We start from the raw sequence: 57671 nt of genomic DNA, 5'->3' as shown, positions 1-57671 counted from the left end.
GATGATATGTCTATAATATTTAGTAGATGAGTAAAGTGTGCTTTGGGATAGCACTACATCGTCATTAATCTAAGTTTATCCCGCATTAACGAGCAGTAAGACCCCCACTGATGGAAGTTTCACTTTATATAAGTTCAATTTTAGATGAGATTATTAATTTCTTCTTAAGGCCTAGTTTCTGAGTTTACAAAAAAATAGAATAGATAGGAGTTCAATTACCATTGAAACAAAAACTATATTCTTATTGTTTACAAGGAAATGTTAATAAAGCTTATGAATATCTCCAAAGTATTGATAATAATATTGGTTTGGGAAAGCTTAAAAAGAAATACTACAACCGTTTTTTTGCTGAAAAACAAGTATTTCAATATAAAACAAAAGATGCTTGGATTAGAAGTGTTATTAGAGTATATTACGAATACTTTATATCCGTCTTAACAAATAGAAAAAATAAAGAAGAAGCAGAAAGTATCTTAGCGGAACACCTTATAGAGTTGTTACCAGGAATTGAAACTACAAATGACCTAGATTCTATTGAAGAAATATTAGCTAAAGAGTTTAAAGCAAGAGGATTTTACTTTCTTGGAGGAGTTACTCCACCCTATAGGGGGCCATACATTTGGAGGAAAGAAGAGAAGGCTGAGTATGAAATTATCCTGCCAAATAAATCTAAAAAGGTTGTTGTATATTTCATGTCAGATTTTATTATGCAGAGCTGGTTGCATTTCGCTACCTTTGGTGGGAGAGCAGCAGGAGGATGGGCATCAAAAAATGCCTTATATTGTGTAAAAGAAAGGTATGAAAAAGTTTTAAATAAGCCGGATTTTTTATACTCTTATCTTGCTCATGAAGCGCAACACTTAGCGGACTATGAAGACTTCCCATGTCTTCTTCCTGTAGATTTAGAATATCGAGCAAAATTAGTAGAATTAATTTACCATCCTTTAAATAATAAGGTATTAATGAAAAGGTTTTTATCAGACGCTGATAATAATAGGGAGAATCCACATCCATATTCAAGTTATGTAATTTGTGCTAATTTGTCAAAAGAAATATATAGTGTGGATTATGTGACTGATCCTGAAAGGTGGAGGGAAATCGATTCTAAAATACTTAGTAATGTAGCTCAAGAGTTGTTTCGAAAACATACTAACTTATTAACCAATCAGGGGAAAGAAAACGTAGAGAGTGTTATTTAAAAGAGGATTACTTAAAAATATATTGAATGGCTTTAATTAACTTAAAAATAAATGATACTGTATTTTGATAGAAAATTGCGGGGGTTCTGAAAGATGAAAATTTATTTAACGAGACATGGCCAAACAGAATGGAATGTTGAAAATAGAATGCAAGGTTGGAAAGATTCTAAGTTGACTAATGAAGGAATAAATAATGCAATTTCTTTAAGTAAATCATTAAAAGATATAAAGTTTGATACAGTTTATGCGAGTACAAGTAATAGAGCGATAGAAACAGCTAAATTTATTATTGGCCAAAATGATATGAATCTCGTATTACACGAAGATTTAAGAGAAATTAATATGGGTGCCTGGGAAGGGAGAACACATGAAGAAATTAAACAATCTTTCCCTACACAATACAAGAACTTTTGGGAAAATCCAACACAATATGAACCAGCTGCTGGAGAAACGTTTGAGCAATTCGTACATAGGGTCGTGTCTATATTTCATACTATTATTTCAAATCATCAAGATGAAAACATTCTAATTGTTACGCATGCTGTGTTTCTCAAAGCATTACTTACGCATGTCAAAGGTAAATCTATTACAAATTTATGGGACCCTCCTTTTCTACATGGTACAAGTTTAACTGTTTTAGAAATGAAAGATGGAAATTATAATATACAGCTAGAAGGAGATACTACACATTTTGATAAGGTTGTAACAATTTAACGAACTGTTGATAGTAGAGACTCTATTTTCGTTTTTTTGTCACCAATTCGAGAATAGGGTCTTTCTAATCTGGGAATTTAGAGCATCAATACAGTTAGGAATTGACATAAATACTAGAAAGGAATGATACCCATGAATCGAATCGCTATCGTTGCAGCATGGGAACCAGAGCTTGCGTATTTACATAAATATTATCCAAGTTATCGTAAAGAAGAACGAGCGGCTTGGAAATTTCATTTTCATAATATGAACGGGATTGAAGTCGTTTCTGTCATAACCGGAGTCGGTAAAGTCCAATGTGCAAGTTGTGTTCAGCTTCTTATTAGTGAATTTCAACCAGAACGACTATTTATGACAGGAATTTGTGGAAGCTTATCAAATAAGGTGAAAAACGGTGATATTGTTGTCGCCACTAAAGTTATGCAACATGATGTAACAGGAGCGGGAACTGGAGCGGATCCGTTTGATTTATATACGGGCAGAGCAGCGTGTATTCACCCTTCGAAACATTTGATTAAAGAAATGAAAAAGTTGCAATTAGTTTATACCTCTCATTATGGTACCTTCATTTCAGGTGATCAACGTATTCGTAGTTCGGAAACGAGAGAATTGCTTCGGACAGTTTACGGAGCGCTTGTGGTGGATCAAGAAGTTGCTGCATTTTCTTACGTTTGTCATGTGAATGGCAGGCCATTTCTTTGCTTAAAAGCTGCTTCAGATCAAGCGAATGATAAAACAGTAGAAGAGCAAAGAGTATTTAAAATGTTAGCTTGTGAGAAAGCGTGCGAATATATAGTTGCATTTTTATTGTATTCTTTTAAAGAAATCAAAGCGTAGGTTTTCTTAACTATTTGTTAATGAATTTTTTAGAAAAGGCATTTTAGGTGATGGAGATGCAAATGAAAAAAAGTATACAAACAGATAATAATACAGTTTCTAATGGGATAGATGGTTATATCTTGCTTCAGGGAGATACTGTGTTTTTTATTTACGAGAAAAATATAAAAACAGATAACGACAGAAAAAATTTAGAAGAAAGGCTAAAATGGAGCATTCCCGCTGACGCTATTTTGCAATTTAATAATCCAAGTATAAAAAAGGAATTACAAACGGGTGATAAAATTAGAATAGAGTGTAGTGAAATACTTGAATCTTATCCTGCAAAGATACGGGTTGCAAAGTTAGAGAAAATTCAAGGTTAAGAGAGAGAGGTTTCATGCAATATTTGAAAATGTTGATGTAATTATGGATTATTTAATCACTAGAGTTACCAAAAGTGAATAATTAAAAAATAAACAAAATTAGTTATTAGCTTTCTTTTGAAACTAAATATATTATAATGGATAGGAAAAAGTTTTAGTAAAGAGGTTATGAAAATGGATAAAGTATACAACGATTTATTGAACATATTAGATGATAATAAAGTTAAAAAAGATGAACCGTTAAAACGATACACTTTCACTAAAACGGGTGGAAATGCGGATTATTTTGTTTTACCTACTACGTATCAAGAGGTACAAAACGTAATAAAATATGCAAATCAAAATAATATAGATTTCACTATTTTAGGTAATGGTTCAAACATAATTATTAAGGATGGCGGCATTAGAGGGATTGTTCTGAATTTAACTAAATTGACTGATATCTCATTGAAAGATAATAAGATAATTGTTCAAAGCGGGGCAACCATTATTGATACTTCTAGATTTGCATTGAAAAATCATCTAACTGGATTAGAATTTGCTTGTGGAATTCCAGGAACAGTTGGCGGAGCAGTATATATGAATGCGGGAGCATATGGTGGCGAAGTATCACATGTTATTGAAAGTGTATTAGTTATAACTAGAGATGGCGAAATTCTTAATTTAAATAAAAATGATTTAGATTTAGAATACAGAAACAGTTGCATTTCTAGAAAAGGATATCTTGTGTTAGAAGCGACATTTGATTTACAAGAAGGTGAATACAAAATAATCAAAGAAAAAATGGATGAATTGACATTTTTGCGTGAATCAAAACAACCATTAGAATATCCTTCTTGTGGCAGTGTTTTTAAACGCCCTCCAGGTATGTTTGCTGGTAAGTTAATTCAAGATAGCGGGTTGCAAGGGAAACAAATAGGAGATGTCCAAGTATCTACTAAGCATGCTGGATTTATGGTGAATGTAGGCGAAGGTACAGCGAGTGATTATGTAAAACTTATCCGATATGTGCAAGAAACGGTAAAATCTAAATTTAACGTAGAGTTAGAAACAGAAGTAAAAATTATTGGAGAAGATTTAGTATCTTAATGGTAAGCGCCTCTCGAAATGAGGTACTACAGTGTGAAGCTGGCAAAATAAAAAATGTGTAACAAGAAGAGAGATACGAATGTATGTCTCTTTTCTTCATATTACAAAGAGAGCATAGTAAATCATCTATAATAAAAAGGAGCTTGATGTGTTTCATGCAAAAGCAAAATAAAATTGCAATAATTGGTGGAACAGGTAAAGCAGGACGATATGTTGTAGAAAAAGCCTTAGAAGCAGGTTATCAAGTTCGAGTTCTTACAAGAAATCCAAAACAATTTACAGCGTTTGATAAACATATTGAGATTATAAAAGGTGATGCGAGAGATATTAAAGTAATTCGAACTTTGTTAGAAGGTTGTCATACGGTAATAAGTGCACTTGGTAAACCGAAAAGAGAGTCGTTTATTTTTAGTGATGCAACCCAAAATATTCTTACTACGATGAAAGAATTACATATTCAACGATATATTGTGGTATCTGGTGGATCGGTTGATGTACCAGGAGATAATAAAAGTTTCTTTAATAAAGTTGGAGCAAATATGTTTCGAATTCTATTTCCAAATATGATGAAAGATAAGTATAAAGAATTAGATTTGTTGTTAAAAAGTAATCTCGATTGGACATTTGTTCGCTTACCATTTGTAGTAGAAGGAGTTGCTACTAGCAAAATAAAAGAGAGTTTGACGGATATGCCCGGTATGAAAATTTATAATGGTGATATTGCTGATTTTTTAATTAGACAAATTTCCAGTCCTTTATATGTAAGAAAATGTCCTTTCATTGCTAATTAATAGTTTGTAGTCGATTAATTGTTTACCTATTTCCCTTTATGTTATAAGTACTGTATCAGCAAAAAAGCAAGATTCTCTGAAAAAATTAGGCACCTTTTTTGCACCTTTTAATATCCTTTTATTGTAAAATATTTATAGATGGGAGGAGTGTACATGAAATTTGAAGATAACAGAATACTAGGGATTCAGTTAGGTGCTTTACTAGTGACAGAGAATCATAGATATTTAGTGATAAAGAAAAATAATCATTATTCTCTACTTAATATTGAAACAATGGAATGCAGTATATTAGAAGTAGCCTTGGAGCATATTGAAGAAGTGATGGCAGAGGATTTGCAGGAAACAGTCAAACAAATTATTCCTGCTGAGCATTTGAAACTTGTTGCGAAAAATATTGTATGAAAGGGCGTCTTTCAAATGAATAATACTGAATATTTCGTTATTATTGATTTGGAATCGTTACAAGCGCAATTTGAATCTCTGCTACAAGCAGAGATTCAATGTAGTGAGAAGCTTTAGAATTGGCTAAAACGTCAGTCTAGACTATTAGACAATTAAAACGACATCATATTCAATTTCAATGCAACACTCAAATCAGTAAAAGTAGTGTGTGAAGCAGCAGGCATTCGTTTTGATTTTTCGGCGCAAACACTTAAAGAGTTAATAGAGTTATTTGAAAAAGAATAGAAGAGCTAAGTAAAATGTAAGCACGTAGATAATAAGAAATATTTATCGCATAATAATATTATGTAAACTATTTACAGGTTGTAAAGAAATAAAAATTTTATTTAACAATTAAGAAGTATAAGATTAATTGAGTGGAATTTATATTATTGATAGCAATGAAAATACTGAAAATTCGGGGTGGATTATAATGGAATGCTTAATAGGGGATGTAAAAGTTCATTATGAGGTTTATGGTTCTGGAAAACCAATTATCATGCTTCATGGTTTTTCTCCTGATTATAGACTAATGTTAGGTTGTATGGAACCTGTTTTTGTGCAAAAAGAAGGTTGGAAACGAATTTATATTGATTTACCAGGAATGGGACAAACAAAGGGATATGAATCTATTCAAAACTCAGACGGAATATTGGATCTTGTTTTAAAATTTATTGATACGATTATTCCAGATGAATCTTTTTTAATCGCAGGTGAATCATATGGGGGATACATAACTAGGGGCGTTATATCTAAGAGAAAAGACAAAGTAGATGGAGCAGCATTTATTTGTCCTATGATTATTCCGGATATAAACAAGAGACAGCTTCCTTCGCATACCGTTATTTACCGAGATGAAAGGTTTTTATCTCAGTTAAGTACGGAGGAACGTGAGTATTTCAGTTTGAATTTTGTAGTGCTTAACGAAAATAATTGGCAACGTTATCTTGATGAGGTTATATCGGGAATTAAAATAGCAGATGAGGCGTTTTTAATAAAAATAATGGAGCAATATGCTTTCTCATTTGATGTAGATAGTCAGTTATCCCTGTATGAAAAACCAAGCCTCTTTTTATTAGGAAAACAGGATTCAGTAACAGGCTACAAGGATGCTTGGAAGATTCTTGATAAATTTCCTCGTGCTACTTTTGCTGTTTTAGATAAAGCGGGACATAACTTACAGATTGAGCAGGATGTTATATTCCATTCGTTAATAAATGAATGGTTAAATAGAGTAGAAGAGAATATTGCAGCTTTTGAATAAAATTTAATAGTTTGTAAAAGAGATGAGTCAACTACCCACCACTTAAAAGCTAACACGTTTTGAAGTGGTGGCTTGAAAAAGGCCCTGGTTGTCTAGCCTCGGATTCCGTTCGTAGGTTGCATACCCAAGAATGATTCCCTAGTTCTTGGCTCTATGGTGGATCTGTAACAGTTCTGATTGGGAAGGAACGGTCAACCACAAGCCTTCTTGTGCGAGAAGTTGCCAACACCTACAAACATTGGCGAAGGGAAACAAACTCTTAGGAGGGACAAAACATGCGTGTATTTGTCAAGAATTTAAGAGGAGAACCACTTATGCCTTGCAATCCTCGTAAGGCACGGCTTCTTCTCAAACAAGAAAAAGCAAAGATTGTGGAATACACACCCTTTACCATTCAGCTCCAATACGCTACTGGTGAAACGGTACAACCTGTCACAATCGGTGTTGACAGCGGAGCAAAGTATGTAGGCGTTGCGATTACAACAAAAGAAAGAGTACTCGCAAAAGGAACCATTGCGTTACGCCAAGACATCAAAGAGAACCTGATCCTTAGAGCTACACTACGTAGAAATCGTAGACAACGTAAAACCCGCTACCGAAAAGCACGTTTTCTGAACCGAAAAAAGAAAGAAGGCTGGCTCCCACCCTCCATTCAAAGTCGAATCGATAATGTTATTCATTGGATAAAGAAATTCAAATCACTTGTACCATCCCAAAAAGTGATTGTCGAAGTAGGAAAATTTGATGCACAAAAGCTAAAAAATCCCGACATACAAGGAACAGAATACCAACAAGGGGATACCTTTGGCTTTTGGAATACGAGATATTATGTATTTGAAAGAGACAATTACACCTGTCAAATTTGTAAGAAGAAAGGTGGTATTTTGCATACACATCATATCATTGAACGATGCAGTGGCGGTTCAGATATGGCAGATAATCTTGTAACAGTGCATGATGAATGCCATCAAAAATTTCATCAAGGGAAAATCAAACACAGTTTCAAAAAAACAAAACAATATAAAGAGACAGCTTTTATGAATATATTGCGTTTACAAATCATGAATCGTTTAGATTGTGATATTACGTACGGCAGTTACACCACACCGAAGCGAAAAGAATTAGGTTTATCAAAAACACATGTAAATGACGCAATTGCGATTGCTCATCCAACACAACTACAAGAATATGATCAAAGCGGTGAGTTTCGAATTAAGCAATTTAGAAAGAAAAAACGCTCCCTGCATGAAGCAACCGCAAGAAAAGGAAGGAAAACAAAGAATACAAGTGCAAAACGGAACAAGAAAAATACACCACATATAGATGGAATCCATTTAGGTGATAAAGTAAAGGTTTTTGGACAAGTAGGATTTGTGACAGGATTTACAGGGAAAATGGTGTACGTACAAGATATACATGGACAATATATACAAAATCCTTCTAAATCCTATAAGCAAGTGAAGATGTCAGATATGGAATGTATACACCATACGAGAAATTGGTATTTTTCACAAATTAGTTAGGCTATGCCAAACGGAAATTCAGCCCCACCTTACCGCTGGGGCTCTTGCCCATCACGCGCTTGAAGATGGAAACTTCTTTCGGAAATACGTTAAAAATCCTGTTTCATGCAGGATTTTTTCTTAATAAATTAATGTATGTAATTTAGTGAAACCATTAAAAGTGAGTGGTCATTCATTCATTTTTGTGCTAAACTAAAAATACAGAATATTCAAAATTATAGGAGGGAAATATGATTATTAAAACAGGTGACGTTTTTACATGGGAAAGAACTTTTACTGAAGACGATGTTTTGCAGTTCGGAAGTTTTTCAGGTGACCAAGGTAGGCATCATATTGAACGTGATGAAAAAGGTCGTTTAATGGTGCAAGGTTTATTAACTGCAAGTATAGGGACGAAAATTGGTGGTGATGTAAATTACATCGCAAGAGAAATGGTAAGTGAATTTATTCGACCTGTTTTTACTGGAGATACCATTACATGCGAAATAACTCTTACAAATGTTGAACAAATGGAAGGTTTTAAAAAGGTAGAAATAAAGTCAGTATATCGCAATCAAAATGGGAAAGAAGTAATGCTAGGATCAAGTCATGGAATTATTCGGGACTGAACATTCTAAAATTGTAAATATGTATTAGTGGAATTTTTTACATAAAAAGTAATTAGGTTCCATGCTATATATGAGTATAATGTGGGCTAGTAAAGCTAGCCTTTTTTCATTTCATTTAAATGTTTCATACGGATTTACATGATTGTAGATTTTGTAGTAATTGGAGTGACAATCCATACACTTCTTGATCTTCTAGAGAATTTCACTATTCTTTCCGTAAAAGATGTAGTTGTTAACAGAGTTCCAATGTTCAACGGTGTTAAGTCCTTCATTAATCTCTCTACGGACTTCCTCAAAGTGTAGATAATCACATAAAAAAATGGTCTTAATTGCTTTCCTCAACTCACATAGAGCTTGATAGATAGGGCTCTCTCGTAAATCGCTTTCGCTGATGCGGTACCTAATCACAAAGCAGTCGCAAACTTAATAATTTGCTCATACTGTTGACGAATCAGATTCCAGTTAATGTGCTTCCGTAAGACGAGCTGCAAGTGAGGGGATTCCTCATTCATCACCGCTTCATGTCAATACAATTTCTGAAAGTCAATATCTTTGAAACGTGGTATCAGCTTAAAATCAAACAAATGATAAAAGGCAAACGTGACAACATTTTGTCCGTGCGTGTCGACATAATTTCAATCTATTTACATGTCTGTACAATGCTGAACCCCCTCCATCATGACTGCATCTCTTTTCGAATATTAGTAATACTTACTTACAAATTAAAATCTTTAATTTTATTTAATTATAATTTATGAGTATACTTACTGTAATAATATTTCGAATATTCGAAATAGTTATTATTCGAACACTTCCATGTGAGGAAAAGGGGGGAATCATTTAATGAGTTATCATTTAGACGAAAATCTGAAAAAAAGTGCAAGTAATTTCCCAGACAGTATCGCTTATATCTATAGAGATAAAAGTGTTACTTATAAAGAACTAAATCAGCAGGTAAATCGATTGGCTGCTGGTTTGTCTGCCCAAGGAATCGGGAAGGGAGATGGAGTAGCTCTTTTATTAGGGAATAGTCCTGAATTTCTTATTACGTACTACGGTATTTTACGACTAGGTGCATTTGTTGTTCCGATGAATCCTTTGTATACAAAAGAGGAAATCAACTACATTTTAGACGATAGTCAAGTTAAAGCAGTTATTGCTCACGTATCCGTAGAACCAAAGTTGTCAGAATTAAAGGGACAATTGGAACATTTAAAGCTAGTTATTTATACAGATGCCGAGGATCAGGAGTGGACATGGGAGCATCTGATGGAAACAAGCAATAATGTTTGCCTAAACCCTTTCATTGATCAAGAAGACCTTGCAGTTATTCTATACACATCAGGAACAACAGGGAAACCAAAGGGTGCGATGTTATCTCATCTTAACTTGGCTTCGAATGCAGATGCCATTTCAGAATTAATTGAACTCCATGATAAAGATTGTGTAGTAGCTGTTCTACCAATGTTTCATGTTTTCTGTATGACTATTTGTCTGAATGCGCCAATTGCTTGCGGGGCAACTGTCTTGATTCTACCTAAATTCAGTCCTCTTGATGTTATCAGTACCATTCGAGAAAAAAAGGCAACAGTGTTTGCTGGAGTTCCTACGATGTACAATTTTATCTTGCAATTGCCTGAATCTACTGCGGAAGATTTCTTATCCATTCGCGTGTGTATCTCTGGAGGTGCCTCGATTCCGGTCGAGCTATTACAAAAATTTGAAAACAAGTATGACGTTTCTATCATGGAAGGGTATGGCCTTTCGGAAACTTCTCCTCTCGTTGCTATTAATCCTTTACAGGGAACCCGTAAGCCAGGATCTATCGGTCTAGATATACCAGGCGTCAAAAGCAAAGTTGTCAATGAGGACGGAAAAGAAGTGCCGAGAGGAGAAGTCGGAGAATTAGTAGTTCAAGGGCCAAATGTAATGAATGGATACTTAGGGATGCCAGAAGCTACATCAGCTGCCTTAATAGATGGATGGCTTTACACTGGTGATTTAGCAACAATGGATGAAGAAGGATACATCTACATCGTTGATCGCAAGAAGGACATGATTATTGTTGGTGGATACAATGTATATCCTCGTGAAGTAGAGGAAGTTCTGTATCAACATCCTGCTGTTGTAGAGGCGGCCGTAATCGGAGTTTCCGATGGAGAATACGGAGAAAATGTAAAAGCTTATGTCGTAGTCAATGATGAACAGGTCACCATGAATGACATTATCCGATTCTGTCAGGATAGGCTGGTGAAGTACAAGCTTCCTAGACAAGTGGAATTTTCTAAAGAGTTACCTAAAAACGCAACAGGGAAAATTTTGCGTAGAGAGTTAAGACAATTGATTGAAGTCAAGTAAGAAACTAACCATATTATTGAAGGAGGAGTATTTATGTCGTCCATTTTAAAGGAAAAAGTTCAAGGACCAGTAGCGTGGAAAGGTATGGATCTAGCTAAAGATGATTCATGGGTTTATTATTTGTCCGAGAAAACGATTGCATCCCTTGAAAGCGCTTTAATTCATGTTAAACAAAAGGGGTTAAAAGCACCTAATTTTAACAAGGAGGACTTCCTGATTCCGGATCTCTCTGACGAAATTGCGTACTTTGTGGAAGAACTAGAGAATGGGAGGGGGTTCCTATTAATTCGTGGATTACCAATGGAAAGGTATACGGATGAAGAAGCGAGCATCATTTATTGGGGTCTCGGACTTCACATGGGCATTCCGGTATCGCAAAACGCAAATGGGGACCTCTTAGGGCACGTCATTGATCAAGGTCTTAGCTTAGAAAATTCAAATGTACGCGGTTATCAAACGAAACTGCATCTTCCTTTTCACGCAGATGGATCTGATGTCGTCGGATTATTAAGCCTTCGAAAAGGGAAATCTGGGGGGTTCAGTAGTATCATAAGTTCAATGGCTGTTTATAATGAAATTCTGGAGAAGTACCCAGAGTATCTTGGAATTCTCTGTCGTCCATTCATCTTTGATCGTCGCGGTGAGGAAGCGCCAGGTGAATCTCCAGTATTTACATCACCAATTTTTAGTTATTATGATGGTAAATTGAGCTGCAGATATGTCCGTACATTTATAGAATCAGCACAAGCGAAAACAGGTATCCATTTGTCAAAAGTCGAAATTGAAGCGTTAGACATACTGGATTCCCTCCTTCATGATGAAAATATGCATTATAATATGATGTTGGAAGAAGGTGATATGCAATTCGTCAATAATTATACAGTTCTTCACTCACGTACACAATACGAAGACTATGAAGAACCGGAACGAAAACGTCATTTATTAAGATTGTGGCTCACGATGCCAAATGGCCGAGAAATTGCAAACGATTTCGCGATGTTTATTGATGAGAAAACAGGTAAAGCGGGTCGCGGTGGTATTCCCGTACGTGGAAAAACAGCTGGTGGTATTGTAGAAAACTTGAAGTAATTGAGCTTAAACCTGAAAGTCTTACCTGTATAAACCGTTTCATAAGAACACCAATTAATTCATGTGATGGGGAGAACCTTTTCAGATTTCAGGAAAAGGTTTTCCTTGATGGCAAAAATAAGGGGGATTTATACGTTGAGCACTCCAAAATATTCTTGGATTATATTATTATTTCTAGTTGCTTCCGGTATGATCAACCAAGTTGATAAAATTGTGATTGGTTTAGTTTCCGTTCCCCTAATGAAAGAGTTGCATTTAAGCCCTTCACAATGGGGATTGGTGGGAAGCTCCTTCTTTTGGTTCTTTACCTTTTCCTCTATTATTCTTGGTGGCATGGCCGATTCTAGAAACACGAAAAAAATGTTAACTTGGATGTCATTTACATGGTTGATTGTTCAATTTGCTACACCTTTTGTTTCCAGTCTGTCTCTGCTAGTGCTTACAAGGATGCTCTTGGGAGCAGGCGAAGGCCCAGCCCCTGCTCTATCAACGGCTATCATGGGAAAATGGTTTCCGAAACATAGACATGGTATAGGCTTTGGTGCTGTTCTGCTAGGAACAACAGGTGGATCAGCGATTGCTTCGCCATTATTAATCTCCTTGATCGATCAATATGGATGGAGATCTGCTTTTATAGCCATGGGGATTGTTGGACTTATTGTGCTCATTTTATGGATCATTTTCGGTAAAGAAAGTCCACAAGAAATCGGGTTGCCTTCATTTCATCAAGAGGAGCAGCATTCATCAACCCTCTCTAAAGTTTCTTGGCGTCAGTTTCTTCCGCATCTGTTGTCTAAAAACTTTGTTTTTACCGTATTATGTGGAGGTTGTGCCTATTGGTTATTGTCCGTTCAAGCGATATGGTTTCCGGCATACTTTACCAAAGTTCAGCATTTTAATGGTCAAACATTAAAATTAGCCGTGTCGTTACCTTTTCTTTTCGCTGCCATTAGCCAAATTGGATTTTCTATGCTATCAGACCGGATTTATCGCAAAACTGGGGATATTCGTAAAGCACGAATCAATCTTGCCGGTTCCATGATGGTGCTATCTGCTCTTTGTGTATATCTAGCAAATGCTGTGAATTCAAGTGCTATATCCATCCTGTTCTTTACCCTTGCTCCAGGTTTTGCGTATGTCATTCTTTCACTCGCACCCGCAATATTGATGGATTTTTTTTCTCCACAAAACATCGGAAAAGCACAAGGGACATTCATTGCTCTTGCAAGCTCAACAAGTATTATTGCTCCACTCGTATTCGGGTATTTCATCCAATATGCAGCGACTGAGGCAATGGGATATCGTTATGGGTTTGAAATTACTTCATTAGGTATGTTCGTTATCGGATTATTGTTTTGGATCGTTGTACGTCCCGCGAAGCAAAGTCACACAACAATAAAAACAGAGGAGCAAGTGAGTATTTAAAAGACATACAGCAAATAAAGGTATAATTATAACTTCAAAGAAGGATATTTTTAGTTAGTGAATATGCTAAATTGAGAAAAGAAGATTATAACTATGTTGATTGATTATTTGGTCAATGAATCTATTATTTAGTTTTTTGAAAGGGTTAGTTTGTGAGGTTGAATGACGGTATATATTAATACAACTTATTTATAAATTAAAAATAACAATTTTATTTAATTTATAGTTATAAGTATAATAAAGAAAAGAAAATTCAAAATATTCAGTCATAAAACTAACGTAAACGCTATCAACGTTTTAAAAGATAGCGAGAGGTCCGGATCCAAGGGCGATTAAGATGCTTCTCTTTTCTTCATTATTAACGCTAAAAAAATTCAGTCATCTTAAGTTAGAAAATAACCAAATTAATAAAGGAGGATTATTTATGTCAATCATTTTAAAGGGAAAAATTCAAGGGCGTTCAGCATGGAAAGGCCTTGAACTAGCTAAAGATGATTCATGGATTTATTATTTGTCCGAAAAAACGATTGCTGCTCTTGATAAGGCATTATTACATGTTCAGCAAAAGGGATTAAAAGCACCAGATTTTAAAAGGGAAGATTTCCCGATTCCTGATCTCGCTGACGAAATCAAATACTTTGTCGACGAACTGGAGAATGGGAGAGGGTTTCTATTGATTCGCGGATTGCCAATGGAACGGTATACTGACGAAGAAGCAAGCATCATTTACTGGGGTCTTGGACTTTACTTGGGACTGCCGATCATCCAAAGCAAAACTGGGGACCTCTTAGGGCATATCAAAAACATAGGTAAAGACTTTAATGATAATACAAAAGTAAGAGGTTACCAAACAAATGTGCATCTTGACTATCACACAGATCTTGCTGATGTAGTCGGATTACTATGTCTTCGCAAAGCGAAATCTGGTGGTTTAAGCAGTATCGCTAGTGCAATGTCTATCTATAATGAAATTCTGGAGAAGCACCCAGAGTACCTTGAACTTCTTTATCGTCCATTCGCCCATGATCTTCGTGGGGAAGAAGCAACAGGTCAATCTCCGGTAGTTCAATCACCAATCTTTAGCTATTACGATGGTAAATTGAGCTGCAGATATATTCGCCAATATGTCGAATCAGCACAAACGAAAACAGGTATCTCTTTGTCAAAAGAGGAAATCGAAGCATTTGATTTTATAGATTCCCTTACTCATGATAAGAACTTTCATATTGATATGATGATGGAACCAGGTGATATGCAATTCGTTAATAATTATGCGGTTTTTCATTCACGTACATTATTTGAAGATTATGAAGAAGATGACCGCAAACGTCATTTATTAAGATTGTGGCTCATGATGCCAAATGGCCGAAAAATTGCCCCGGATTTCGAGTTTTATATTGGAGGAGTACCTGTAAATAGATAAACAGCTAGTGGTAAGTAAAATCATCATTCTTTTTTATATCAAGCGGTATGGTGATTTTATTCATCGAAATAAGGTGAATAAAATCACCATTGTATGTTTTTTTATGATGAAGTGAATGTGAGGGTTTCAGGACCGGAATCAAGGTTTAAGGAATAGCCGAGTTAATTTTAAAATAAATGGAAGTGAGGATGATGTTTCTTGGCAAATTTAGATCCGCAAGCAGAAAAATATTTACAAGCATATAATCAGATGCCGCCTATTCACGAGATGGATCCTAAGACTGTAAGAGAAATGCTTTCTAATGCGCCGCGCCCTGCTGTAAAATTAGATCCGGTTTCAACGGTAGAGAACTTGATGATACCGGTAAGCAAAGATGAAGAAATCAAATGTAGGGTATACATACCGGAGGGGCAAGGTCCCTTCCCGATATTTATTTACTACCATGGTGGAGGATGGGTTCTAGGAGACATTGAAGTGATGGATGCAAGTTGCCGAATGATAGCAAATAGAACGGCTAGTATTGTTGTATCTGTAAATTATCGTCTTGCTCCAGAGTATAAGTTCCCGACTCCGGTCGAAGACGCATATGCGGCATTGGAATGGGTTTATGAAAAAGGGCCCTCCTTTAACGGAGATGTTACTAGATTGGCAGTCGGAGGGGATAGCTCAGGTGGAAATCTAGCGACAGTAGTAACTATGATGGCGAGAGACAGAAAAGGTCCCGACATCGCTGCACAGGTCTTAATCTACCCTGCGACAAATCTTGAGTTTAATACGGAATCCCATCAAACATTTGCAAAAGGATTTGGTCTGGATCGCGAACAGCTGATTTGGTTCCGGGATCATTATTTAAGGAATGATGAGGACAGGTATAATGAATACGCTGCTCCTTTGGTTGCTGATGATTTAAGTGGTCTCCCGCCAGCAATCGTGATTACAGCAGAAAATGATGTGCTTCGGGATGAAGGAATGGCTTATGCTGAACGTCTAGAAAAATTTGGTGTGCAAGTTGAATATGCGTGTGAACTCGGTATGGTCCACGGCTTTTTTTCACACATGGCTATTTTCTCTAAGAACATTGAATCAACTGTCTCTAAGATTGACAAGTTCTTGAATACCGCTAAATATACAATTGGGTAGATGAAGATTAAAAGTTATAAAAAAACGAGCCTCAGCTTTTAGCGAGGCTCGTTTTTTAAATACACTATTATTGGTAATCTTCGATACAGTTACAATATCAATTCTAGCTGTTTAGTAAAAAACGGTTTCTCCAATTCCGCCGGTTACTGAAATAACATCACCAGTAATCGATGCCGCCAAAGGTGAAGCTAGGAAGGTAATGACATTAGCAATTTCTTCTACTGTAATCAAGCGGCCGAGTGCATTGAGTGCTGCCATCTGACGCACAGCATCTTCATTAGTGACTCGGTTTCTAAACATTTCCGTATCGACAATCCCTGGATAAACAGCATTGACGTTAATTCCGTGCTTTCCTAATTCTAATGATGCGGATTTTGTTAAATGGACAACAGATGCATTACGTGGACCGGAACTAAAATAATTGCCGCCGATTCTAGCAGCCAGACCACTTATATTTATAATACGTCCCCAATTATTTTCTATCATATAAGGAGCTACAGCTCGCATACAACGAAAATAGCCCATATACTTTTCTTCAAAATCTTTCAAAATAAGTTCATCTTTAATACTATGAAAATCCTCTGGCTCAAAGCCGCCAACACGGGCTCCACTGTTGATTAAAATATCAATGCTTCCCATTGCTGCTGCTGATTTTTCAACTAAATTTAGGATAGAGTCAGGATCAGTTGTATCTGCCACAATTGGATAAATATTTCTGTTTGTTTCTTGAGCTAATTCCTCTGCAGCGATTTTTAGTGAGGATTCGTTTCTTGAACAAATCGTACAATCTACACCTTCTAGAGCCAATTGGCGAGCAGTAGCTTTACCAATCCCTCGGCTTCCTCCAACAATCAGTGCTTTTTTTCCAGATAACTTTAAGTCCATAGTTCAACCTCCTGTTTTGATTTAACCGTAAAAGACCAAACTTGAAAGTCAATTTTCGGAATATTAAGTCATTTCTATTTTTGATTCTACAGATAAATTATAATTAAATAAAATTAAAAATTTTAATTTGTAATTAAGTACTACTAATATAAAATAAAAAAAGCTATTTTGTAAATAAAATAGGCTCGATACCTTAGTAAAACGTATCAGTCTTTTATTTTTCTTGTACAATCGAATAGGTTCTTCAAGAGGATGAGCGCACCCCTATTCTCGTTTATCCTGCTATTCGTGGCCACCTCAAGGTTGAGAGAAGCGAAGAGGATAGGGGAGAATAACTGTCCGTAAAAGCCCGATTTGTGAGAGCTTTCCATCAGTGGAGGATAAAGAAAGCCCCCACTTTCACTTTATTGAGGGAAGGAGGAGAGAGGCATAATAAAATTTGAAGCACTGAATCTGCAGATTTACATATGGATAATCATGTCTAAAAGCGACTATAGCTTTTACCAGCAATGTCATCAATTCGGGGGAAGAAGATATTGTTAGTTCCTCTACTTTCGTGGAATTGAGTAAGTAGGCTGTCTCTTTTGCTTCCTTGAGATTTACAAATATTAGATTAGAATGATTCTATCTTCACCGGTTGGTACAGCACCGTATGCCAGTGAGCGATTAAAAATTTTTAGTCTTAATTCCTTTTCTAAGTTGGCAATGGGCTGGTTGATCGTGAATTGGGTCATATGAAGATTCCATGCTACTGTAGATAGAGAGCTGTGTTTTGTGATTACAACAATATGTTGTAATTGTTTACTGTCCATAATTGTACCCCCTTTTTGAATATTAGTAATACTTACTTACAAATTAAAAATTTTAATTTTATTTAACTGAAAATTATGAATATAATGAATTAAATAACAATTAATACAATCGTAATAGTTGTTATTTTAAGCGCTTTCATATAGGTAAAGGAGGGGGACAGCACTTAAAAAGTTATAATTTATCTGACAAAGAATTTGAGAAGGGAGATGGAGTCGCTCTTTTATTAGGAAACAAGCTATCATATTTATGAGAGCACTTTCATCATTAGGAAGGCTTGCAGTAATTCTATACACATTAGGAATAACCGATGAAGCAAAGGTTGCAGTGTTATCTCATCAAAACTTGCACATAAATGACGGGTTCTGTCAGGATAAGCTGGTTTAGTACAAGCTTCCTAGATAAGTGGAGTTTTTAAAGGAGTTACTTAAGAAAACAAATGAGAAACTTTAAAAGTTGCATTAGAAAAGGAAGGAGGAGTACCTATGCCGTCCATTTTAAAGGAAAAAATTCAAGGACCAGTAGCGTGGAAAGGTATTGATCTAGCTAAAGATGATTCATGGGTTTATTATTTGTCCGAGAAAACAATCGAATCTCTTGAAAACGCTTTATTTCTTGTTAAACAAAAGGGTTTAAAAGCACCTAATTTTAACAAGGAGGACTTCCCGATTTCGGATCTCTCTGACGAAATTGCTTACTTTGTTGAAGAGCTAGAGAATGGTAGGGGGTTTCTATTAATTCGTGGATTACCAATGGAAAGGTATACGGATGAAGAAGCGAGCATCATTTATTGGGGTCTTGGAGTTCACTTGGGCATCCCGGTAACGCAAAACGCAAAAGGTGACCTCTTAGGACATGTCATTGATCAAGGTCTCAACATTAATGATTCAAATGTACGCGGTTACCAAACGAATGCACATCTTCCTTTTCATCCAGATGGATCTGACGTAGTCGGATTATTAAGTCTTCGAAAAGCTAAATCTGGAGGGTTCAGTAGTATCGTAAGTTCTATGGCTGTTTATAATGAAATTCTTGAGAAGTACCCAGAGTATCTTGGAATTCTTTATCGTCCATACTTCTTGGATCGTCGTGGTGAGGAAGCACCAGGAGAATCCCCAGTATATTCATCACCAGTCTTTAGTTATTACGAAGGTAAATTGAGCTGCAGATATAATCGCGGATATGTCGAATCAGCACAAGCGAAAACAGGTATCCATTTGTCACAAGTTGAAATTGAAGCATATGACTTAATGGATTCCCTCCTTCATGATGAAAACATGCATATTGATATGATGTTGGAACCGGGGGATATGCAATTTGTTAATAATTATACCGTTCTTCATTCACGTACTGTATACGAAGACTACGAAGAACCGGAACGCAAACGTCATTTACTAAGATTGTGGCTCACGATGCCAAACAGCCGAGAAATTGCACCTGATTTTGCCATGTTTATTGATGAGAAGACAGGTAAAGCAGGTCGCGGTGGTATTCCCGTACGTGGAAAAACAGCTGGTGGTATTGTAGAAAACTTAAGGTAAGGGGAGATTTTTATATTGAACACCCCAAAATATTCTTGGATAATATTATTATTTCTAGTTGCTTCTGGTATGATCAACCAAGTTGATAAAATTGTCATTGGCTTGGTTTCCGTTCCTGTAATGAAAGAGTTACATTTAAGCCCTTCACAATGGGGATTGGTGGGAAGTTCGTTCTTTTGGTTCTTCACCTTTTCCTCTATCATTATTGGGGGCATGGCTGATTCCAAAAACACGAAAAAAATGTTAACTTGGATGTCACTTACATGGTTGGCTGTTCAATTTGTTACACCTTTTGTTTCTAGTCTGTCTCTGCTAGTGCTTACAAGGATGCTCTTGGGAGCAGGCGAAGGCGCAGCCCCTGCTCTATCAACGGCTATGGTGGGAAAATGGTTCCCGAAACATAGACATGGTATAGGCTTTGGCGCTGTTCTCTGTGGAGCAACAATTGGGCCTGCAATTGCTTCACCATTATTAATCTCCTTGATCAATCAATATGGATGGAGATCTGCTTTTATAGCCATGGGGATTGTTGGACTTATTGTGCTAGTTTTATGGGTCATTTTCGGTAAAGAAAGTCCACAAGAAATTGGGTTGCCTTCATTTCATCAAGAGGAGCAGCATTCATCAACCCTCTCTAAGGTTTCTTGGCGTCAGTTTCTTCCGCATCTGTTGTCTAAAAATTTTGTTTTTATCATTTTGTGTGGAGGGTGTGCCTATTGGTTATTGTCTGTTCAAGCGATATGGTTTCCGGCATACTTTACTAAAGTTCAACATTTTGATAATCAAACATTAAAATTAGCCGTGTCGTTACCTTTTCTTTTCGCTGCCATTAGCCAAATTGGATTTTCTATGCTATCAGATCGGATTTATCGTAAAACTGGGGATATTCGTAAAGCACGAGTAAATCTTGCCGGTTCCATGATGGTGCTATCTGCTCTTTGTGTATATATGGCAAATGCCGTGAATTCAACTGTTATATCCATCCTGTTCTTCACCCTTGCTCCAGGTTTCGCCTATGTCATTCTTTCACTCGCACCTGCAATATTGATGGACTTTTTTTCTCCCAAAAACATCGGAAAAGCACAAGGGGCCTACGTTGCTCTTGCAAGTTCAACAAGTATTATTGCTCCGCTCGTATTCGGGTATTTTATCCAATATGCAGCGACTGAGGCAATGGGATATCGTTATGGGTTTCAAGTAACTTCTTTAGGTATGTTCGTTATCGGATTATTGTTTTTGATTGTTGTACGTCCCGCGAAGCAAAGCCACACAACAATAAAAGCAGAGGAGCAAGTAAGTATTTAAAAATCATTGATGGATCGAGGAGGGAAAGAAATAAGTAAATATGAAAAGGAGGCTGCATAAATGGATCGTTGTGTACATTGTCATGAAGAATTAGCCATTATGGAGCGAAATCGCAGTGAGTGCTGGAATTGTCAAGAGAAGATGTCCGAGACTTACTCTGATGATCATATTGAAGTAGAAGATGAAGTAAAATAGTTTGTATAACTGAATTTCCCCCTTTATGACAGGGGGATAATTTTTCATTATGAAATCAGGAGCAAATGTAATAGCCAAACTTTCAATGATGTCTTGCATAACTCCGTCCATATTTATAGTAATTGTTCAATGTTCATGACTGTACTCCTTTTTAAATATTAGTAATACTTACTTACACATTAAAATTTTTAATTTTATTTAATTATAACTTATGAGTATAATCAATAACATGATATGTTTTAAAAATTTTGAATATTCTTAATATAGGAGGAAATGTAGAATGTCATCTAAACAATTGTTTGATTTAACAGGACAGACAGCAATGGTTACTGGAGGTGGTAGCGGGTTAGGGCGTGTAATGGCACTGGCGTTGGCTGAGGCCGGAGCAAACGTGGTAGTTTGTTCACGTCGTATAGAGGTTTGCGAAGAAGTTGTGAAAGAAATCGAGGCGTTAGGAAGACAAGCACTTGCCGTATCATTGGATGTAACAGTTCCTGAATCTATCGTTCAAGGTGTGGAGAAAGCAGTTTCTCATTTTGGAAAAATCGAAATTTTAGTCAACAGTAGTGGAACGGTTTTTGAAACGCCTGCTACGGATATGCCTTTAGAACAATGGCAATCTATGCTCGATACAAATGTGACAGGAACATTTTTAATGTGTCAGGCTGTAGGAAGACATATGATAGACAACGAATACGGAAAAATCATTAACATTTCTTCTTCAATCGGCTTTAAAGGTACTGACCCAGAAGCTGTAGATTCTGTAGGATATACAACAAGTAAGGGTGCAGTTATGACTTTAACGAAGGATCTTGCAGTTAAGTGGGGGCGCCATGGAGTGCATGTGAATTCCATTGCTCCTGGAGTTTTCACTACTGGAATGAATAACCCAGAAATACCGGGAACACTTGTACATAAGGCTGGCCCGATTATCGCTTCACAAGTTCCAGTGAGGAGGTTAGGTAGAGACAATGATTTAGTAGGAGCAGTCCTTTATTTTGCTTCAGCAGCTTCTGATTATTGTACAGGACAAATATTGACTCTTGATGGGGGACTTGGCGCTAAGTAACTATCAAGTTGATAGCGTAAATTAATAAAACTTAATTATATGTTAAAAATAATAATTTTACTTAATTGGTAATTATAAATATACTGAAAATAATAAATTCGCAATATTCAATTAACTTATTATTGTAAACGTTATCAATATGCGAATTTCAAAAAATTGAAAGAGGGGATAGAAGTGAGTAACGTAAAAAGTGTAAAAGAGGTAACGGCATTCCATGCCAATAATATTTGTCCAGACGATTTGCCTTGGATTCCTTATTTTGGAGATGCAAAATTTAAATTGCTTAAAGCCAATCCGGTGACAGGACAGACGGTTACGCTATTAAAAGTTCCTGCGGCTATGCAGCTTCCCGCTCATTTTCATCCTGGTACAGTTATTGTTTATACCGTCCAAGGTTCTTGGAGATATCTTGAGGATCCTTGGATCTCTAAAGCTGGTGATGTCGTTTATGAACCAGCTGGCTCCTCACATACACCTCAGGCTGTAGGAGATGAAGAAGTTATTACGCTTAATATTGTTGAAGGAACATTAGACTATTTAGGTGAGAATGGAGAAATTATTGCTAGAGATAATTTTGAGTCATTCCTGAAAAAATACCATGACCATTGCGCGGCTGAAGGAATTGAACCTGTAGATGTGACCAAATTTTAAAAGATAGATTCGTAAAAAAGAGAAGCCAGTCGTTCACATGTGACGAAGGTGCTTCTCTTTTTTCTTTCTTAACTCTTAATAATTTTGGATTTTAGATAATGAATATATTTGTTGGCGAAAGTGGATAAATGTTTATTCTCTGATCGAACCAACCCTAAAGAAATATTTACAGTCCTATGATTCATCAAATCAATCGGAATGATATCACCATTGATGACAGGGGGATAATTTTTCATTACGAAATCAGGAGCAAATGTAATAGCTAAACTTTCAATGATGGCTTGAAGAACTCCGTCCATATTATTTGATGTAAATAGGATTTTTAAGGGCTTATATTTGGTAAAGAAATCTTGAACAAAATACTGCATAAATTCACCGTTATATGTAACGAGAGTTTGATCAAGTATATCATGCGGAGCTATGGTACCAAGAAACGCTAGGGGAGAATGCTTAGAAACATATACTTTCTGTTGCCCTTCAAATAGTGTTTCAAAAGCTATTCCTTCCATGTTTATGTTCAAATCGGCTGAATATGTAATTAGTCCGATGTCGGTCTTATGCTGTCGAATATCTTCAATCACAGCAGATCCACTTTTTTCGGACACCTCCACATTCACATGTGGATATTCTTGTCTAAAAGCAGCTATAGCTTTTACCAGAAACGTCGTCAATCCGGGTAAAGAAGATAATCTTAGTTCCCCCACATCCAAGGAATTGAATGAGTTGGATGTCTCTTTAATTTCTTCAATTTTTTTCAGTACTTCGTAGGCGAGTTTTAGAATGATTCTACCTTCATCTGTTGGTACAGCACCGTGTCCACGGGAGCGATTAAGAATTTTAATCCCTAACTCCTTTTCTAAGCTGGTAATGGATTGACTGATTGTGGATTGGGTCACATGAAGATTCTGCGCTGCAATAGTCAGAGAACTGTACTTCGAGACTTCAATAATATATAGTAATTGCTCAATGTTCATGACCGTACCCCTTTTTTGAATATTAGTAATACTTACTTACAAATTAAAATCTTTAATTTTATTTAATTATAATTTATGAGTATAATCAAAACAATAATAATATTTGGAAATTTTAGAATATTCTCGATATAAAGGAGGGTTTAGAATGTCATCAAAACAATTTTTTGATTTAACAGGACAGGAAGAAATAGTTACTGAAGGTGGTAATAGTTTAGGGCGATTAATGGAAGTTAATGATACTCACGTGGGCAGAAGAGGATGCAAACGTTGTAGTATGTTCACGTCGAATAGAGGGTCACGAGAAAGCTGTGAAAGAAATCGAAGTATTAGGGAGACGAGTACTTGTCCTAGCATTGGCGTAACAGATTCTGAATCTGGCGTTTAAGGTGTGGATAAAGCGCTTTCTTATTTCGTAACTGGATAAATAATACATGGGGAGGAGACAGATGTCAACAGAAACTGTTTTAATTACAGGTGCTACAAAAGGAATCGGTTTGGAATTTGCTAAAATTTTCGCAAGCCATAGTTATAACTTGGTTTTAGTGGCCAGAGACGCAACGTTGCTGGAACAACAAGCCGAGAATTTTAAAAAGGATTATGGCATACAAATAAATACTTTTGCCGGCGATTTGAGCAGCTTTACAACGGTAGAGAGCTTGCATCGCCATTTGAAAAACGAGGGAATTGACATCGATATTTTGATTAATAATGCTGGAGCTGGCGGGTTCGGGCTCATGACGGAAATGGATATTCAGAAAGAAATGGAATATCTGCAGCTCAATATGATCTCGCTTACGTATTTAACTAGACTTTTTACGGATGACATGGTGAAACGAAAGCAAGGAAAAATTTTAAACGTGGCTTCACTAGCGGCCTTTCAGCCAGTTCCACGGATGTCGATGTATGGAGCAAGCAAATCGTACGTCTTATCCTTTTCGGAAGCGATTGCGGAAGAACTGAAAGGAACCGGGGTTCAAGTTTCCGTATTATGTCCCGGCTTTACCAAAACACCGCTCACGCAGCAATTCGCCGGAGCAGGCACGAAAGTGTTCAATAAGAACATGTTGGATCCGCAAATGGTTGCCAAGTGCGGATTTGAAGGGTTAATGAAGAATAAAAGGGTAATCATCCCGGGCTTTAAAAATAAATTCATGGCTAAATCTGTGGGACTGCTGCCAAGGAAATGGGTAACCATCTATACCCGAAAACTTCTTGAGCAAAAAGTGTAAAAAATAACAGACTATGGTATTGTTGGTGATTTATTTTAGGTGGTTCCACTTCTAACGGAAGAATTCAAAAAAGTACTTGTAAACTCTTAACAGAATCAAGGGAATATCTTTATAAATATATGACAACTAATAAATTATTCAGGTAATAGGAGGAGAAAAGGTGGCCCAAAACTTTAACTTTTATCAAATTTGGAAAGATAATTACTCCCGGTATAGCAACTTTTGGGATGAGCAAGTGACTAAAGAGTTTCCTGCTCAAGGGATAGGACAGATGTTGGAGATGAATCTTCAATTCAAAAAAATGATGAATGACACAACAGAACGTTTTTATGAATTTGTTAATCTACCAACACGAGATGACCTTGCACATATTTCCTCTCAGATTGTCAATATAGATGCAAAGGTTGATGATTTAGAAGAATTTATACAAGAAACTCAGGATAATCAAGGAGATTCAGCGGAATTGCAACGTGAAATGGCAAATTTAAAAAAGGATATGAAAAGCCTTGATACGAAACTGAATCAAATCATAATCTTATTAAAATCACCAACAGATATGAGTACAAAAGGTACTGTATAAAAGTGATACAGAAAAAGCAAATCCATAAGTCTATTATTAATAAATTAATTTTGTAAGGGGTGAAGTCATGAGTGTTCTTATGACAAAAGAATACGAAAAGTTTATCGAAATGATACCTGAGGAGTATCAACAGATGTATAGACGTGTAAAAAGTGCAACTCAAGTGTTAACATTAGATGCCGAGCCAAAAGTAGGTCCAACACCGAAGGAAGTTATTTGGACTAGGAATAAAACGAAGCTCTATCGATATATTTCTGATCAACCAAAAAAACATAAAATTCCAATTTTGTTGATTTATGCACTGATTAATAAACCATATATTATGGATTTAACAAAGGGTAGCAGTTTAGTAGAATATTTAGTTAATCGTAATTTTGATGTCTATCTCCTTGACTGGGGGACACCTGGCCGTGAAGATAAAAATATGAAATTAGATGATTATATTATGGATTACATCCCACGTGCAGTTCGTAAAATATTGCGAAAATCGAATGCTGATGAGGTATCCATACTTGGTTACTGCATGGGTGGTACTATAACATCAATATTTGCGGCGCTTCACCCTGAATTACCAATTCGTAACCTTGTTTTTTTGACAACTCCTTTTGATTTTGAAGAAACTGGTCTATACGGTGCTATGCTAGATGAGCGGTATTTTGATATTGATAAAGTTGTCGAAACACTCGGTAATATTCCACCTGAAATGATTGACATTGGAAACAAATTACTCAAACCGATGGCAAACTTTTATGGGCCATATGTTAGTCTTTTTGATCGTGCTGAAGATGAAAAATTCGTAAAAAGCTTTAAGCTTTTGCAAAAATGGTTAAACGACGGCATTCCATTTCCTGGTGAAGCCTATCATCAGTGGATTAGCGATTTTTATCAAAAAAACAAACTGATTAAAGGGGAACTGTTTATTCGTGGTCGTCAGGTTAAACTTGAGGCAATCACTGCTAATGTGCTCAACTTATCAGGTGAAATCGATATTATTGCTCAACCACATCAAGTAGAAGCATTGATGAATCACATATCAAGTAGAGATAAACAATATATAAATTTACCTGTTGGGCATACATCTATTGCTTTTGGAAGTAAAGCTTCAAAAATAACTTATCCAACGATTGGTGACTGGTTGGAAGAACGGTCCAGCTAATAATGAATAATGTTCGAATAAGATGGTCTGTATTCTCAACTTGAAGAAGTTGTGAAAAGCTAAATTCTTTTAATGAAGAATTTAGTCTATAAATCATAATGAAAGCGTTTTATTTAAGGCGGATAATCTTAAGAAGAAAGTGCACTCCACAAAGTAAAGATTTTTTCATTTTTCACTTTGAGAGTAACTGTTACTGTAAAAAATTAATGAAGGGGTGAAATTATGTGGGTTTGTACTACACATATGAAAGAAACATTACTATTTTTAGAAACTCCCCATGTTAGCAAAGCTTCGTTTCAAATTAAGTGTTCCCTTTGTGATAATCTTGCTACTGCGAAAGTTTATTACACTCACCGAACTTACCATTTTACTAAAAAACAATTCATGGATTCTTTATCAAGATCTTCCACTAAAAAATCTGGCTAATTAATTTTTGAAAATACAAATTTACACTTTACTAATATCTAAAAAATACGAGAGAATTCTGATTACGCATAACGTTATGAAACGTATTATATTGTTACGTCTAAGGTACACAAAAATAATCCGAAACAATTCGGTTATAATATGGACTTATTTGAAGGAGAGTATTTTTTCTCCGTTTTTTATTTTGAAGACATTGATTTTACGAACGGTTAGGTTTTATATAAGAACATTGTCTAAAATATCACCTAATGTTCATACATTTTTTTATTACTCTTATTAGGATTATCGATGATAACTTTACCTGTTATTGAGTTTCTTATTGCAGAAAATATCAGTAATATTGTTAAAAGCCTGTTTTGATGATATTCAAAACAGGCTTTTTCTTTTACAAACTAACATTTTTCTTCTTCGCTAACATGAATTTTTCATCTAAAAAGTTTGTACCTAATACACCGAGAATAATCATGACTGCCCCGATGATATGGTAATATGCAAGATCTTCTTGTAAGAAGATTGCACCAGCGAACATCGTAATTAAAGTTGATACATTGCTGAATACACTCATCTTTGATGCTTCCATAATGGATAAAGCGTAATTTGATAGAAATGCTGTTAATAATGAGGAAAGGATTCCTAAATATAAGATTGAAACTAGAAATAATGGGCTTGTAAAGGGCTGAAAATATAGGTTCATAGTTCCAGCAGCAATATGATCTCCGATAGACAGTGTATTAAAGAAAACAAAACCAATTGCGGTCATCATATACGTTACATCGATTAATCGGAATTGTTTTGTCATTTTTCGTGCTAGGATATTATAACCAGCTGATGATAATGCTGATAAGAGAATGAGTATAACGCCGGTAAAACTAGTAGTATGAGAACCGAATCCTTTCATAACAAAAATATAGATGACACCAGATACAGATAAAAGAAGTGAGAGCTTTTGCCAAATTGTTGTTCGTTCTTTTAAAAAGTAAGAGGCACATACCATTGTGAAGATAGGAATAGTAGCTTGAATAATGCCTGCTTCAGAAGACGATGTATACACTAATCCAAATGCTTGAAAAGTGAAGAATAAAGCTGGATATAGAATTGCTATTGGTAAAATAGTAAGCATGTTTTTAAATGTAATATTTAATTTGATAAAACCGAATATTACTGGAATAGATGCGATAAGAAAAGAAACGGTAAATCGATGAGCTAACGTATCAAGTGGCTCCGTGACTGTAAGAGTTAACTTTACAAACATAAATGAAAAACCAATTATGAATGTATAAAGAACAGCTGCGGCGTATGCCTTTTTTATTTGTGTCATATTTACACCTCATGTAATGAATTTTCTTACTGGCCAGTATATGTAAATGGTAATATTTTCTTGTGGATGCTACAATACAAATAAATACCATCTGTACCGGTACAAAAATATATAGAGGTGTAAGCGTGTATAAATATTTAATCGTTTTTAATGATTTAGAAAAGTTAATTCAAAATGGAGAATTAAAAGAAGGTGATAAATTACCTTCTATTCGATCTTTAAGTACGCGTTATCAATGCACGAAAAGTACAATTATTCGTGCACTCCAAGAGTTAGAAAAAAGACATATGATATACTCCGTTTTGAAAAGCGGATACTATGTTGTGAAAAAAACGAACGAAGATCATGCAAGCCATAGTAGTGTAATAGATTTTGCAACATCTGCACCTGATCCAGATGTTTTTCCATATTTAGATTTTCAGCATTGCATTAATAAAGCAATTGATACATACAAAAATGATCTATTTATATATGGGACTCCGAAAGGGTTGCCTTCGTTAATTCAGGTTGTTCAAAGGCAATTAACAAACTATCAAGTGTTTACGAATGAAGAGAATATTTTTATTACATCTGGCGTACAGCAAGCGCTATCTTTGTTAACTTCTATCCCGTTTCCAAATAAAAAGAACACGATTTTAATTGAACAACCGAGTTATCATTTATTTATCGAGTATTTAGAAACGCACAACATCCCTGTTAGGGGAATTGAACGAACAGTGGAAGGGATAAATTTAAACGAATTAGAACGTATATTTCAAACAGAAGATATTAAATTTTTTTATACAATGCCGCGGTTTCATAATCCGTTAGGTACATCGTATTCTAAGAAAGAAAAGGAGGCTATTGTCCGTTTAGCGAAGAAATATGATGTGTTTATCGTGGAAGATGATTATTTAGCAGATTTAGAAAGAGATGCTAAAGCGGATCCGATGTACAGTTATGATGATTCCTCTCATGTTATTTATTTGAAGAGTTACTCCAAAATTATTTTTCCTGGACTCCGAGTTGGTGTTGCTGTCATACCTAATTGTTTAACGGAAATTTTCTTTACATATAAAAAATTACTAGATATTGATAGTTCTATGATTTCCCAAGCAGCCTTAGAAGTTTACATAAAAAGCGGGATGTTTGATCGACATAAACAAAAAATTCGCGTTTCCTATTATGAAAGATCCGAGAGGTTAGCCGCTTCTTTGAAAGAATGGAGTAGTACGAACAACCAGTTGTTTCAATACCACGACGCACATTTTCCATGTGTCCATACACACATTACGCTAGTTAAGAAAGTTATCGTTCAGCCACTTATTCGAAAGCTACTAAAAAACAATGTATTACTAGATTCGATTGATAAAAATTATTTATCTTTTATTCCGAGAGAAAGAATATTGAAATTAAACGTATCAAACGTAAAGGAAGAAATGATTGAAGAGGGGATATGTAAGATTATCGATGAAATGAAACGTATATAGATTGTTCTGTTGTTTTGAAATAAAGTTTGGTTAAACATATTAATAGAACGTGTATTTTGCAACAAACAAAAAAGGAATCCATTTTGAAAAAAGATTGATCAAAATGGTTTCTTTTACATTTTAAATGAACTTTTCATTTTATAAAAAAGTTTGATTATTTTCTGCCTATGTTACTCCACAATCGCGCCCTTTAATTGAATAATTAATTAGCTTCTAGCTACTTTCGTTGAAGATCAAAAGCTGTTGAAGCTGGATCGTACTTATCGAATTTAGCATACGTTAGCTCAATATCATACTTCCCATTTATTCCAGCAAGTAAGAAATAATATCTTGATTCTTACTTTGTAGTGAGCTTGGGATATCATCACGATTTGAATTTAATCTAAAGTAACAAGTGTCGACTTTATCCTGATATAAACGATATCGTAATATTTTCTTTTCACTTGCGAGTTTACTTATAATTTGTTCAAAAAATTGGCTCTGAGTCATCGTATCCACTGAACCTAAGTGAAATATTCCCTTTAAATCATTTTCAATAATAAATCGTAATTGTTTTGCTAACAGAACATCCAAAAGATTGTTACATACGAGATTGCTGTACACATCTATCACTTTATTATTTTTTATGCTTTCAGTGATTAAATTCCATCTTGGTGAATCCTTACCCCATATTGCTGGGATTCGGATAATTATCACTTGCTCATTCAAAGTTTCTTTTAGCATGTTTTCACATTCAATTTTGAACTTCCCATAATCTGATTCGGCAATAGGTATATCTGTTTCTGTGTGGGGTCTTGAAATATCTCCATCAAATACATTTGTGGTAGAAAAATAATAAACACGGCTACTTTTATTTTGTAATTCCATAGCTAATTCTTTATGAAACAGGAGCTGTTGATCAAAATCCCCTCTGAGGCAAGAAATCACTATGTTGGGTTTAATTGTCCTTATAATTTCTTTCAGTTTATCGAGTTGCTGAACTTCTAATTGGAATTGCTTATCATTAGGGAGGGTAGTTAACGAAGAAAAATACGTTCCATATAGGTCAAATTCATCAGTAAATTCATCTATTAAAGCTCTTCCTACAAGACCACTTGCACCCAGAATGAGTATCTTTTGCATTACAAATTCCCCTCCAAACAAATTCTTTTATATTTAAAACGAACAAATAACATTCTCTTCCACTCACGATGTAAACCACTTCTTCCACCTAAAAATTCTCTCTGATATTCAATATTCCTGCAACGTTAGTTAAGTACATTTCTTTCACAATCTCATACTAGTTTTTTAACATAAATATCCAATTTTGTTCAGAATTCTTATTCAACAAAATGGCCTGATTGTTGAACAAGAAAAATCCTGCATTTCAAGCAGGATTTTTAATCAAACTTTTTTACAAACAGTACAACTTTTTTATAAACGGTACGACTTTCTTATAACCAGTACAACTTTATTTCAAACCGACATGTTCATTAAGGAAACAGATTTGTAGCATTTTCAATGTTAAGGAAATCCAAATAAAAAAAGCCTTGCTACATATAAAGTTAAATAGACTAAATTAATAAGAGGATATTATGTTCAATATATGAGCATATATCCTCTTTTCTTATGCATATTAGATTTGTTATTTAGACATTGAAAATATAGTTTAATATGTATACAACAAAAAGGAACGTACGTTTGTTTTAGATGGAACGTGTCACGCTCGTTTGAACGGAAATTGTCCTCATATGGAAGCCCCACCTTGTCTAACTTGTGGTGATAACCAAACCCCATGTAGAGACTTAGCGGTAGGTTTTTCAGAGTTAGATAAACAAAAGTATGAACTTCACGTTAAAACAACCACAAAGGCAATTGAAATAGCGAAACAACGAGGTTGGGAAGATATTGCGGAGAAGAATCAAAAGAATTTAAAACGTTATCAAAACATTTTAAATACCCTCCAAGAAGGAAATGTTATCTTTGGTAGACAAGATCGGATGAAAAGAAAGTTAGGTGTTAAAAATGGCTGAATATGACCGTTCTGAACATTTGAAAGCGATTCATGCCAAACGAAAAGCAAATACCTATCAGAGAGTAGATGAAGCAATAAAAAGGCTCATAAAAGCCAATGAGACTATAAACTTCAATAGTGTTTCTAAAGAAGCTGGTGTATCGAAAGCAACACTCTACAACAACAAGGATTTCCGTTCAAGAATTGAAACTCTAAGAAATCAACAATCACAAGTACCTACCCCGAAACAAGTAAAGCGAGAAATGAATGAAAGTAACAAGGATGCCCTGATTGCTTCCCTAAAAAGGAAAAATAAGAAATTAGAAGATGAAAACAAGAAATTAAGAGAACAACTGAAAGTAGCTTACGCAGATATTTATAAAAAGTTATAGTCAATAGGAGAACGTTGTTCTCCTTCTTCAACTATCGGGCCATATTCTTGAATAAGAAGAAAAAAGGAGATCATCGGAGTTTGGGAGAAATGTATCTGTTATATCTTTCGAATATTAGATAGGGTAGTCTGTTTAATCTTGAACAATTGGACGCCTTCCTTTAATAAAAGGGAATACATTTTTTATACTCTCCGTATCTTTTTAAGAAGGAAAACCGTTATGTAAAATGAAAGGTATTTTTACACTCTAATAAAGTGAATGGGGGAAAACTATGAAGGTCCTTATATTAGGAGGTACTCGTTTTTTAGGAAAAGCTTTTGTAAAAGAAGCATTGAAAAGAGGTCACGAAATTACATTATTTAATCGCGGTACCAATAAAGAGATGTTTCCTGAGGTTGAGCAGCTAATTGGTGATAGAGACGGTGATGTCTCACTTCTAGAAAACCGGAAATGGGATGTTGTAATGGATACCTGCGGATTTGCTCCGCATCAAATCAAAAAAATTGCGACTGTACTTGGGGATAACATCGAACATTATACATATATCTCAAGCATCTCTCTTTATAAGGATTGGATTCCCCTCAATATTACGGAAAACTATCATTTACAATCCATGCCGCCGGATGATAAGTTGAAAGACGTTGAGGAGGGGAAAATTTCTCCCTATGAGTATTACGGCGCGTTGAAAGTACTTTGTGAAGCAGAAGCAGAAAAGCATTGGCCAGGGCGTGTTTTGCATATAAGAGCAGGGCTGCTTGTCGGACCGTTTGACTATACGGATCGGCTTCCGTACTGGGTTCAGCGTGTGGCACAAGGTGGAAAAGTATTGGTGCCGGGACGTTCAGATCGCCCTGTTCAATTGATTGACGTAAAAGATATAGCAACATGGGTGTTCAATATGGCAGAAAACAGAAAAAAAGGCACGTTTAATGTAACAGGTCCGAATTATGAATTGACTATGAAAGAGCTATTAAACACCTGTAAAGCTGTCACAAACAGCGATACCGAATTTGTGTGGGCAGAAGAACAGTTTATATTGGAGCACAAAGTAAAGCCATGGACGGAAATGCCTTTATGGATTCCTGAACACTTCCCGTTAGAAGGAGAAACAGAACCGTGGAAAGGATCTTTTTTCATCAGTATAGAAAAAGCTGTTAACGCTGGACTTTCCTTCCGACCTCTTGAAGATACTGTTTATGATGTGTATCAATGGGAGAAAGCGAGACAGGATACAGAACGAAAAACAGGGATATCACGAGAAAGAGAGCAAGAGCTGCTAGAGACTTGGTTCCAAAAAGAGAAAAAGGAGACATTGTGATGGGGTTATAACCCCCATACCCATCTAATTCAAGGAAAATTACATCCTAAATAATTGATTATTCTAAATAATGCTCTTCATCAATCAGGCCAGATTGTTGAACAACACCTTTTAAGAAAATTGGATATCTATGTTAAAGCTTATAAGAGATTGTGAAAAAATGTACTTAAGCTAACTGGCAGGTTAGTTGAACAAGAAGGGGCAAAAAACTTGTATAATTTAATCATCATATTCAGTAATAGTGACAAGGAGGGTATATTTTGTGGATATGGTTGTAGAAGACGAACATTATTATAATAACAGTTATGTTGTCGTTAACGACATAGTAGAGTTTGAAAGAGTCTATATGATTGATGAATATAAGTTTAATAATAAAACGTATGAGGCTTTATGGAAGGTGTATGAAACATTGCCATCTTATATGGGAAATCAAACAACTCTTCCTTGCTGGTTTGGTGATGAGGAAAAAGGAGATAGATACTTTATTTCAGTTTCAATTGAAATGTCAGGACTACAGTTTTGGGGTAAATTGCCTATTTCTGATTTTTTACAATGGGAAAATAAATTCAATGAATTAATAAAGAACTTCCCCTTTAAATATCAATAAAAATAAGCTTCTTATTAAGCTAACGGGTGCTTATATTAAAGGTCTAGCTGCCATTGAAGGCAGCTTTTCTTCTTGTACTAACGGGACAGTTTAGTTGAACAATGGTCATTAGCTTTTTTTCAACAATCGGGCCATTTAATTGAATAAGAATCTCAAGCAAAAATATTTTTGATAACATTGGTATGAAGTTTGTGAAGCATTACATTTAAACAAGTTATCACTAATGTTATAATTTATCTATGTCAATACATTTAAAACTACTCATTAGTGGAAAACTGCGAACGGAAGATTATTTATATTAGTGGAGGTTTAGACGATGGACTTGAAGTCAGGGATTTCTGAAATTATTGGTATTAAAGCCGATGATATACCAGCTTCAATCGAATACAGGATAATAGAATCCATAAAAGAGGATGGATATAAGAGACATCTTATTGAGTATAACTCCAATGGAGATACAGTCATTGCCTTTCTTTTAATTCCCGAAGTTCTTAATAATAATCCTGCAATACTAATAAATCACCAGCATAACAGCGAGCATCATTTAGGGAAAAGTGAGGCATGCGGATTAGCTGGTAATCCATTGCAGGCTTTTGGACCGGAATTAGCGAGAAAGGGATTTGTTGTTTTAGCACCTGACTCGATATGCTTTGAAGAGAGACGGAAAAATGCGCAGGGGATAGTACCTCTACCAGGCGATGAGGATTTTTTTCAACATTTAAATGAAATGTCTTACCGCATCTTAAAGGGTGATAATCTGATGAAAAAAGTAATGTTTGACGCTATGAATGGAGTAACTTTGCTGTCTGAACTTACTTTTACTGATAATAAAAAAATTGGCACACTGGGGCATTCTTATGGTGGAAATACCGTGCTATTCTTGTCTGCGTTAGATGAGCGGATTTGCTTTAGTTGCGCAAGTGGAAGCGCGTGCACCTATGAGAACCGAATGCTAAATGATGTAGGTATTGAACTGGCAAGCGTGATTCCGCGTTTCAACAAAAGCTATGATATATTTGATTTAGTACACTGTATTGCTCCAAGACCGTTATTGATTGTCTCTGCGAATGAAGACAAATACTCGAGGGATGCAGACTTTATTGTTGAACAAGCCCGTCCATCATACGCAAAATATGGGGCTGATAATAAATTATGTCATAAGAGATATAATGGTGGCCATGGACTGACAAAAGAGAGGTTTGATTACATCGTCGAATGGTTGTGTATGAGTGCCGGATACACCGCATTATAAGCATTATATGAAGATATTTTACTTCACATTCTTCTTATTATATGTAACAAAGATATTAGCTTGTTCAAGTAAACAAGCTAATAGAAACATATTGTTATGCCATTAAAGGGCGCTTTTCTTTAGTAAGAGGGCGTCTTTTTGATATGCCCCTACACATCAAGGGATTAGATTTTGTTAAGGTAAAAAAAGATTGTGAATATTTTTACTTAAACTAACGGGTGCGTTAGTGGAAGAAGATTAAGGCTGAGGCCATATCTTAGTTATTCCATTAAAGGGCGCGATTGCAGAAGATGATGGCTAACGACTTTGAATCGTTAGTCATTTTTAAATCATTCTTTAAATACATGTCTACTATGATGTAGCTTTGAAATAAAGTTTGATTAAAAAATACCTCACAACCCCATATTTTACGATAAAGAAAAAGAATCCATTTTGAAAAAAGATTGATCAAAATGGATTCCACTTTTGAGATTGACTATTTATCTTTCATAAAAAAGTATGATCATTTTTGTGATCTTTCCTCCATTAAAGCGCCCTATACCAAAAGAAAAGGCACAATTCATATTAGAGAATTGCCCCCGAATGCTTAAATAAGATACTTAACTAGGTATATTTTATTTCATCATCTCATTATAAATATAGAGACTATATAATGCAGGTATCAACAAACCAAGAGCAAGGCAAAAAACAGAACAAACCACCACGCTTATTCCAAAAGAACAAAATTCAATCTTATACTAACAAGCATAATAACGGAAATACGGCAGTCATGAAAAAAGGAAGCTGCCAAAACTTGAATTTGCTTGCTTTATCTAAAATCGTCCCTGGTTGATTGTTTACACTTTATACTTCGCTAGAAAAAATTTTTCTCAACTTTAAGGAGGAAATTTAATTGGAACCAGTGCCATCTACCCAAACGAAGCTACAAGCTCGTGAAGACACGAAAAAAAATGCACTTATTTTCATTGCTGTTGTGGCTATTCTTATTGGAACTATTTTTGTGAGTTTATTACAACTTCAGCCACCAAAGGTTGTACCAGCTACTGGTTCAGCAAATGAGTTTTCTGCAGAGAGAGCACTCTCCCATTTAAAAGAGTTTGCTGTAAAACCACATCCTCTTGGATCGGTAGAACATGACAGAGTTCGAGACTATTTTGTTCACAGTTTAGAAGAGTTAGGATTAAATCCTGAAATCCAAAAAGCCAATTCTTTAAATAGTGTCGGCAGATGGATAGTAGGCGGCACGGTGGAAAACATTGTTGCCAAAATAGAAGGAACGAACTCTACAAAAGCGATTATGCTCGTTGCACATTATGATTCTGTACCAGGATCAGCAGGTGCAGCCGATGATGGCTCCGGAGTGGCTGCCATCTTAGAAACAGTAAGGGCCTTAAAGGAAATGGCACCTCTTCAAAACGATGTCATTATACTCTTAACTGACGGAGAAGAAAATGGATTACTTGGAGCAAAAGCATTTGTAGAGGGACATCCTTGGGTAAATGATGTCGGATTAGTATTAAACTTTGAGGCACGGGGAAACGAAGGTCCCTCTTTTATGTTTGAAACAAGTGATAACAATAGCTGGCTAGTTAAGGAGTTTACTCAGAGCGCTTCCACACCTGTCGCTCATTCCTTCCTTTATAGTTTATATAAGCAAATGCCAAATGATACTGATTTCAGCGTGTTTAAAGAAGCCGGTCTTAAAGGATTAAACTTTGCCTTTGGTGAAGGGGTTGATCATTATCATACAACCAGCGATAACATTCAAGAGCTAAGTTTAGAAAGTCTCCAGCATCACGGCGAATATATGTTACATCTTGTCACCCATTTTGGAAACGTCGATCTCACTCAAACTCATGAAGGAAATCAAGTTTTCTTTAACATTTTGGGTTCCAACACGATTACCTACTCAGACAAACTTGTCATTCCGATTATGGTGTTGGCGGTTATTCTTTTTGCCGTTACGGCCGTACATGGATATTGGCTTAAGAAACTATCCCTTTTTGGAACATTTGCAGGTTTTCTTGTTTTCATTATTGGCATCATCGGGTCTTTTGCCATCGGATCAGGATTATGGTCCGTACTCACCTTTATTTTTACGGATCAAGAATGGTTAATGGGAACCGATAAGACGGTTGGTACCCTTTACCTCATCAGTTTTTCCATTATTATCTTTGCTTTCTTGACTATCCTTTATGGGTTGGCTCATAAAAAAATCAAAACAGGCAGCTTAATGATGGGTGCCTTATTTCTTTGGTTAATCCTTTTAGCTGCTTCGAGTTTTCTGCTTCAAGCAGGCAGTTATGTGTTTGCGTGGCCACTATTATTTGCTCTAATCTGCGTCAATATTTTGATTCGTTTAGATGAGCATTCATGGAAGAGTTATCTTGTTACAGCTGGTTTTGCCATCCCGGCATTTCTTATTCTATCACCAGTTATTTATCTCTTTGAAGGACTCATATCCATGCATATGGCTGGTGTGCTCATGGTCCTTGTTTCTCTTTTAGGTACCATGCTGGTATCTATTTTCACCACCTTAAAAATAAAATTCAATTGGGTGATACCATCCATCTTCTTAGTTACAGGATTATTGGTCATGATCACTAACAGTATCAACCTAAATAACATGCCGACAGCAGAACATCCACAAGCAAGCGATATTGCTTATTTTATGGATGCAGATTCAAACAAAGCATATTGGGCGGCCCGTCAGCCATTAGATGAATATACATCGAATTATATTAATGAAAATGTGAAGAAAGGCCATACGTCAGAATTTTTTCCTATTTTAAACTGGGATGCAAGTTATACCCAGGCTGATTTATATAGCATGGAAGCACCTAGTGTGACGGTATTATCTGATAAGGTTGAAGGTGCCAAGCGGACAATAGAATACCAATTGAAGACGAATCGCAATGCTGAAGAATTGTTAATGGAGTCTTTTTCAACGATGAATGTATCTCAACTGATTATCAATGGAAAAGAAGTGGAGTTGAAGCAAAAAGAATTCACAAAGGAATCGCCATTTGAATTCAATTACGTTCTAGGTCAAGCCGAAGAGTTACATGTAAAGGTAACCGTAAATGCTAAGGATTCTATAGAGTGGATGATAGCCGATCGTTCTTACAGCATTCCAGAATCAAAAGGGGAACGGTCGTCAAAATACAGTACCTATGGGGATAATTCATACATCATGAAAACGATTAAACATTAATGACCATTAAATAAAGGCCGACATATACAATGTTTGATTCTCCAAACTAGTATATGTCGGCCTTTTAATACGATTGACTGCTTGTAAAACATCGGGAGGTATTTGAATGGAAATTAAATAATGAATGCCATTTAAATGGTAAAACTTGAACAATAAAACTCAATTACTTATGATACGGTTCACCACCATTAATCTTAAACTAATTTACCTTCTGTAAAATCGGCAACTCTTCCTCAACAATCTGGCCCGATTGCTGAATAAGAAAAAATCCTGCACATCAACACAGGATTTTGATCAAACTTTTTTACATATTATCAATCTTTATTTTTAACGATCAGACTTTTTTATAAATTATCAAACTTTGTTTTAAAGCCACATATGATAGATCACATTATAATTCTAATTTTTTCATAAAAAGGTATTGATAACTAGCCGTATCCGTATAATGCTCCTCGATAGTCAAATCCGTTTCATGATAGAGCAAACCGTCGATGACATGTACGGCATCCCGAGCGTTCATATTGATAACAATGTCATTCTTACTAAATCCAATGCTACTCGACTAAGAGAGAGCCCTTCAAGACGTTACCCCATCATTTGACTCTTCGATATAACCCTTCAGTTCCGGCAAGAACTGTCTAGCCATTACCTGAGTAATGTAGCCATTCTCAATTTAAGCTAGAAACATTTCGCACAAGAAAAGCGTCCTTTTATTGAATAAGCTGCTCTTTAATTGCACATTGTTCTCGAATTGTTCGTTTTTTTAGTAAATGGTAACATATAATATAATCGGTTCTCGGATGATAACCATAAAAAGCAAGGAGGTAAGTATGAACTTGACCCCAAATCAACGATCCGTGTTACTTGCATTAACCACTGATTGGCAGACACCAATACAGATTGCTGGTCAGCTTCCAAAAGCATGTGACAATCCATCCAACGTAAATCAGGCGCTTAAAGACTTAATGCATGAAGGTTTGGTTCAGGCTAATCCAGTTTTGCTCGGCATGTACCGATTAACTTCGGATGGCATTGCCACCAAGGCGTTGGAATTGAGTAAGAACCAATAAAATGTTGACACTTACACAAGAGGAAAAAATCATTCTATCGATAAGATGTTTGTTCAATTGGATAGACTACCCTTTAAGGGCGTTTTTTCAATATATATGGATTTTTATTCCTCTTTACTCATCATCTTTTCACTTCTATACTTCGCAATTTTGATCAAATATGCAATACCATATACAAAATACTAACTTAATAAAAGAGCAGGGTAAATTGAATAAAGATTTTTTGAAATGGTTGGAAGAAGATGATACATTTGGTTTAAATGGAAAATAAAAATAATGATTTTTATTGCGGAAAAGAAGATGAGGTTCCTGAATATGTTGTGGAAGAGTTTCATTATGATTTAAAAGAGGATGAAGAAGTGGAAGTGGTATGACCTTTTTGTAATGGCACAATGCGAAGAGAGAGAAAAGACCCAAGTGAATAATCTTCACTTGGGACGTGATTTAAGTCGCGTTAGCGATTTTGTTCTTGCTATTAACTAGAAAATGAAGATTCCCAGAAAGTAAGTTGTTCTTTTTTTTTAACTTGGTTAATATTTTATGTTATAGGAAAATGTCTGGAAGAGGTGATGTCAAGTTGGACGGGAACACTAAGATCACTTTTTCACCAAAGATTTGGATTCCAAAACAGATTGAAGAAGCATGGAAATTAAAACAAGAACTTGGCCAAGAGGCCATTTTTATAGCTGGAGGAACATGGATTCAGCTTCGCTGGGAATCGGGGGAGAAGCTTCCCAATCATATCATTCATCTTGGAAAAATTGATGCATTAAATAAGGTTCAGCTGTCAGCTGACCAAACCTTAAGTATTGGTACATTCACCACCTTAGCAGCTTGCCGCAGCCGCCCTGATATCCAGAAGTACTGGCCGATTTTAGCAGAGGCCGCTCGAAATGTCGCATCTCCGGCGGTACGAAATCAAGGTACGATAGGCGGGAATATCGCATGCGGCTTTGGAGATATCATTCCAGCCCTGCTGGTGTTGGGTGCAACTATTACTTGGTTTGATGGATCCGACTATATAACCGATGAGGCAGGCAATTTTTTAAAGAATTCCTCAGCCAAAATTGTAACGGAAATTCATTTACCAAAATCCCCAAAAACTAAAACCTTTTATAAAAAAATTGGCCGGCGTGAAGCCTTTACGCCTTCCCTTTTGACGGCTGCCGGTACACTCGCAATGAATGAACGAAATAAAATAGAATATGTTCGACTTGCAGTTGGTGGAGGAGTCATCGTTCCTTCCCGTTTACTAACATGTGAAAGCATGCTCCAAAATCAAGTGCCAAATGAAGAGTTATGGCAAAAAGCACATGCACAAATCCTCCAAGAATTCCAGCCGCTAACAGACCGTTTTGCTTCCTCTCACTATCTTAAATTAGTTGCTGCTAATCTATTAATTGCCGGTCTAACCGAATCGTTATCTTAAGGGGGGAGTGCTTTGCATCTTAATCGTGAATCATCAGGCGAAAACTGGCGGGTAAGACCTGATGGAGTAGAAAAAGTAACAGGCACCTTAAAGTATCTTACTGATTTAACGTTTCCAACTATGTTATTTGGAAAGATTATGCGCAGCCACTATCCACATGCAAGGATTATAGCCATTCATACAGAAAAGGCGAAAAAACTGAAGGGAGTCCATGGGGTTTTAACCTATAAGGATATACCTGGGTTAAATGGGTTTGGTATTCTCGACCCGGATCAGCCTGTCCTATGCCATGATAAGGTTCGGTTTATAGGTGATGCTGTCGCGGCTGTAGCCGCTGAATCCAAAGAGATAGCCGAACAAGCCTTAAAGTTAATTGAAGTGGAGTATGAAGTTTTCCCGGTAGTCGATGACCCAGAGCTATCGCTGTTACCGTCAGCACCTCAAATTCATGAAAAGGGAAACATCCTCCACCGTTCATCCTTTAAAAAAGGAGATTTGGATGAAGGCTTTAAAAATTGCGAGTTTATTATTGAAGAAACGTATGATACTCCAAGGCAAATCCATGCTTATATGGAAACGGAAGGAGGAGTGGTAGTTCCTGATAAGGATGGCGGGATCATCGTCTACATGGGGACGCAACATGGCTACTGCGACCGCTTTCAGCTTTCGAGAATTTTAAATCTCGATGAAACCAAAATACGGGTTGTCTCAAGTCCGATGGGCGGCTCCTTTGGAGGAAAAGATGAATTAAATGTTCAGTCATATGGGGCATTGCTCGCGCTTCACACGGGCTATCCTGTAAAAATCCATCAAAATCGGAGGGAGTCGATACAGTCAGGAATAAAGCGGCACCCGATGCGGATTAAGATGAAAACAGGTGTGGATCGTGATGGAAATATTTTAGCGCATGAAGCTACTATCATTGCTGATACGGGAGCATATGCGACACTCGGCCTTGCAGTATTAGAGTGTGCGGTTGAAAATACAGTCGGACCTTATTTGATTCCAAATATTAATATTGATGGCGTATCTGTTTATACGAATAACGGTGTATCAGGAGAATTTAGAGGGTTTGGCAGCAACCAAGTTGTTTTTGCACTCGAAGGGCAGCTTGATCGGTTAGCTGAAAAATTAAAGATGGACCCTATTGAATTGAGAGAAAAAAATATTAAGAGATTAGACGGATTAGGTGCTCTTGATCAAACCATTGCACCAACGGATGGAGCAAAAGAAGTCTTGGATGCCATCAAACAGTCTAACATTTTACGGATGAAAAAAACGGATAATGGTAAATGGAAAAGGAGAGGTGCAGGGATTGCGATAACCATTCTCGGTCAAGGATTGGGTCACGGGATTCCGGACCCAGGGGCAGGGTGCATGTCAATCAGTAAGGATGGCAAAATTGAAGCAGCTTTTGGTGTAGAAGAGGTGGGTCAAGGGGTATTGGCTGTCATTGAAACCTTACTTATGAAAGCCTTTAAATGTGGAAGTGATGATCTCAATATTGTAATCGGGGACACGGAGAAGGTTCCACATTCCGGTTCGACAACGGCATCAAGGGCAACAACCATGATTTGGTTAGCCATTGAGAGGATGAGAGAATCCTTTGAAAGTCAAATTCTTCAGCGTGCATCACAAATGACGGGACTTCCAAAACAGCAGTTGTGTCTAGGTCCAGGTGGAATATGGAGGGAGTCGAGGTTGATCGTCTCTTATGTTAATTTAGCAGGTCAATTAAATGAACCTATCGAGGTATCGGTTGAATTCCCTTATCCACAATCCAATGATACCGTGCAAAAAGGACGCTACCTTTATTCTTTTGCAGCTGTTGCAGCTGAAGTTGAAGTTGACCTATTAACAGGGAAGGTTACTGTGCTTGGTTTGGACCAAGCGATCGCTGCAGGCCCGGTCGTTAGTCCAATGGGGTATCTCGGTCAAATTGAAGGAAGCGGGGTGATGTCCATTGGTTACACGCTAACGGAGGATTGTCCAATGGAAAAAGGAAAGTACGTAACTGAGAATTTTGACACATATTTAATTCCGACGATTTGCGATGTTCCTCCCGATATGAACGTGTACGCCATTGAAACTGTCCAGTCAGGAGACACATTCGGACCAAAGGGGATTGGAGAAATTGGAACAGTAGCGGTTGCCCCGGCGATTGCCAAAGCGATTCATGATGCGATTGGGTATTGGTGTAACCGAATTCCTGTTTCACGGGAGGAAATTTTACAGGCAGTGGAAAAGGAGGGGAGAATTTGGACGTAATCATTGAGGTTCAGTTTAAAGTAAATGATCAATCGGTAAATCTTGGGGTCCCACCTTTACGCCGTCTGAACGATATTCTTCGCGAGGATCTTGAAATGACTGGAACCAAAATCTCCTGCGGGATCGGCCGCTGCGGTGCATGTACTGTCTTAATGAATGGTCAAATGGTTAACTCTTGTTTAGTGATGGCGTTTCAATTAAATCATGTTGAAATCGTAACGATAGAAGGACTTGACGGTGAAGAAGAACTCGATCCGATACAGAAAGCTTTTATGGAAGAGGGCGGCTTTCAATGTGGGTATTGTACACCTGGGATGATTTTAGCAACAAAAGCATTGTTAGAAAAACATCCTCACCCAACCCAGGAACAAATCCTAGAAGGACTGTCTGGTAATCTATGCCGCTGCACGGGATATGGGGGAATCCTTCGAGCAGTAAAATCTATTTCCAATGCCATTTCCGGTGCCTGATACCGTTCGTGGACAAAACGTTCATTTTGTACGCCTCGAGTAGACGTTTGTTGAAAAGTAGATATTTCGTAAGAGCGACAGCAAGGATGTTTTATGAACAGGGGGGGAGTTTGTGAGAGAAGAAAGATTTATGAAGATGGCAGTAGACATTGCCCTTGAAAATGTTATGACAGAACACGGTGGCCCGTTTGGAGCCATTATTGTGCGAAAAGGCAAGATCATTGGAATTGGCCGTAATGAAGTGACAGCAACGAACGATCCGACCGCACATGCTGAGATGCAGGCGATTCGCGCAGCCTGTAAAGAATTAAATAGTTACCAATTGACAGATTGTGAGATTTATACGAGCTGCGAGCCTTGCCCGATGTGTTTCGGAGCAATCTATTGGGCGAGACTAACATCAATCTATTATGCGTGTACAAAAACAGAAGCTGCTGGAATTGGATTTGACGATCAGTTTATTTACGAACAACTTGCGTTACGATTTGAGGAGCGAGCGATACCAATGAAACAAGTACGGCCAGAAAATTACATGATACCATTCAAAATTTGGAAAACCTCAATTAATAAGGCAGAATATTAATAAAGGGTGTCAGGCGCCGTTAGGGACAAATGTCCTTTTCTGGTGCCTAACACCCTTTAATAGTTACTCGAAGCTTGGTGACATGCAGGGAGTCGATTTGGCTAAATAGGAAGCCTTGTTTTTCAAGGATGGACAAGCTCATATAACTGGTATCAACCATTAATAACTGAAAGTTGTCTCTTGCAGTTATGATAGAGAAAATCCTTATACCTTGTACGACCTCCAGTAAATACTTGCTTCATCAGCTTTTCTATTATGTCATTTTGTATTTCTTGATTTCGATAAAAATAATCATAAAAAATAGCTATTTTCTGGCATATGTCATCTATTATTGAGCCAAAAACTGAAATGCTAATTCAAATAAGAAATATTTTTCGAAAATATGCTCCTGGGCTTGATACTTATATGACCACGGAGGAAGCTGAAGACCTACATAACCTTCGCATCTCACAAATACAAATCAATAATTTATTTGAAAAGCCAGTTACTAAGATATACCGATGGGATGACGAATATACTACGGAAAAGTATCTAAAATTAATTCAATCCTACTCAGATTTTCACGATATTAACGATGAGAAGAAACAAGCTATTTTAGAAAGTGTTGCAGACTATATCGAAAGTGAAAATGGTAAAATAGTTGTTCCACAAGAAGTAAGATTATATATGGCTAGAAAGTGATGTTTGACATTCTTTTCTTAAACAAACGGAGTGCGTTAGTTGAAAATAATAAGCCTATTTGTATCCGTGGCCCTATTTTTGTTATCCCATTAAAGGGCGCGATTGTTGAACAACAATTAAAAGGGCGATACATATTATACATGACTAATATGTATCGCCCTTTATTTTTTATGACTTTTTACGATTTAGGTCTTGATAATATAAAGTGTAGTAAGGCTTTTATTTTTCTATATCAAAATTAAGCGACTATACTATCTCTATAAGATCCGTTAGCTTACGGATTTCATAAGTCGGCTTAATTCCTAAATGGTTTTCTTTAAGATGCGGATTGAACCAGCAAGTGTCAATCCCGTAATTTATGCCTCCATGAATATCGGAAGTCAAAGAATCGCCTACAATCAACACTTTAGCTTTATCTGTAATTTGCAGCTTAGAAAACGCATAATCGAAGATACCTTTATCAGGTTTCTGAAATCCAGCTTCTTCAGAAATAATGATATGCTCAAACGTATTACAGAGAGACGAGCTCCCAATTCTTGATGTCTGCACATTTGTGAATCCATTTGTTATAATGGCCAGCCGACAACCAGTAAGATTGTCACATAATTCTACAGCACCTTGCATAAGATGCGCTTCCTGTCCCAAATATTCAAGATAAACATTGCTGAACGTATCTGCATTGATTTCAAGCTCATGTGCAAGGAATAATCTCCTAAATCTCTCTACTCCCAATTTTGGCAAAGTAGTAAGCCCTTGTTCCAAATCTCTCCACAATACATTGCTAATCTCTTTATATTTAGCTTCATAATCCGCCAATCCCGTAGGCAATCCAAACTCTACAAAAGTTTTATGTAGTGCCTTTCTTTCTGATATACTGAAGTCGAACAGTGTATCATCAACATCGAACAATATGATTTCGTATTTCATAGCTCCTCCATTTATCCATTGCTTATCCAATATTAAGTCGGTATCGAAAGGGATGTGATTCTTATTTTTTGAGATACAAGATTGTAAATGGGATAAATTAATAATCCTTACAGGTATAGTTTGCTTATTATTTTTATTGTGTTACATAGTGACCTAGATGTAAAGTAATCTGTAATGTCGGAAAGTAGTATTAGGAGTATCACCCCATGCCCATCAAGCTAATATTTTGAAGTACCCCAAAAAACAAAAATTTTATCTCCCTACAGTTGTCTACATGATTTCTGCATAAGGAAAGGACTCTATGAATATTAAAATAAATAATAAAAAATAGGTTGGGGTACGTCCTTATAAAAAGAACGGTGTTTATCTTTCTTAAAATTTAAATCTAAATTTACGCTATAGGGAGTGTGTTGATGGAAAAATACAGATTATCAAAAGCAATCGGGGTTGTCTTAGGGATATTAACGATCATTGTTACGTTAGGATATGGCTTTCTGTATTTACTTGGTACTTCCTTAGGGAAAGCGCTCCATTCCGAAATTGATTCATCAGCAACTGATAGGCTTACTTTAGTCATTCTTATTGGTCTTCTCATAGTCGGCGTAATAACTGGAGCAGGTTCTTTTTGGTTAAACCGGAATGTATGGAGAGTCGTTTACTTTGGATTCTGTTTGGTACTTGGAATTTGTCTTTTTGTTACCTTTTTTATTTCTATAGGAGCATTAGGAAGCATATATGAATTTATGATTTTATGTATTAGCATGATGTATTTTTTGTTGAGCTATTTAGTAAGAAAGGGGAAATGAAAGTTACAAAGGTTGATTGCGGTTTTATCTCGCTCTTGAGTGAAAAGGCATCAGATACGCTTTAACTTGTGAATAAAGGGTAGAAGAATTCGGTATATCGCAGCTTGCCCCCTCTATCACTATTAAGGTGGAATGGTTTGGTGAATATTCCGAATTATCGAATAAAAACATTGTGAACATATTGCACTGTTTTACCGTGTTTATTATGATAGAATCAGGCTGTAATTACATTTAATTCTTGAACCAAGATCACATACTCTAGGATACGGGAGGACTGATCATTTTGAAAGGTGTAAGGCTGTTAAAAAAACGGATGTGTTTTGGACTATTAAGCTTAAGTCTTGTAAGCTTAAGCCTCTTTGGAGAATCAAAGCAGACGGAAGCAAAAGAAAAAGTAGAGCAAACAAAAAGTACAAGTCATGCGACTAGCCGAAAGTTCGTACAACTTGAGAAAAAGTTTGATGCTCGGCTCGGCGTCTATGCTATCGACACTGGCACAAATCGCACGGTAGCCTATCGATCTGATGAACGGTTTGCTTACACATCCACCTTTAAGGTTCTGGCTGCAGGAGCAGTGTTGCAGCAAAACTCGATTGACAACCTTGACGAGGTAATCACCTACACCAAAGATGACCTAGTCACGTATTCGCCGATCACAGAGCAACACGTGGATACGGGAATGACCCTTAGGGAAATCTGCGATGCTGCTATCCGTTACAGCGATAATACCGCAGGAAACCTTTTATTGCAGAAACTGGGCGGCCCTAATGGATTCGAAAAAGCACTGAGGCAGATCGGCGATAATGTCACCGAGGCTGATCGCTTCGAGACTGATTTGAACAGTGCCATCCCAGGAGACATCCGTGATACAAGTACAGCAAGAGCACTTGCCACCAACCTGAAGGCTTTCACGGTCGATGACGTGCTCTCGAATGATAAGCGTACAATCCTTACAGATTGGATGCGAGGGAACCTTACTGGAGACGAACTGATCCGTGCGGCCGTACCTAAAGGCTGGGAGGTAGGCGATAAAACCGGAGCAGGAGACTATGGAACGCGAAACGACATTGCTATCGTTTGGCCGCCGAATAGAGATCCCATCATTATCGTGATTCTATCCACCCATGATACTAAGAATGCTACCTATAATAATGAACTTATAGCACAGGCTGCCAAGGTCGCACTTAATGCCTTCAAGTGAATTAGGAGCGAGTATCAAAACAAGGAAAAATACACGTAGTCATTAGATACTTTTTAATTTTAGGAAGCAATGTCCAATTGCTTCTTTTTTGTTGCCGTTATAAAACTGAATGGTTTTTGGAAACTAGAACATTTAAAGGAAAAAATCGACGAATGTTGGCGTTCGTAAATATCCCTTGCGAGTCCAATTTCGTGTTTTTACTTTCGCCTGTATCTTTGGTTCGAGATAAACAAACTTTTGGTCTTCATGGGTTATGATTGATTTAGCAACCATACCTTCTAAATCAATATGCTTAGCAACACCAAAATAAGTGCTGCTATCTTCTTTGATTTAACGGATCTTCGAAATGATCTCTGTATCGGGTAATACCTGGTGTAATATTTCCTTTCTTTTATAGGGGTATGTGAACGATTCGGAGAATGAACCGCCACATCTGAAAATATTTCCAATTGGCGAAGAGGTATTGACTCATAATCATCAAGCTAAAAAAGAAATACACCCCCAAAATGAAGAAACCGAGCCATTTGCACAAAATCTTCGTTTTATATTTGGATTTTTAATAATGTAGGATTTTTTCTTATAAAGCAAACTGGGCCAGATTGTGGAATAACTGGTGCGATCCAATTGGATTATAATCAATTCATTTGACGTATTCATTTCCGTTCGGTAATATAACTAAGCGGTTATAAAATGTATAGGAATGTGATAAATATGGCTGAGGAAAAATACACCACAAGTTTGTTTGAAGTAATAGCTGAGGAAAACCGTAGAAAAATTATAGATCTTATCAGAAAACGACCAAGGTCTGTTGGGGAACTAGTTGAGTGTACACAATTAAGCCAGCCAGGAGTTTCTAAACACCTTCGAAAATTAAGGGAAGCCGGCCTAGTGATAATCATTAAGGATGCCCAAAAAAATATTTACCATTTGAATGCGGAGCCCCTTGCAGAAATTGATAACTGGTTAGAACCTTATCGAAAGTACTGGTCAGATAAGTTAGATATGCTAGAACAATTATTAGATGAGGAGGAGTAATGTATGCTAGCAGTTGTAGAAAAGTTTGAGGATGGATATGTAGCCACATATAATCGACCACTACATCATTCAGTTGAAAAGGTTTGGTCCACATTAACTGAAAATGGGAAATTGGAAAAATGGATGCCAAACTTACAAGTTGTAGACCTTAGAAAAGGCGGAAGGATTAAGTTCAATATGAACGATGGGACGGGGAAATCTATTGATATTTCGATTATAGATTTCAAAGAACAGTCCTACTTGCAGTATGAATGGGGAGAAGGTTGGGTTCGATTCGAATTATTTCCAAAAGATGATGGTTGTTTATTAGTATTAAAAGAATATATTCCTACTCTGAGTGATCATACTTCAAAAGATTTAGCTGGATGGCATGTATGTCTAGATATGTTCAGTACATTACTGGACGGTCAATATATGGACTTTCCAAAAGGTGAATGGGAAAAATGGCATGAGAAGTATGTAAGGGTAATTAAACAATTATAGTGAATTTAATATTCAATTAAAAAAACCAATTACAGTAATGTTGTAACAAACTAAACATCACTATTTTCCGAAAGGAGATATGTTTAAATGAAAAATCCGATTACAATACCTGACCTCTCATCGAGACCGTTTCATCTAGCAGTTGAACGATTAATGAATTCTTCACCCGAAGCTCTGTTCAAAGGGTGGACAGAGCAGTTTGACCGCTGGTTTGCCGCACCCGGATCAGTACTAATGAAGGCGGAGGTCAATGAAGTCTTTTTCTTTGAGACAATCTACAAATTTGATGTACATAGTGAGGCACAGCGTCATCCACATTACGGACGATTTTTAAGACTTGAGAAAGACCATCTCGTAGAATTGACATGGGTTACGGGCGCTGAAGGAACAAAAGGAGCTGAAACAGTTGTCACAATTAAGCTTGAACCTCACGGACATGGCACAAAGCTACATCTTACTCAAGCAGGGTTTCCAGATGAGGAGTCAAGGAATCAAGCCGAACAGGCTTGGCCGTTTGTACTTGAGAACCTAGACAATAAGATGATGGAGCGTTAATAAACAGAAAGAGGGTTGGGTTTATATGTTGACCTGTTTAAAGGGTTATTTGGAATATGGTGTTAATTTGAGAGCAGCATTAGTTAAATAACCATATGATTAATCTTTTGGCTCTTTTTGAAAAAAGTTTTAATATTATAAATTCGAAAATTCCTGACGTTATACCTTATAAAGATGCTTCTATAATGTTCTGAAATAAATAACCAGCTAAAATAAGTTAATCGATCTTTAACAAACGGGCGCAATCCTCTAATAAGGATTGCGCCTAAAAAATATAAAAAAAGATAAGGTATATTTTCAACTGGACAACCTACTTCTCTTAAATTCGCGCTTCCTATAATAAAGGATTCAAGAGGCTACCCCTATATAGACTTAGCAAAATGGAACTGTCCTTCTATTTCTATAATATTATTTGTAGGATTTTCTCCTTTTTTGTCGAATTCATTTGATAGAAGGAGGGACACTATATGTTTATCAAAGACTTTTTTATTAATCTTTTTATTTTTGCATTCCTAGTTAGTTCAACTATATTCATTCAAGTGTTTGTAATTAAATCCAACCAGTTCATTGAAAAAATATATGGGGCAATCATCGCTGTTATTTTGATGGCCTTTTCTTTTAAATACATGGGGTTTTACTATGATCTTCGAGCTGTTCCTCTCATTTTATCATTTGTTTACTTTGGGCGTACTGCCGGTTGGATTACGTTACTTAGTATTTTTATCATGCGTGTTTTTTATATGGATGGATATTATGTACCGTATATCATCGCGTTATTAGGAATAGGTATTATATTTACTATTTTTAAAACATATTTCAAAAACTTACATCCGTTTAAAGCTAGCTTTCTTTATCTAATTTGTTATATGGCTATGATTCGATTGGTAGGCGAACTTTTCATTCCGACTGTAATATCTAAAATGCTTTACATTCAAAACTTATTATTTACAAGTATGGGCCTGTTAAGCGGACTTTTTCTGATGGAAGCTTATCAAAAATTATATTCCTTAACACAAGAGTTATTTAGAACGAATCAAAAATTAAAAGGATCGAAGCAAGAGCTGAAAGATACTGTCCATGAACTGCAAGGAGGAATCTTTAAATTTATTAAAGTAGATACGCACTTTATACATACGATGTGTGATGGACAATTTTATTATCAAAACGGATTTTATTCTGAACAAGTGGTAGGAAAAAGTTTACGTACTATCGATTCTTCCATTATCCCTCCCCATCTTGTTCCTCAATTACTAAAGTATTATGTACAAGCATGGGAAGGGAATGAAGTTATATTTGAAATCCCCTGGCCAGATGATGAAACCATTGCTTTAATCGCACTTAGGCCAATTAAGCGAAATGGAAAAGTAATTGAAGTTGTTGGTTCCGCAATCGATATAACAGAGAGAAAAAAAGTGGAGAGTGAATTACAAGAGACCAAAGAATTACTGGAGTCATTTGTAAATAACAACAAAGATGCGATTGTCATCTCTGATCGAGAAGGACATATTTTACAAGTTAATAAAGCTTTTGAAACGATATTTGGTTGGTCAATACAAGAAGTGATCGGTAAAAAATTCCCTTCTGTACCCAATTTCTTAATGGATGAATCGATAGAAATTGTTCGGAATATTCTGTCTGGAAAATCTACAATTACTAGGTTAGAGACCATTAGACAACGAAAAAATGGGGATTTAATTGATGTAAGTATGACGATTTCACCTGTTCTAGATGTAAGAGGAAATATAATGGCTCTCTCTGCAATATGTAGGGATATTTCCGAAAAAAAACAAGCCGAAAAAGAACGACAGCAATTATATCAACAATTGCAAGAAAGTGAACTGAAATATCGTGTGCTATTTGAACAGGCAGCGGATGCGGTATACGTAGTAGAATTGGATAAAAATCGAATTCCTAATCGATTCATTGAAGTAAACCCGATTGGATGTGAAAGGTTTAATTTAAGTAGAGATGAAATTCTTAGTACTCCATTTTTTGATATTGTTTCTCAGGATTCTCTCCTTATAAGAAGACTGATAGAAAAATTTAAAGAAGGGGAAGATTCTTTTACTTTGCAAGATGAATATGTTCATAATACAGGAAAGAAAATAACGTCAGAGTTTAGTATTCGTGTATTCAAGTTGAATGGAAAAGAAGTTTTCTTAAGTATTTCTCGAGATATTACCGAACGCCTAAAGACGGAAGAATTATTAAGAAAATCCGAAAAACTTGCTGTTGTAGGTCAATTAGCTACAGCAATAGCTCATGAAATTAGAAACCCTTTAACTGCAATGAAAGGATTTATGCAATTATTAAAAACAATGGAAAATGAAAAAAATCATCACTATATAAATATAGTATCATCAGAAATTGATCGAATTGAAAGCATTACGAATGAATTTATGGCAATAGCCAAACCGCAGGCGGTGAAAATTCAGCCTAATGATATAAGTATGTTAATGAATCAAGTTGTCATGCTACTAGAGCCCCAAGCAATAATGAATAGTATACAAATTAAGACAGAAGTTATGTCTAATATTCCAATGATACTTTGTGAAGGGAATCAATTAAAACAAGTATTCGTTAATATCTTAAAAAATGCAATTGAATCTATGCTAACGGGAGGAGAGATTTTAATTCAAATTAATAGAGTTGGTAATAATCAAATCAATATTCGATTTATTGATCAAGGATGTGGAATTCCTCAAGAGCGTATACCATACCTTGGAGAACCTTTTTATAGCATTAAAGAAGAGGGGATTGGCTTAGGATTAATGATTTGTTACAAAATTATTGAAATGCATCAAGGAAAAATAGGTATTGAAAGTGAAGTGAATAGAGGAACAACGATAGATGTTACTCTCCCTATTTGTAAATTATAAAACAAATGTTGTTAAATTTTAAAATGGATACAAAATTATCTTAGCTTGATAGGCATGGGGTATTGTTGGTTTGGAATAAAGTTTGTTCAAAAATGTTTTTCAAATCCTTATTTAGTGAGAACCAAAAAGAATCCATTTTGAAAAAAGATTAATCAAAATGGATTCTTCTATACCATATCCAGATGTATTATTTATAAAAAAGTTTGATCATTTCTTATAAATACTTTTTTTATTAGTCTTTTGATACTCTATTATCATCTTAACAAAGTCAAGTGCAAAACCTATATTGTCTGGCAATGTAAGTTCTGAAAATAAATTCAGAGTGTAACTTAACCTTTTACGTTTATTTGAAAGGCTTAAAAAATTTCTGTTCCTTTTATCACACAAAAATAAGCTTCTATTTAAAGAAGCTTTTCCTTCTTCATCTTCATCTTTTCATAATTCTACCTGTTTAAAAAGGTCCACTGCATAGGAGTTTTCTTTAACTAGCGGTCTGTTCACACATCGGTTCAAATTCATTTTATATTGCAATTCCCTGAAAAATGCTACTAATTTTAAGAAACTATATTTCTAATGAATATTGAAAATAAAAGAAGAAGATACATATTCGAGCCTTAAAAATCATATTTAGTAACGATTGATGGAAATAATATTTTGGAGGCTATAATAGTGAATGAGAAACATCATAAACAGAGGCAAACGTTATTAGAAGAAAGCCATTATGAGAAGAAAGCCATTATGAGAATCGAGACCTCTCCAATGAGCCAGCTAAACTTCATTCCCAGACAATCGGCTCTGGGGGACCTGTACTGGAACAAGATAGTGTACTACACGAAACCTTACAAGAATTTATTCATGAAAAGATTTTAGAAAGACCTGTTCATGCAAAAGGATTTGGTGCATTTGGTTATTTTCAAACGTTATATTCAATGTCCGAACATACAAAACTGAGCTTTTTACAAAACCCTAATCAGAAAGTTCCTGTTATGGTTCGCTTTTCGTTAGCTGTCGGTACGAAAGGAACACCTGATACATCTAGAAATGTACGTGGTTTTGCTACAAAGTTTTATACAGAAGAAGGCGCTTTTGACCTTTTATGTAATCACATTCCTGTCTTTTCTGTTCGCGATGCGATACGATTTCCGGAATTTATTAAAGCATTCTCACCTTCACCAAAAAATAATTTAATTGATCCTGATAGGTCTTGGAGCTTTGCAGCAAGAGCTCCTGAATCGATTCATTTTGTTATACGTTTATACTCTGATGCTGGTACGGTAAAAAGTCTTCGCCGCATTCCAGGACATAGTGTAAATACATATGTTTGGAGAAACGCTCAAGGTATTAGAAAGTACGTTAAATACCATTGGTACCCATTTGAAGGTGTACAATACATTGATCGCGAAGAAGCAAATAGATTAGCCGCTGAAAATCCTGATTACGCTGGCAAAGATTTATACGATGCGATTGCGGGTGGTAAATCGGTGGTATATGGCTTATATGTCCAGCTCATGGATCCAAAGGATGAAGCAAATCTTTCTTATGATCCTTTAGACGCTACAAAAGTATGGGATGAAAAAGAGTATCCCCTAATACCAGTAGGCAAAATGGTATTAAATAAAAATCCTGATAATTATATGGAACAAGTAGAAAAAGTCGCCTTCTCCGTTTCTAATTTACTAGACGGCGCAGAATTATCTGATGATAAAATACTGCAGGGTCGTGCCAATATTTATAGTGATTCTCAAAGAAGAAGAATTGGAGCTGAATTTCGTAAATTACCGATTAACCAACAGCAAAATTGGACACCAACTAATCAAATTACAAGTGGTGATGGAAGATATGTTGAAGGCAAACTAGAAAGAACTTCTATAACAAAGCAAGACGATTTTAGGCAGGCTGGTGAATTCTATATGAGGTTAACTCAAATAGAAAAAGAACATCTTGTCGAAAATTTAGCTAGTGATTTGAAAGTTATATCTGATGATATTAGAAAGAAAGTTATGGAGTATTTCAATAAAGTATCATCTGACTTAGCAAAGAGAATTGAGATTGAAATGAAAAAGTGATAAGAGGATTAAAAAACGTCATTTTTACGATTAAAATGACGTTTTTTTGTATAAAATTTATTAATTTTCACCATGTTCTTAATAACCGTATACTTTCACAAATACTACAATTGTTGCATTGAAATAAAATTTGATTAAAAGTATCGTGCGAACCCATATTTTACGATAAATAAAAAGAAGCCATTTTGAAAAAAGAATAATCAAAATGGCTTCTTTTCTTCTTGAATGAACATTCCGTTTTATAAAAAAGTTTGATTAAAACTCACTTAGAATTCTTTAATCGAAAAGGAATAAAACGGTGCAACTTTTTTGTAAACGGTACATCTTTTTTATAAACAATACGACTTTATTTCAAAGCTACAGGTATCGCCCCATGGCCATCAAGCTAAGATATGAAAATAACTCCAAAACGAGGAAAATACTCCTTTTCTCTAAAACCAATCTTTTGTACTATTTACCAATAAAACATTACCATGCTACAATATTACTACTAATGACAGAAAGGATGATGGGTGGACGATGATTAACTAATCTTATTTTTAAATGTTGAAATTGGATATTTCAAATTATAAAAAATAGGATTAGTCTACCCATTGTTCATAAGGAAGTAAAGCTATTTAATAAAATAGCTTATTTGGGTATAAATAATTTAAACGACTAATCCTGCCAAATTTAATTGGGAGGATTTTTTTATTCTCCTTTTAAAGAGAGGAATAGATGGTATGAAGGAACTTTTAAAAATACAAGATGTCTGTTTGGAAATAATGGAAAATACTCTGTTTGAACAAATTAATACTACAGTGAAACAGGGAGATATTATTGGAGTAATTGGAAAAAATGGTGCTGGAAAATCCACTTTGTTACAGTTGATAAATGGAGAAATAGAACCAACAAAAGGGAAACTTCAATGGCAACAGATGAACGTAACAATGGCATATGTTGAACAAGAAAAAGAGGCATATATATCTAATGAAGTAACAGCGATAGAAGCTGAACTTCTTTCAAAATGGGGAGTACCAACAAACGATTTTCATAAGTTAAGTGGTGGAGAAAAGCTTAAAATCCGACTTGCAAAAGGATTTGCGCAAGGTACAAACCTTCTAATGTTAGATGAACCGACGAATCATTTAGATGAGCAGAGTACAGAATTGCTCATTGAACAGATAAAAAGCAAAAGTGGAACAATCATTGTTGTATCACATAATCGATATTTCTTAGATGCTGTTGCAACGAGAATTTGGTCGATAGAAGATACAAAACTAATTGAGCATCAAGGGAATTATACGAGTTATATGAAAGTTCGAGAACAAAAGAGACTCACTCAGCGGCGCGAATATGAAAAGCAACAAAAAAACATCGAACGTATAGAATCACAAATGAAAGAAATATCATCATGGTCACAAAAAGCACATGCACAGTCGACAAAAAAAGATGGCATTAAAGAATATTATCGTGTAAAGGCAAAGCGAATGGATGCGCAAGTAAAGTCGAAACAAAAGCGTCTTGAAAAAGAGCTTGAAAAGACGAAAATAGAACGTGTTAAGCCAGACCCTATTGTAGAGTTTTCAATTGAAGCAAATAAAAAGGTAGGAAAACGTTTTTTAGAAGTGAAACAATTAAAAAAATGTTTTGAGGAACGAACATTATTTGAGAAAGTTAATTTTACAATTCAACATGGTGAGAAGATTTCAATACTAGGTGCTAATGGTTGTGGGAAAACAACACTATTGAAGGTGATTATGGGACAGGAAACGTTTGAAGGCGAAGTATGGATTTCACCATCTGCAAACATTGGTTATTTAACACAAGAGGTATTTGATTTACCACTTGAAAAAACACCAGAACAGTTATTTTATAAAGAGACTTTTGAAGAAAGAGGAAAAGTACAAAGTTTAATGAATCATTTAGGATTTAAATCTTCTCAATGGACAGAACCAATCAAGCACATGAGTATGGGTGAGCGTGTAAAGTGCAAGCTAATGGCGTATATATTAGATGAAAAAGATGTGCTTATTTTAGATGAACCGACAAATCATCTTGATTTACCTTCACGTGAACAACTTGAAAATACATTAGCGCAATATAATGGTACACTGCTTGTTGTTTCACATGATCGGTACTTTCTTGAAAAAACGACTAACAGTAGACTGGTGTTTTCAAACAATAGCATACAAAAGCAATTGAAAGAAACATCTCAAAAAAGAGATAATCTCTCTGAATTACGTTTAAAGCTTGAAACAGAAAGACAAGAAGTTTTAGGAAAACTAAGCTTTTTAACTCTTAAAGATGAAGCGTACATGGAACTTGATAAAAGATTCAAAGAACTTACGAAGCAAATAAAGGAGCTATAATCGAAAATACTTGTAGTTAGGGTACTGCCACATTGCCATCAAGTTAAGAATTCAGAATTACCCCAAAATAATAAAATGAAAATTTCTCAATTCAAGATTTAAAAACGCCAGCAATGTTGTTTAATTAAAGGGCGCAATTCTGTAGCAAGAATTGTGCTCGATCTTTATGTATTGGGCCACTATGTTGAATAAGAGCTGAAAAGCTGGAATAGGTTCG

At 35.9% G+C, this 57671-nt stretch carries 51 protein-coding genes and 5 pseudogenes (1 of these 56 only partly in view); 48 read left to right on the top strand and 8 right to left on the bottom strand.

What is annotated here, in order from left to right:
• The 11 genes from ACTDJC_RS12070 to ACTDJC_RS12020 form a co-directional block, all read left to right on the top strand.
• Positions 1–30: the 3' end of a GNAT family N-acetyltransferase gene (locus ACTDJC_RS12070; protein ID WP_098307519.1), read on the top strand. 534 nt of this gene lie to the left of the window's left edge; 30 of the gene's 564 nt are visible here — the last part of the coding sequence; its start codon lies beyond the left edge, outside the window; its stop codon occupies positions 28–30.
• Between the two features lie 191 nt (positions 31–221).
• A complete protein-coding gene (locus tag ACTDJC_RS12065; protein ID WP_440603540.1) occupies positions 222–1199 on the top strand; it encodes a hypothetical protein in 978 nt (325 codons plus the stop codon).
• A gap of 93 nt (positions 1200–1292) precedes the next feature.
• Complete coding sequence (locus ACTDJC_RS12060) at positions 1293–1913, top strand: histidine phosphatase family protein (RefSeq protein ID WP_440603539.1); 621 nt, start codon at positions 1293–1295, stop codon at positions 1911–1913.
• Positions 1914–2045: 132 nt separating this feature from the next.
• Positions 2046–2750: a 5'-methylthioadenosine/S-adenosylhomocysteine nucleosidase gene (gene mtnN, locus ACTDJC_RS12055; RefSeq protein ID WP_440603538.1), complete on the top strand. Its 705-nt coding sequence runs from the start codon at positions 2046–2048 to the stop codon at positions 2748–2750.
• 56 nt (positions 2751–2806) lie between these two features.
• Entirely contained in the window at positions 2807–3115 is a 309-nt protein-coding gene (locus ACTDJC_RS12050) for a DUF3221 domain-containing protein (RefSeq protein WP_440603537.1), read from the top strand.
• A gap of 168 nt (positions 3116–3283) precedes the next feature.
• Positions 3284–4204: a UDP-N-acetylmuramate dehydrogenase gene (gene murB, locus ACTDJC_RS12045; RefSeq protein WP_440603536.1), complete on the top strand. Its 921-nt coding sequence runs from the start codon at positions 3284–3286 to the stop codon at positions 4202–4204.
• 155 nt (positions 4205–4359) lie between these two features.
• Positions 4360–4995: an NAD(P)-dependent oxidoreductase gene (locus ACTDJC_RS12040; RefSeq protein ID WP_440603535.1), complete on the top strand. Its 636-nt coding sequence runs from the start codon at positions 4360–4362 to the stop codon at positions 4993–4995.
• A gap of 153 nt (positions 4996–5148) precedes the next feature.
• The gene (locus tag ACTDJC_RS12035) at positions 5149–5397 is read left to right on the top strand and encodes a hypothetical protein (protein ID WP_098311311.1); all 249 of its coding nucleotides are present in this window, start codon (positions 5149–5151) and stop codon (positions 5395–5397) included.
• Positions 5398–5866: 469 nt separating this feature from the next.
• Entirely contained in the window at positions 5867–6700 is an 834-nt protein-coding gene (locus ACTDJC_RS12030) for an alpha/beta fold hydrolase (RefSeq protein ID WP_440603732.1), read from the top strand.
• Between the two features lie 275 nt (positions 6701–6975).
• Positions 6976–8223 (top strand): RNA-guided endonuclease IscB, encoded by a 1248-nt coding sequence (gene iscB, locus ACTDJC_RS12025; protein WP_440603534.1) that lies wholly within the window; start codon positions 6976–6978, stop codon positions 8221–8223.
• A gap of 230 nt (positions 8224–8453) precedes the next feature.
• Complete coding sequence (locus ACTDJC_RS12020) at positions 8454–8831, top strand: FAS1-like dehydratase domain-containing protein (RefSeq protein ID WP_440603533.1); 378 nt, start codon at positions 8454–8456, stop codon at positions 8829–8831.
• A 148-nt stretch (positions 8832–8979) separates the two neighbouring features.
• Here ACTDJC_RS12020 and ACTDJC_RS12015 read toward each other — a convergent pair.
• Positions 8980–9529, bottom strand: a pseudogene (locus ACTDJC_RS12015) (Tn3 family transposase); the annotation flags it as partial.
• A 145-nt stretch (positions 9530–9674) separates the two neighbouring features.
• On the opposite strand from ACTDJC_RS12015, the gene ACTDJC_RS12010 reads away from it, so the two are divergent.
• From ACTDJC_RS12010 to ACTDJC_RS11990, 5 genes are all read left to right on the top strand, one after another.
• Complete coding sequence (locus tag ACTDJC_RS12010) at positions 9675–11189, top strand: long-chain-fatty-acid--CoA ligase (RefSeq protein WP_440603532.1); 1515 nt, start codon at positions 9675–9677, stop codon at positions 11187–11189.
• A gap of 33 nt (positions 11190–11222) precedes the next feature.
• The gene (locus ACTDJC_RS12005) at positions 11223–12278 is read left to right on the top strand and encodes a TauD/TfdA family dioxygenase (RefSeq protein WP_098309861.1); all 1056 of its coding nucleotides are present in this window, start codon (positions 11223–11225) and stop codon (positions 12276–12278) included.
• A 135-nt stretch (positions 12279–12413) separates the two neighbouring features.
• Positions 12414–13703 carry an MFS transporter gene (locus ACTDJC_RS12000; protein ID WP_440603531.1) on the top strand — a complete coding sequence of 430 codons (1290 nt, stop codon included), beginning with the start codon at positions 12414–12416 and terminating at the stop codon, positions 13701–13703.
• 424 nt (positions 13704–14127) lie between these two features.
• A complete protein-coding gene (locus ACTDJC_RS11995; protein WP_440603530.1) occupies positions 14128–15126 on the top strand; it encodes a TauD/TfdA family dioxygenase in 999 nt (332 codons plus the stop codon).
• Between the two features lie 198 nt (positions 15127–15324).
• A complete protein-coding gene (locus ACTDJC_RS11990) occupies positions 15325–16266 on the top strand; it encodes an alpha/beta hydrolase (RefSeq protein WP_440603529.1) in 942 nt (313 codons plus the stop codon).
• A 111-nt stretch (positions 16267–16377) separates the two neighbouring features.
• Here the strand turns inward: ACTDJC_RS11990 and ACTDJC_RS11985 are convergent, their stop codons facing one another.
• Both ACTDJC_RS11985 and ACTDJC_RS11980 read right to left on the bottom strand, forming a co-directional pair.
• The gene (locus ACTDJC_RS11985; protein ID WP_098309857.1) at positions 16378–17151 is read right to left on the bottom strand and encodes an SDR family NAD(P)-dependent oxidoreductase; all 774 of its coding nucleotides are present in this window, start codon (positions 17149–17151) and stop codon (positions 16378–16380) included.
• Between the two features lie 608 nt (positions 17152–17759).
• A complete protein-coding gene (locus ACTDJC_RS11980; RefSeq protein ID WP_098309856.1) occupies positions 17760–17963 on the bottom strand; it encodes a helix-turn-helix domain-containing protein in 204 nt (67 codons plus the stop codon).
• A gap of 483 nt (positions 17964–18446) precedes the next feature.
• Between ACTDJC_RS11980 and ACTDJC_RS11975 the strand changes: the two genes are divergently transcribed.
• From ACTDJC_RS11975 to ACTDJC_RS11955, 5 genes are all read left to right on the top strand, one after another.
• Entirely contained in the window at positions 18447–19502 is a 1056-nt protein-coding gene (locus tag ACTDJC_RS11975) for a TauD/TfdA family dioxygenase (protein ID WP_440603528.1), read from the top strand.
• Positions 19503–19517: 15 nt separating this feature from the next.
• Positions 19518–20807: an MFS transporter gene (locus ACTDJC_RS11970; protein WP_440603527.1), complete on the top strand. Its 1290-nt coding sequence runs from the start codon at positions 19518–19520 to the stop codon at positions 20805–20807.
• A gap of 60 nt (positions 20808–20867) precedes the next feature.
• Positions 20868–21002 carry a hypothetical protein gene (locus ACTDJC_RS11965; RefSeq protein WP_255258138.1) on the top strand — a complete coding sequence of 45 codons (135 nt, stop codon included), beginning with the start codon at positions 20868–20870 and terminating at the stop codon, positions 21000–21002.
• A gap of 280 nt (positions 21003–21282) precedes the next feature.
• The gene (locus tag ACTDJC_RS11960) at positions 21283–22071 is read left to right on the top strand and encodes an SDR family NAD(P)-dependent oxidoreductase (protein ID WP_098309853.1); all 789 of its coding nucleotides are present in this window, start codon (positions 21283–21285) and stop codon (positions 22069–22071) included.
• Positions 22072–22245: 174 nt separating this feature from the next.
• On the top strand, positions 22246–22722 hold the full coding sequence (locus tag ACTDJC_RS11955) for a 2,4'-dihydroxyacetophenone dioxygenase family protein (protein ID WP_098309852.1): 477 nt from the start codon (positions 22246–22248) through the stop codon (positions 22720–22722).
• Positions 22723–22790: 68 nt separating this feature from the next.
• Here the strand turns inward: ACTDJC_RS11955 and ACTDJC_RS11950 are convergent, their stop codons facing one another.
• Positions 22791–23696, bottom strand: a complete 906-nt coding sequence (locus tag ACTDJC_RS11950; protein WP_440603526.1) for a LysR family transcriptional regulator — start codon at positions 23694–23696, stop codon at positions 22791–22793.
• A gap of 145 nt (positions 23697–23841) precedes the next feature.
• On the opposite strand from ACTDJC_RS11950, the gene ACTDJC_RS11945 reads away from it, so the two are divergent.
• The 5 genes and pseudogenes from ACTDJC_RS11945 to phaC all read left to right on the top strand — a co-directional run bounded on the left by ACTDJC_RS11945 (position 23842) and on the right by phaC (position 26661).
• On the top strand, positions 23842–24081 hold the full coding sequence (locus tag ACTDJC_RS11945; protein ID WP_253629525.1) for a hypothetical protein: 240 nt from the start codon (positions 23842–23844) through the stop codon (positions 24079–24081).
• 61 nt (positions 24082–24142) lie between these two features.
• A complete protein-coding gene (locus ACTDJC_RS11940) occupies positions 24143–24925 on the top strand; it encodes an SDR family NAD(P)-dependent oxidoreductase (RefSeq protein ID WP_098309850.1) in 783 nt (260 codons plus the stop codon).
• Positions 24926–25015: pseudogene (locus ACTDJC_RS11935) on the top strand (hypothetical protein); the annotation flags it as partial.
• A gap of 70 nt (positions 25016–25085) precedes the next feature.
• The gene (locus ACTDJC_RS11930; protein WP_098309849.1) at positions 25086–25505 is read left to right on the top strand and encodes a hypothetical protein; all 420 of its coding nucleotides are present in this window, start codon (positions 25086–25088) and stop codon (positions 25503–25505) included.
• Between the two features lie 67 nt (positions 25506–25572).
• Positions 25573–26661 (top strand): class III poly(R)-hydroxyalkanoic acid synthase subunit PhaC, encoded by a 1089-nt coding sequence (gene phaC / locus ACTDJC_RS11925; RefSeq protein WP_098309848.1) that lies wholly within the window; start codon positions 25573–25575, stop codon positions 26659–26661.
• A gap of 811 nt (positions 26662–27472) precedes the next feature.
• Here the strand turns inward: phaC and ACTDJC_RS11920 are convergent.
• Positions 27473–28405: a DMT family transporter gene (locus ACTDJC_RS11920; RefSeq protein ID WP_440603525.1), complete on the bottom strand. Its 933-nt coding sequence runs from the start codon at positions 28403–28405 to the stop codon at positions 27473–27475.
• A 125-nt stretch (positions 28406–28530) separates the two neighbouring features.
• Here ACTDJC_RS11920 and ACTDJC_RS11915 point away from each other — a divergent pair, with 125 nt between their 5' ends.
• On the top strand, positions 28531–29874 hold the full coding sequence (locus ACTDJC_RS11915) for an aminotransferase-like domain-containing protein (RefSeq protein ID WP_253629527.1): 1344 nt from the start codon (positions 28531–28533) through the stop codon (positions 29872–29874).
• A 303-nt stretch (positions 29875–30177) separates the two neighbouring features.
• Here the strand turns inward: ACTDJC_RS11915 and ACTDJC_RS11910 are convergent, their stop codons facing one another.
• Entirely contained in the window at positions 30178–30996 is an 819-nt protein-coding gene (locus tag ACTDJC_RS11910) for a sugar nucleotide-binding protein (protein WP_440603524.1), read from the bottom strand.
• A 569-nt stretch (positions 30997–31565) separates the two neighbouring features.
• Here ACTDJC_RS11910 and ACTDJC_RS11905 point away from each other — a divergent pair.
• From ACTDJC_RS11905 to ACTDJC_RS11875, 7 genes and pseudogenes are all read left to right on the top strand, one after another.
• Positions 31566–31886, top strand: a pseudogene (locus tag ACTDJC_RS11905) (tyrosine-type recombinase/integrase); the annotation flags it as partial.
• Complete coding sequence (locus tag ACTDJC_RS11900; protein WP_440603523.1) at positions 31879–32259, top strand: DUF6262 family protein; 381 nt, start codon at positions 31879–31881, stop codon at positions 32257–32259. The pseudogene ACTDJC_RS11905 and the gene ACTDJC_RS11900, both read left to right, overlap by 8 nt.
• 271 nt (positions 32260–32530) lie before the next feature.
• Complete coding sequence (locus ACTDJC_RS11895; RefSeq protein ID WP_440603522.1) at positions 32531–33577, top strand: SDR family oxidoreductase; 1047 nt, start codon at positions 32531–32533, stop codon at positions 33575–33577.
• A 262-nt stretch (positions 33578–33839) separates the two neighbouring features.
• Positions 33840–34184 carry a hypothetical protein gene (locus ACTDJC_RS11890; RefSeq protein ID WP_440603521.1) on the top strand — a complete coding sequence of 115 codons (345 nt, stop codon included), beginning with the start codon at positions 33840–33842 and terminating at the stop codon, positions 34182–34184.
• Between the two features lie 316 nt (positions 34185–34500).
• Positions 34501–35436, top strand: a complete 936-nt coding sequence (locus ACTDJC_RS11885) for an alpha/beta hydrolase family protein (RefSeq protein ID WP_440603520.1) — start codon at positions 34501–34503, stop codon at positions 35434–35436.
• A 652-nt stretch (positions 35437–36088) separates the two neighbouring features.
• Positions 36089–36268, top strand: coding sequence for a hypothetical protein (locus tag ACTDJC_RS11880; RefSeq protein WP_440603519.1), 180 nt, complete (start codon positions 36089–36091; stop codon positions 36266–36268).
• A 69-nt stretch (positions 36269–36337) separates the two neighbouring features.
• On the top strand, positions 36338–38650 hold the full coding sequence (locus tag ACTDJC_RS11875; protein WP_440603731.1) for a M20/M25/M40 family metallo-hydrolase: 2313 nt from the start codon (positions 36338–36340) through the stop codon (positions 38648–38650).
• Positions 38651–39074: 424 nt separating this feature from the next.
• On the opposite strand, the pseudogene ACTDJC_RS11870 reads toward ACTDJC_RS11875, so the two are convergent.
• Positions 39075–39179, bottom strand: a pseudogene (locus tag ACTDJC_RS11870) (Tn3 family transposase); the annotation flags it as partial.
• Positions 39180–39486: 307 nt separating this feature from the next.
• On the opposite strand from ACTDJC_RS11870, the gene ACTDJC_RS11865 reads away from it, so the two are divergent.
• The 6 genes from ACTDJC_RS11865 to ACTDJC_RS11840 all read left to right on the top strand — a co-directional run bounded on the left by ACTDJC_RS11865 (position 39487) and on the right by ACTDJC_RS11840 (position 45151).
• Positions 39487–39720: a hypothetical protein gene (locus ACTDJC_RS11865; RefSeq protein ID WP_440603518.1), complete on the top strand. Its 234-nt coding sequence runs from the start codon at positions 39487–39489 to the stop codon at positions 39718–39720.
• A gap of 577 nt (positions 39721–40297) precedes the next feature.
• Complete coding sequence (locus ACTDJC_RS11860) at positions 40298–41149, top strand: FAD binding domain-containing protein (protein WP_440603517.1); 852 nt, start codon at positions 40298–40300, stop codon at positions 41147–41149.
• Positions 41150–41161: 12 nt separating this feature from the next.
• Positions 41162–43417: a xanthine dehydrogenase subunit D gene (gene pucD / locus ACTDJC_RS11855; protein ID WP_440603516.1), complete on the top strand. Its 2256-nt coding sequence runs from the start codon at positions 41162–41164 to the stop codon at positions 43415–43417.
• A complete protein-coding gene (locus tag ACTDJC_RS11850) occupies positions 43408–43887 on the top strand; it encodes a (2Fe-2S)-binding protein (RefSeq protein WP_098309835.1) in 480 nt (159 codons plus the stop codon). Before pucD ends, ACTDJC_RS11850 begins: the two co-directional genes overlap by 10 nt.
• A 112-nt stretch (positions 43888–43999) precedes the next feature.
• Complete coding sequence (locus ACTDJC_RS11845) at positions 44000–44470, top strand: nucleoside deaminase (RefSeq protein WP_098309834.1); 471 nt, start codon at positions 44000–44002, stop codon at positions 44468–44470.
• A 348-nt stretch (positions 44471–44818) separates the two neighbouring features.
• Positions 44819–45151 carry a hypothetical protein gene (locus tag ACTDJC_RS11840; RefSeq protein WP_440603515.1) on the top strand — a complete coding sequence of 111 codons (333 nt, stop codon included), beginning with the start codon at positions 44819–44821 and terminating at the stop codon, positions 45149–45151.
• Between the two features lie 246 nt (positions 45152–45397).
• On the opposite strand, the gene ACTDJC_RS11835 is transcribed toward ACTDJC_RS11840, so the two are convergent.
• Positions 45398–46078, bottom strand: a complete 681-nt coding sequence (locus ACTDJC_RS11835; protein ID WP_440603514.1) for a YjjG family noncanonical pyrimidine nucleotidase — start codon at positions 46076–46078, stop codon at positions 45398–45400.
• Between the two features lie 413 nt (positions 46079–46491).
• On the opposite strand from ACTDJC_RS11835, the gene ACTDJC_RS11830 reads away from it, so the two are divergent.
• The 8 genes and pseudogenes from ACTDJC_RS11830 to abc-f all read left to right on the top strand — a co-directional run bounded on the left by ACTDJC_RS11830 (position 46492) and on the right by abc-f (position 57454).
• Positions 46492–46884, top strand: a complete 393-nt coding sequence (locus ACTDJC_RS11830; protein ID WP_098309831.1) for a hypothetical protein — start codon at positions 46492–46494, stop codon at positions 46882–46884.
• 313 nt (positions 46885–47197) lie between these two features.
• Positions 47198–48085 carry a class A beta-lactamase gene (gene bla, locus ACTDJC_RS11825; RefSeq protein WP_440603730.1) on the top strand — a complete coding sequence of 296 codons (888 nt, stop codon included), beginning with the start codon at positions 47198–47200 and terminating at the stop codon, positions 48083–48085.
• Between the two features lie 711 nt (positions 48086–48796).
• A complete protein-coding gene (locus tag ACTDJC_RS11820; protein ID WP_440603513.1) occupies positions 48797–49120 on the top strand; it encodes an ArsR/SmtB family transcription factor in 324 nt (107 codons plus the stop codon).
• A gap of 3 nt (positions 49121–49123) precedes the next feature.
• Complete coding sequence (locus ACTDJC_RS11815) at positions 49124–49603, top strand: SRPBCC family protein (protein WP_440603512.1); 480 nt, start codon at positions 49124–49126, stop codon at positions 49601–49603.
• 153 nt (positions 49604–49756) lie between these two features.
• The gene (locus ACTDJC_RS11810) at positions 49757–50158 is read left to right on the top strand and encodes an SRPBCC family protein (RefSeq protein ID WP_440603729.1); all 402 of its coding nucleotides are present in this window, start codon (positions 49757–49759) and stop codon (positions 50156–50158) included.
• A gap of 467 nt (positions 50159–50625) precedes the next feature.
• Positions 50626–53037 (top strand): PAS domain S-box protein, encoded by a 2412-nt coding sequence (locus tag ACTDJC_RS11805; RefSeq protein WP_440603511.1) that lies wholly within the window; start codon positions 50626–50628, stop codon positions 53035–53037.
• A 669-nt stretch (positions 53038–53706) separates the two neighbouring features.
• Positions 53707–55103: pseudogene (locus tag ACTDJC_RS11800) on the top strand (catalase).
• Between the two features lie 722 nt (positions 55104–55825).
• Positions 55826–57454, top strand: coding sequence for a ribosomal protection-like ABC-F family protein (gene abc-f / locus ACTDJC_RS11795; RefSeq protein WP_440603510.1), 1629 nt, complete (start codon positions 55826–55828; stop codon positions 57452–57454).
• The last annotated feature ends 217 nt before the right edge of the window (positions 57455–57671 follow it).

The sequence above is a fragment of the Bacillus sp. GB_SG_008 genome, from assembly GCF_052038115.1.
In the GTDB taxonomy this organism is placed as follows: Bacteria; Bacillota; Bacilli; order Bacillales; family Bacillaceae_G; genus Bacillus_A; species Bacillus_A rhizoplanae.
Note: the sequence above shows the minus strand (reverse complement) of the source record. Positions and strands in the feature narration are given on the sequence as shown.

Coding starts and splice junctions, on each gene's coding strand:
- ACTDJC_RS11810 (WP_440603729.1), top strand. CDS start 49,757: ATGAATTCTTCACCCGAAGCTCTGTTCAAAGGGTGGACAGAGCAGTTT.
- ACTDJC_RS11950 (WP_440603526.1), bottom strand. CDS start 23,696: ATGAACATTGAGCAATTACTATATATTATTGAAGTCTCGAAGTACAGT.
- ACTDJC_RS12035 (WP_098311311.1), top strand. CDS start 5,149: ATGAAATTTGAAGATAACAGAATACTAGGGATTCAGTTAGGTGCTTTA.
- phaC (WP_098309848.1), top strand. CDS start 25,573: ATGAGTGTTCTTATGACAAAAGAATACGAAAAGTTTATCGAAATGATA.
- ACTDJC_RS11975 (WP_440603528.1), top strand. CDS start 18,447: ATGCCGTCCATTTTAAAGGAAAAAATTCAAGGACCAGTAGCGTGGAAA.
- ACTDJC_RS11895 (WP_440603522.1), top strand. CDS start 32,531: ATGAAGGTCCTTATATTAGGAGGTACTCGTTTTTTAGGAAAAGCTTTT.
- ACTDJC_RS11960 (WP_098309853.1), top strand. CDS start 21,283: ATGTCATCTAAACAATTGTTTGATTTAACAGGACAGACAGCAATGGTT.
- ACTDJC_RS12060 (WP_440603539.1), top strand. CDS start 1,293: ATGAAAATTTATTTAACGAGACATGGCCAAACAGAATGGAATGTTGAA.
- ACTDJC_RS11965 (WP_255258138.1), top strand. CDS start 20,868: ATGGATCGTTGTGTACATTGTCATGAAGAATTAGCCATTATGGAGCGA.
- bla (WP_440603730.1), top strand. CDS start 47,198: ATGTGTTTTGGACTATTAAGCTTAAGTCTTGTAAGCTTAAGCCTCTTT.
- ACTDJC_RS11900 (WP_440603523.1), top strand. CDS start 31,879: ATGGCTGAATATGACCGTTCTGAACATTTGAAAGCGATTCATGCCAAA.
- ACTDJC_RS12010 (WP_440603532.1), top strand. CDS start 9,675: ATGAGTTATCATTTAGACGAAAATCTGAAAAAAAGTGCAAGTAATTTC.
- ACTDJC_RS11885 (WP_440603520.1), top strand. CDS start 34,501: ATGGACTTGAAGTCAGGGATTTCTGAAATTATTGGTATTAAAGCCGAT.
- ACTDJC_RS11945 (WP_253629525.1), top strand. CDS start 23,842: ATGTCATCAAAACAATTTTTTGATTTAACAGGACAGGAAGAAATAGTT.
- ACTDJC_RS12040 (WP_440603535.1), top strand. CDS start 4,360: ATGCAAAAGCAAAATAAAATTGCAATAATTGGTGGAACAGGTAAAGCA.
- murB (WP_440603536.1), top strand. CDS start 3,284: ATGAAAATGGATAAAGTATACAACGATTTATTGAACATATTAGATGAT.
- ACTDJC_RS11910 (WP_440603524.1), bottom strand. CDS start 30,996: ATGCAAAAGATACTCATTCTGGGTGCAAGTGGTCTTGTAGGAAGAGCT.
- ACTDJC_RS11820 (WP_440603513.1), top strand. CDS start 48,797: ATGGCTGAGGAAAAATACACCACAAGTTTGTTTGAAGTAATAGCTGAG.
- ACTDJC_RS11940 (WP_098309850.1), top strand. CDS start 24,143: ATGTCAACAGAAACTGTTTTAATTACAGGTGCTACAAAAGGAATCGGT.
- ACTDJC_RS11995 (WP_440603530.1), top strand. CDS start 14,128: ATGTCAATCATTTTAAAGGGAAAAATTCAAGGGCGTTCAGCATGGAAA.
- ACTDJC_RS11920 (WP_440603525.1), bottom strand. CDS start 28,405: ATGACACAAATAAAAAAGGCATACGCCGCAGCTGTTCTTTATACATTC.
- ACTDJC_RS12050 (WP_440603537.1), top strand. CDS start 2,807: ATGCAAATGAAAAAAAGTATACAAACAGATAATAATACAGTTTCTAAT.
- ACTDJC_RS11835 (WP_440603514.1), bottom strand. CDS start 46,078: ATGAAATACGAAATCATATTGTTCGATGTTGATGATACACTGTTCGAC.
- ACTDJC_RS11805 (WP_440603511.1), top strand. CDS start 50,626: ATGTTTATCAAAGACTTTTTTATTAATCTTTTTATTTTTGCATTCCTA.
- ACTDJC_RS11985 (WP_098309857.1), bottom strand. CDS start 17,151: ATGGACTTAAAGTTATCTGGAAAAAAAGCACTGATTGTTGGAGGAAGC.
- ACTDJC_RS11840 (WP_440603515.1), top strand. CDS start 44,819: ATGCTAATTCAAATAAGAAATATTTTTCGAAAATATGCTCCTGGGCTT.
- mtnN (WP_440603538.1), top strand. CDS start 2,046: ATGAATCGAATCGCTATCGTTGCAGCATGGGAACCAGAGCTTGCGTAT.
- ACTDJC_RS11830 (WP_098309831.1), top strand. CDS start 46,492: ATGGAAAAATACAGATTATCAAAAGCAATCGGGGTTGTCTTAGGGATA.
- abc-f (WP_440603510.1), top strand. CDS start 55,826: ATGAAGGAACTTTTAAAAATACAAGATGTCTGTTTGGAAATAATGGAA.
- ACTDJC_RS11980 (WP_098309856.1), bottom strand. CDS start 17,963: ATGGACAGTAAACAATTACAACATATTGTTGTAATCACAAAACACAGC.
- ACTDJC_RS12005 (WP_098309861.1), top strand. CDS start 11,223: ATGTCGTCCATTTTAAAGGAAAAAGTTCAAGGACCAGTAGCGTGGAAA.
- ACTDJC_RS11880 (WP_440603519.1), top strand. CDS start 36,089: ATGCAGGTATCAACAAACCAAGAGCAAGGCAAAAAACAGAACAAACCA.
- iscB (WP_440603534.1), top strand. CDS start 6,976: ATGCGTGTATTTGTCAAGAATTTAAGAGGAGAACCACTTATGCCTTGC.
- ACTDJC_RS11815 (WP_440603512.1), top strand. CDS start 49,124: ATGCTAGCAGTTGTAGAAAAGTTTGAGGATGGATATGTAGCCACATAT.
- ACTDJC_RS12020 (WP_440603533.1), top strand. CDS start 8,454: ATGATTATTAAAACAGGTGACGTTTTTACATGGGAAAGAACTTTTACT.